This window comes from Polynucleobacter sp. IMCC 30228, from assembly GCF_021395205.1.
GTDB lineage: Bacteria > Pseudomonadota > Gammaproteobacteria > Burkholderiales > Burkholderiaceae > Polynucleobacter.
In genome coordinates this window covers 173,015-230,210 of the sequence record NZ_JAJVCS010000004.1, presented here as the reverse complement: position 1 = coordinate 230,210, position 57,196 = coordinate 173,015, and the positions used below count along the sequence as shown (strand labels likewise).

General features: G+C 46.8%; 61 protein-coding genes and 1 pseudogene (2 of these 62 cut by a window edge). 19 read left to right on the top strand and 43 right to left on the bottom strand.

All coding sequences use genetic code 11. The annotated features are described in order from the left end of the window. Positions 1-700 carry the 5' portion of an excinuclease ABC subunit UvrC gene (gene uvrC, locus LZT21_RS08825; RefSeq protein WP_233990291.1) on the bottom strand. Its footprint begins 1,190 nt before the window's first position, so only the first 700 of its 1,890 coding nucleotides appear in the window; it begins with the start codon at positions 698-700; its stop codon lies off the left edge, out of view. Between uvrC and earP the strand changes: the two genes are divergently transcribed. Continuing rightward, the gene (gene earP, locus LZT21_RS08820) at positions 699-1,754 is read left to right on the top strand and encodes an elongation factor P maturation arginine rhamnosyltransferase EarP (protein ID WP_233990290.1); all 1,056 of its coding nucleotides are present in this window, start codon (positions 699-701) and stop codon (positions 1,752-1,754) included. The two genes, uvrC and earP, sit on opposite strands and share 2 nt — an antisense overlap. A gap of 80 nt (positions 1,755-1,834) precedes the next feature. Beyond that, positions 1,835-2,395: an elongation factor P gene (gene efp / locus LZT21_RS08815; protein WP_233924229.1), complete on the top strand. Its 561-nt coding sequence runs from the start codon at positions 1,835-1,837 to the stop codon at positions 2,393-2,395. A gap of 40 nt (positions 2,396-2,435) precedes the next feature. Here the strand turns inward: efp and nagZ are convergent, their stop codons facing one another. The 17 genes from nagZ to LZT21_RS08730 form a co-directional block, all read right to left on the bottom strand. Further along, a complete protein-coding gene (gene nagZ, locus LZT21_RS08810) occupies positions 2,436-3,527 on the bottom strand; it encodes a beta-N-acetylhexosaminidase (RefSeq protein ID WP_233924228.1) in 1,092 nt (363 codons plus the stop codon). Further along, complete coding sequence (acpS, locus tag LZT21_RS08805; protein WP_233990287.1) at positions 3,524-3,919, bottom strand: holo-ACP synthase; 396 nt, start codon at positions 3,917-3,919, stop codon at positions 3,524-3,526. The genes nagZ and acpS overlap by 4 nt, the downstream gene beginning before the upstream one ends. Beyond that, entirely contained in the window at positions 3,916-4,683 is a 768-nt protein-coding gene (locus LZT21_RS08800) for a pyridoxine 5'-phosphate synthase (protein ID WP_233990286.1), read from the bottom strand. The genes acpS and LZT21_RS08800 overlap by 4 nt, the downstream gene beginning before the upstream one ends. 30 nt (positions 4,684-4,713) lie before the next feature. Continuing rightward, on the bottom strand, positions 4,714-5,448 hold the full coding sequence (gene recO / locus LZT21_RS08795; RefSeq protein WP_233924225.1) for a DNA repair protein RecO: 735 nt from the start codon (positions 5,446-5,448) through the stop codon (positions 4,714-4,716). Continuing rightward, the gene (gene era / locus LZT21_RS08790; protein WP_233990284.1) at positions 5,449-6,435 is read right to left on the bottom strand and encodes a GTPase Era; all 987 of its coding nucleotides are present in this window, start codon (positions 6,433-6,435) and stop codon (positions 5,449-5,451) included. A gap of 1 nt (position 6,436) precedes the next feature. Continuing rightward, positions 6,437-7,228, bottom strand: a complete 792-nt coding sequence (rnc, locus tag LZT21_RS08785) for a ribonuclease III (RefSeq protein WP_233924223.1) — start codon at positions 7,226-7,228, stop codon at positions 6,437-6,439. 3 nt (positions 7,229-7,231) lie between these two features. Further along, positions 7,232-8,038: a signal peptidase I gene (lepB, locus tag LZT21_RS08780; protein ID WP_233924222.1), complete on the bottom strand. Its 807-nt coding sequence runs from the start codon at positions 8,036-8,038 to the stop codon at positions 7,232-7,234. Further along, the gene (gene lepA, locus LZT21_RS08775; protein WP_233937303.1) at positions 8,039-9,841 is read right to left on the bottom strand and encodes a translation elongation factor 4; all 1,803 of its coding nucleotides are present in this window, start codon (positions 9,839-9,841) and stop codon (positions 8,039-8,041) included. Positions 9,842-10,002: 161 nt separating this feature from the next. Further along, positions 10,003-11,424, bottom strand: a complete 1,422-nt coding sequence (locus tag LZT21_RS08770) for a DegQ family serine endoprotease (protein ID WP_233924378.1) — start codon at positions 11,422-11,424, stop codon at positions 10,003-10,005. 137 nt (positions 11,425-11,561) lie between these two features. Next, positions 11,562-12,809 carry a beta-ketoacyl-ACP synthase II gene (gene fabF / locus LZT21_RS08765; protein ID WP_233990282.1) on the bottom strand — a complete coding sequence of 416 codons (1,248 nt, stop codon included), beginning with the start codon at positions 12,807-12,809 and terminating at the stop codon, positions 11,562-11,564. A 14-nt stretch (positions 12,810-12,823) separates the two neighbouring features. Beyond that, positions 12,824-13,066 (bottom strand): acyl carrier protein, encoded by a 243-nt coding sequence (gene acpP, locus LZT21_RS08760; protein WP_233924219.1) that lies wholly within the window; start codon positions 13,064-13,066, stop codon positions 12,824-12,826. 102 nt (positions 13,067-13,168) lie between these two features. Next, entirely contained in the window at positions 13,169-13,912 is a 744-nt protein-coding gene (gene fabG, locus LZT21_RS08755; RefSeq protein WP_233924218.1) for a 3-oxoacyl-ACP reductase FabG, read from the bottom strand. Then, positions 13,909-14,853 (bottom strand): ACP S-malonyltransferase, encoded by a 945-nt coding sequence (gene fabD / locus LZT21_RS08750; protein ID WP_233990280.1) that lies wholly within the window; start codon positions 14,851-14,853, stop codon positions 13,909-13,911. The genes fabG and fabD overlap by 4 nt, the downstream gene beginning before the upstream one ends. Positions 14,854-14,867: 14 nt before the next feature. After that, positions 14,868-15,863: a beta-ketoacyl-ACP synthase III gene (locus LZT21_RS08745; RefSeq protein WP_233924216.1), complete on the bottom strand. Its 996-nt coding sequence runs from the start codon at positions 15,861-15,863 to the stop codon at positions 14,868-14,870. Further along, the gene (plsX, locus tag LZT21_RS08740) at positions 15,860-16,873 is read right to left on the bottom strand and encodes a phosphate acyltransferase PlsX (RefSeq protein ID WP_233924215.1); all 1,014 of its coding nucleotides are present in this window, start codon (positions 16,871-16,873) and stop codon (positions 15,860-15,862) included. The genes LZT21_RS08745 and plsX overlap by 4 nt, the downstream gene beginning before the upstream one ends. A gap of 92 nt (positions 16,874-16,965) precedes the next feature. Beyond that, positions 16,966-17,145, bottom strand: coding sequence for a 50S ribosomal protein L32 (gene rpmF, locus LZT21_RS08735; RefSeq protein WP_233924214.1), 180 nt, complete (start codon positions 17,143-17,145; stop codon positions 16,966-16,968). A 109-nt stretch (positions 17,146-17,254) separates the two neighbouring features. Further along, the gene (locus LZT21_RS08730; RefSeq protein ID WP_233924213.1) at positions 17,255-17,806 is read right to left on the bottom strand and encodes a DUF177 domain-containing protein; all 552 of its coding nucleotides are present in this window, start codon (positions 17,804-17,806) and stop codon (positions 17,255-17,257) included. 31 nt (positions 17,807-17,837) lie between these two features. Between LZT21_RS08730 and LZT21_RS08725 the strand changes: the two genes are divergently transcribed. Next, positions 17,838-18,464: a Maf family nucleotide pyrophosphatase gene (locus LZT21_RS08725; RefSeq protein ID WP_233924212.1), complete on the top strand. Its 627-nt coding sequence runs from the start codon at positions 17,838-17,840 to the stop codon at positions 18,462-18,464. After that, positions 18,461-19,228 carry an SAM-dependent methyltransferase gene (locus tag LZT21_RS08720; protein ID WP_233924211.1) on the top strand — a complete coding sequence of 256 codons (768 nt, stop codon included), beginning with the start codon at positions 18,461-18,463 and terminating at the stop codon, positions 19,226-19,228. Before LZT21_RS08725 ends, LZT21_RS08720 begins: the two co-directional genes overlap by 4 nt. 21 nt (positions 19,229-19,249) lie before the next feature. On the opposite strand, the gene LZT21_RS08715 is transcribed toward LZT21_RS08720, so the two are convergent. Genes LZT21_RS08715 through LZT21_RS08705 form a run of 3 tightly spaced genes read right to left on the bottom strand, consistent with a single transcriptional unit; the run spans position 19,250 to position 21,985 of the window. Then, a complete protein-coding gene (locus LZT21_RS08715) occupies positions 19,250-20,191 on the bottom strand; it encodes a S49 family peptidase (RefSeq protein ID WP_233937298.1) in 942 nt (313 codons plus the stop codon). Continuing rightward, positions 20,191-20,910 (bottom strand): HAD-IA family hydrolase, encoded by a 720-nt coding sequence (locus LZT21_RS08710; protein WP_255696494.1) that lies wholly within the window; start codon positions 20,908-20,910, stop codon positions 20,191-20,193. Before LZT21_RS08710 ends, LZT21_RS08715 begins: the two co-directional genes overlap by 1 nt. Positions 20,911-20,968: 58 nt before the next feature. Beyond that, complete coding sequence (locus LZT21_RS08705) at positions 20,969-21,985, bottom strand: RluA family pseudouridine synthase (RefSeq protein ID WP_233924209.1); 1,017 nt, start codon at positions 21,983-21,985, stop codon at positions 20,969-20,971. 433 nt (positions 21,986-22,418) lie between these two features. On the opposite strand from LZT21_RS08705, the gene LZT21_RS08700 reads away from it, so the two are divergent. Genes LZT21_RS08700 through LZT21_RS08680 form a run of 5 tightly spaced genes read left to right on the top strand, consistent with a single transcriptional unit; the run spans position 22,419 to position 28,455 of the window. Beyond that, the gene (locus LZT21_RS08700) at positions 22,419-24,965 is read left to right on the top strand and encodes an Rne/Rng family ribonuclease (protein ID WP_233990279.1); all 2,547 of its coding nucleotides are present in this window, start codon (positions 22,419-22,421) and stop codon (positions 24,963-24,965) included. A 41-nt stretch (positions 24,966-25,006) separates the two neighbouring features. Then, positions 25,007-26,128, top strand: a complete 1,122-nt coding sequence (gene moaA, locus LZT21_RS08695) for a GTP 3',8-cyclase MoaA (RefSeq protein WP_233924207.1) — start codon at positions 25,007-25,009, stop codon at positions 26,126-26,128. A 12-nt stretch (positions 26,129-26,140) separates the two neighbouring features. Further along, on the top strand, positions 26,141-26,824 hold the full coding sequence (mobA, locus tag LZT21_RS08690) for a molybdenum cofactor guanylyltransferase MobA (RefSeq protein WP_233990278.1): 684 nt from the start codon (positions 26,141-26,143) through the stop codon (positions 26,822-26,824). Beyond that, positions 26,821-28,152: a gephyrin-like molybdotransferase Glp gene (glp, locus tag LZT21_RS08685; protein ID WP_233990277.1), complete on the top strand. Its 1,332-nt coding sequence runs from the start codon at positions 26,821-26,823 to the stop codon at positions 28,150-28,152. Before mobA ends, glp begins: the two co-directional genes overlap by 4 nt. 12 nt (positions 28,153-28,164) lie before the next feature. After that, on the top strand, positions 28,165-28,455 hold the full coding sequence (locus tag LZT21_RS08680; protein ID WP_233924376.1) for a hypothetical protein: 291 nt from the start codon (positions 28,165-28,167) through the stop codon (positions 28,453-28,455). A 57-nt stretch (positions 28,456-28,512) separates the two neighbouring features. Here the strand turns inward: LZT21_RS08680 and LZT21_RS08675 are convergent, their stop codons facing one another. Then, positions 28,513-29,502, bottom strand: a complete 990-nt coding sequence (locus tag LZT21_RS08675; protein ID WP_233924204.1) for a D-glycerate dehydrogenase — start codon at positions 29,500-29,502, stop codon at positions 28,513-28,515. A gap of 110 nt (positions 29,503-29,612) precedes the next feature. On the opposite strand from LZT21_RS08675, the gene fdxA reads away from it, so the two are divergent. Genes fdxA through LZT21_RS08655 form a run of 4 tightly spaced genes read left to right on the top strand, consistent with a single transcriptional unit; the run spans position 29,613 to position 32,327 of the window. Beyond that, the gene (gene fdxA, locus LZT21_RS08670) at positions 29,613-29,936 is read left to right on the top strand and encodes a ferredoxin FdxA (protein WP_233924203.1); all 324 of its coding nucleotides are present in this window, start codon (positions 29,613-29,615) and stop codon (positions 29,934-29,936) included. 29 nt (positions 29,937-29,965) lie between these two features. Continuing rightward, a complete protein-coding gene (locus LZT21_RS08665; protein WP_233990274.1) occupies positions 29,966-31,012 on the top strand; it encodes an NAD(P)/FAD-dependent oxidoreductase in 1,047 nt (348 codons plus the stop codon). A 20-nt stretch (positions 31,013-31,032) separates the two neighbouring features. After that, positions 31,033-31,827: a thymidylate synthase gene (locus LZT21_RS08660; RefSeq protein WP_233990273.1), complete on the top strand. Its 795-nt coding sequence runs from the start codon at positions 31,033-31,035 to the stop codon at positions 31,825-31,827. 11 nt (positions 31,828-31,838) lie between these two features. Further along, positions 31,839-32,327, top strand: a complete 489-nt coding sequence (locus LZT21_RS08655) for a dihydrofolate reductase (protein ID WP_233924200.1) — start codon at positions 31,839-31,841, stop codon at positions 32,325-32,327. Positions 32,328-32,349: 22 nt separating this feature from the next. Here LZT21_RS08655 and pmbA read toward each other — a convergent pair whose 3' ends face one another. Beyond that, positions 32,350-33,696 (bottom strand): metalloprotease PmbA, encoded by a 1,347-nt coding sequence (gene pmbA, locus LZT21_RS08650; RefSeq protein ID WP_370634812.1) that lies wholly within the window; start codon positions 33,694-33,696, stop codon positions 32,350-32,352. Positions 33,697-33,722: 26 nt separating this feature from the next. On the opposite strand from pmbA, the gene mog reads away from it, so the two are divergent. Next, complete coding sequence (gene mog / locus LZT21_RS08645; protein WP_233924199.1) at positions 33,723-34,346, top strand: molybdopterin adenylyltransferase; 624 nt, start codon at positions 33,723-33,725, stop codon at positions 34,344-34,346. Between the two features lie 38 nt (positions 34,347-34,384). On the opposite strand, the gene orn is transcribed toward mog, so the two are convergent. Further along, the gene (orn, locus tag LZT21_RS08640) at positions 34,385-34,954 is read right to left on the bottom strand and encodes an oligoribonuclease (RefSeq protein WP_233924198.1); all 570 of its coding nucleotides are present in this window, start codon (positions 34,952-34,954) and stop codon (positions 34,385-34,387) included. 15 nt (positions 34,955-34,969) lie between these two features. Here orn and LZT21_RS08635 point away from each other — a divergent pair, with 15 nt between their 5' ends. Together LZT21_RS08635 and rsgA are read left to right on the top strand one after the other, a co-directional pair. Next, positions 34,970-36,220: a M48 family metallopeptidase gene (locus LZT21_RS08635; protein ID WP_233924197.1), complete on the top strand. Its 1,251-nt coding sequence runs from the start codon at positions 34,970-34,972 to the stop codon at positions 36,218-36,220. A gap of 30 nt (positions 36,221-36,250) precedes the next feature. Then, on the top strand, positions 36,251-37,228 hold the full coding sequence (rsgA, locus tag LZT21_RS08630; RefSeq protein WP_233990271.1) for a ribosome small subunit-dependent GTPase A: 978 nt from the start codon (positions 36,251-36,253) through the stop codon (positions 37,226-37,228). On the opposite strand, the gene LZT21_RS08625 is transcribed toward rsgA, so the two are convergent. From LZT21_RS08625 to rpsP, 6 genes are all read right to left on the bottom strand, one after another. Next, entirely contained in the window at positions 37,209-38,171 is a 963-nt protein-coding gene (locus LZT21_RS08625; protein ID WP_233990269.1) for a CobD/CbiB family protein, read from the bottom strand. The genes rsgA and LZT21_RS08625 overlap by 20 nt on opposite strands. After that, positions 38,168-38,899: a CoA pyrophosphatase gene (locus tag LZT21_RS08620; protein WP_233924194.1), complete on the bottom strand. Its 732-nt coding sequence runs from the start codon at positions 38,897-38,899 to the stop codon at positions 38,168-38,170. The genes LZT21_RS08625 and LZT21_RS08620 overlap by 4 nt, the downstream gene beginning before the upstream one ends. 66 nt (positions 38,900-38,965) lie before the next feature. After that, complete coding sequence (gene rplS / locus LZT21_RS08615) at positions 38,966-39,376, bottom strand: 50S ribosomal protein L19 (RefSeq protein WP_233924193.1); 411 nt, start codon at positions 39,374-39,376, stop codon at positions 38,966-38,968. Between the two features lie 101 nt (positions 39,377-39,477). Next, a complete protein-coding gene (trmD, locus tag LZT21_RS08610; protein WP_233924192.1) occupies positions 39,478-40,227 on the bottom strand; it encodes a tRNA (guanosine(37)-N1)-methyltransferase TrmD in 750 nt (249 codons plus the stop codon). Between the two features lie 13 nt (positions 40,228-40,240). After that, entirely contained in the window at positions 40,241-40,798 is a 558-nt protein-coding gene (rimM, locus tag LZT21_RS08605) for a ribosome maturation factor RimM (RefSeq protein WP_233990267.1), read from the bottom strand. Positions 40,799-40,804: 6 nt separating this feature from the next. After that, the gene (rpsP, locus tag LZT21_RS08600) at positions 40,805-41,056 is read right to left on the bottom strand and encodes a 30S ribosomal protein S16 (protein WP_233924190.1); all 252 of its coding nucleotides are present in this window, start codon (positions 41,054-41,056) and stop codon (positions 40,805-40,807) included. A 126-nt stretch (positions 41,057-41,182) separates the two neighbouring features. Here rpsP and LZT21_RS08595 point away from each other — a divergent pair, with 126 nt between their 5' ends. After that, positions 41,183-41,743, top strand: coding sequence for an META domain-containing protein (locus LZT21_RS08595; protein WP_233924189.1), 561 nt, complete (start codon positions 41,183-41,185; stop codon positions 41,741-41,743). Between the two features lie 14 nt (positions 41,744-41,757). Then, entirely contained in the window at positions 41,758-42,222 is a 465-nt protein-coding gene (locus LZT21_RS08590; protein ID WP_233924188.1) for a hypothetical protein, read from the top strand. A gap of 21 nt (positions 42,223-42,243) precedes the next feature. Here LZT21_RS08590 and LZT21_RS08585 read toward each other — a convergent pair whose 3' ends face one another. The 5 genes from LZT21_RS08585 to LZT21_RS08565 all read right to left on the bottom strand — a co-directional run bounded on the left by LZT21_RS08585 (position 42,244) and on the right by LZT21_RS08565 (position 48,446). Continuing rightward, positions 42,244-44,031, bottom strand: coding sequence for an acyl-CoA dehydrogenase (locus tag LZT21_RS08585; protein ID WP_233924187.1), 1,788 nt, complete (start codon positions 44,029-44,031; stop codon positions 42,244-42,246). 12 nt (positions 44,032-44,043) lie between these two features. Beyond that, positions 44,044-44,982 (bottom strand): electron transfer flavoprotein subunit alpha/FixB family protein, encoded by a 939-nt coding sequence (locus LZT21_RS08580; protein WP_233937291.1) that lies wholly within the window; start codon positions 44,980-44,982, stop codon positions 44,044-44,046. After that, a complete protein-coding gene (locus LZT21_RS08575) occupies positions 44,983-45,732 on the bottom strand; it encodes an electron transfer flavoprotein subunit beta/FixA family protein (RefSeq protein ID WP_233924185.1) in 750 nt (249 codons plus the stop codon). 108 nt (positions 45,733-45,840) lie between these two features. Next, positions 45,841-47,493 (bottom strand): acyl-CoA synthetase, encoded by a 1,653-nt coding sequence (locus LZT21_RS08570; RefSeq protein ID WP_233924184.1) that lies wholly within the window; start codon positions 47,491-47,493, stop codon positions 45,841-45,843. 32 nt (positions 47,494-47,525) lie between these two features. Further along, entirely contained in the window at positions 47,526-48,446 is a 921-nt protein-coding gene (locus tag LZT21_RS08565; protein WP_233924183.1) for a histone deacetylase family protein, read from the bottom strand. Positions 48,447-48,488: 42 nt separating this feature from the next. Here LZT21_RS08565 and LZT21_RS08560 point away from each other — a divergent pair, with 42 nt between their 5' ends. After that, entirely contained in the window at positions 48,489-49,820 is a 1,332-nt protein-coding gene (locus LZT21_RS08560) for a lytic transglycosylase domain-containing protein (RefSeq protein ID WP_233990265.1), read from the top strand. Here the strand turns inward: LZT21_RS08560 and cysM are convergent. From cysM to rpsA, 8 genes and pseudogenes are all read right to left on the bottom strand, one after another. Beyond that, positions 49,817-50,755: a cysteine synthase CysM gene (gene cysM / locus LZT21_RS08555; RefSeq protein WP_233924181.1), complete on the bottom strand. Its 939-nt coding sequence runs from the start codon at positions 50,753-50,755 to the stop codon at positions 49,817-49,819. The genes LZT21_RS08560 and cysM overlap by 4 nt on opposite strands. Before the next feature lie 95 nt (positions 50,756-50,850). Continuing rightward, entirely contained in the window at positions 50,851-51,288 is a 438-nt protein-coding gene (locus LZT21_RS08550; RefSeq protein WP_233924180.1) for a ComEA family DNA-binding protein, read from the bottom strand. Positions 51,289-51,388: 100 nt separating this feature from the next. After that, on the bottom strand, positions 51,389-52,408 hold the full coding sequence (rfaD, locus tag LZT21_RS08545; RefSeq protein WP_233924179.1) for an ADP-glyceromanno-heptose 6-epimerase: 1,020 nt from the start codon (positions 52,406-52,408) through the stop codon (positions 51,389-51,391). Further along, on the bottom strand, positions 52,405-53,337 hold the full coding sequence (gene rfaE1, locus LZT21_RS08540; protein WP_233924374.1) for a D-glycero-beta-D-manno-heptose-7-phosphate kinase: 933 nt from the start codon (positions 53,335-53,337) through the stop codon (positions 52,405-52,407). The genes rfaD and rfaE1 overlap by 4 nt, the downstream gene beginning before the upstream one ends. Positions 53,338-53,356: 19 nt before the next feature. Continuing rightward, on the bottom strand, positions 53,357-54,721 hold the full coding sequence (locus LZT21_RS08535; RefSeq protein WP_233990263.1) for a UDP-glucose/GDP-mannose dehydrogenase family protein: 1,365 nt from the start codon (positions 54,719-54,721) through the stop codon (positions 53,357-53,359). Positions 54,722-54,755: 34 nt separating this feature from the next. Then, the gene (gene lapB, locus LZT21_RS08530; protein ID WP_233924177.1) at positions 54,756-55,967 is read right to left on the bottom strand and encodes a lipopolysaccharide assembly protein LapB; all 1,212 of its coding nucleotides are present in this window, start codon (positions 55,965-55,967) and stop codon (positions 54,756-54,758) included. 23 nt (positions 55,968-55,990) lie between these two features. Further along, positions 55,991-56,317 (bottom strand): annotated as a pseudogene (locus LZT21_RS08525) (integration host factor subunit beta); the annotation flags it as partial. Between the two features lie 52 nt (positions 56,318-56,369). Continuing rightward, positions 56,370-57,196 carry the final stretch of a 30S ribosomal protein S1 gene (rpsA, locus tag LZT21_RS08520; RefSeq protein ID WP_233937287.1) on the bottom strand. The gene runs 847 nt beyond the window's last position, so the window shows 827 of its 1,674 coding nt (coding positions 848-1,674); its start codon lies beyond the right edge, outside the window; it ends in the stop codon at positions 56,370-56,372.

Below are 57,196 nucleotides of genomic sequence, written 5' to 3'. Positions count from 1 at the left end.
TTCGATCACGTAATACTGCGGCCATTTCAAACTCCATAGCAGCACTATGCGCCTCCATTTCCTTTTCGAGCTCTACCAAAACCTGACTATGGTCGCCCTCTAAAAATCGCATCGCTTGAGTTACATCTTGACCGTATTGCTCTTCACTTAAGCGGCCAACACAGGGCGCACTACAACGATGAATTTGATGGAGTAAACAAGGCCGACTACGATTCTTAAAAACAGAATCTTCACACGTTCTCAAACGAAATACCTTTTGCAAAATTTGGATGCTATTGCGCACCGCCCAGGCATTAGGAAAAGGGCCAAAATACCGATTACGCCGGTCGACCTTGCCGCGATAAGAAGCTAAACGTGGAAAGGAACTGCCACTCAACATGAGATAGGGATAAGACTTATCATCGCGAAACAAAATATTGAACGGCGGCGCCAATTCCTTGATTAAATTATTTTCTAAAATTAAGGCTTCAGACTCGGTCCGAGTTACAGTGGTTTCATAGCGCGCAATTTTTCCCACCATGCGTTCAATCCGCGGTGATAATTGAGTGCGCTGAAAATAACTGGCGACTCGCTTCTTTAGATCGCGGGCTTTCCCGACATACAAAATATGGCCTGCCGCGTCAAAAAAGCGATAGACCCCTGGTAAACCAGGGAGCCGTTTAACATCTTTTTGTAAGGTTTTGAAAAGCGAATTACTCATGCGTTGGGATATTTTCTGTCAAATCGTTGATAACTTTGGAGATGCAGGGGTTTGCTGGCGTCTTGCCCGCAGTTTAGCAATTCGCCACAAGCAAGTTGTTCGTCTTTTTTGTGATGATCTAACTACCCTTAATTTACTCGTTTCCGGTCAACTGCCGATGATGGGGCTCACAATCCATGCGTGGGAGGCAAGCTCTAACCCTCTCCTTAATAACACCTCTGCCCAGATGGCTCCGGATGTGGTGATTGAAGCCTTTGGCTGCGAGCTGCCCCAAGCCTATCTCACGAACCTCGTTATTGCCAACTACCAAGCAGTCTTAATTAATTTGGAATACCTCAGCGCCGAAGCATGGGTTGGTGAATATCATGCCAAAGCCTCTCCCCAAGCACATGGTTTAGCAAAACATTTCTTCTTTCCAGGCTTTCAAGCCAATACCGGGGGCCTACTCATTGATCCGGTTTTGCCAATACCCACTATAGCTGCACCGCCTGCCAGCCTTGCAAGCCTTTGGCAGCAAATGCGCCCGACAGCGCAACGCATTAGTATTTTTTGCTACCCCACAGCGCCCTTGCAGGAATGGCTTAAGAACCTTGCCACGCTAGATGCTGAATACGATGTTTTGCTCACCTTTGACCACGCCTCCTACTTAAATCAAGCGCTAATATTGCCTGAGTCGATGCGCCTGCATTTTTTACCTTTTATTCCGCAAGATGACTATGACTGGCTCCTGCACCAATGCGATTTCAATATCGTGCGCGGTGAGGATTCATTTGTTCGCGCACAACTCGCTGCTAAACCGTTTTTCTGGAACATCTATCCGCAAGACGACTTAGCGCATGAGGTCAAACTTAAGGCATTTCTCGACCTCTATTTAGAAAATGCCTCGCCCGCACTCATTTCAGCTTGCTGGCAAGCCTCTAAATGGGCCTCTCCTACAGTCTGGTGGGCCCTATTACCCGAATGGGAAACCCATGCCAAATTATGGCGTACCAAGTTGCTGGCCGAACAAGCTGATGGCGGCTTGGCAGCCCGTTTATTACGTTTTATCGAGTAATCGCCGCCAAATAGGTAAAATGGTGGGCTTTTGCGTCACCCAATCTCAATTTGTCATTAGGATCATTAGGAACACCCAAGATGAAAACAGCTCAAGAACTCCGCGTTGGTAACGTAGTGATGGTCGGCACCGATGCCATGGTAGTGGTGAAAGCCGAATACAGTCGCTCAGGGCGCAACTCTTCAGTGGTGAAAATGAAATTAAAAAATTTGTTAACAGGCACGCCGAATGAGGGCGTTTATAAAGCTGATGACAAATTCGATGTGGTGATCTTAGATAAAAAAGACTGCACCTATTCCTATTTTGCCGATCCCATGTATGTATTTATGGATGCCGAATATAACCAGTATGAGGTTGAATCTGAATTCATGGGCGATGCATTGCATTACCTCGAAGAAGGCATGCCCTGTGAAGTTGTGTTCTACGAAGGCAAAGCACTCTCGGTAGCAATGCCAAATTCATTGGTTCGCGAGATTATTTATACCGAACCGGCAGTTAAGGGTGATACCAGTTCGGGCAAAGTATTGAAAAACGCCAAATTAGCTACTGGCCATGAATTACAAGTGCCGCTGTTCTGTAACACTGGCGACAAAATAGAAATTGATACCCGTACAGGCGAATATCGTAGTCGCGCTAATTAAACGCCAGATCAATCAGGATTAGTTTAAAAACTGAGTGCGCTTAAATTAGCTGCAGCTGGCTCAGTAACTTTTTCGCCTGGACATATTCTGCCTGCTGCTGCAATTCATCCCAACTGAAGCCCGCAACGCGCGGCATTAGATGACTTAATCGCTGTCTTGAAGACTGCAATTTTGCGCTAGATACCTTTAACTCTGTGAGTAAACGATCTGCTAAATCGGGGCGATTACAAATTAATACTGCATCACAACCTGCTGTTAATGCTAATTGCGCTGCCTTGACCACATCACCTGCCACACTAGCGCCTTCCATGGCTAAATCATCACTAAAAATGACCCCCTGAAAAGCCAATTTCTGGCGCAAAATGGTTTGTAACCAAATTGCGGAAAACCCCGCCGGATGCTGATCGACTTTGGGATAAATTACGTGTGCAGGCATGACAGCCGCTAAACTCAAATGCAACCATTCATAAGGTTTGACATCATCATTCAGGATTTTTTTTAAGGGTCGCTCATCTACGGGTATAGCGACATGGGAATCCGCTTTTGCCCAACCATGCCCAGGAAAGTGCTTTCCGCAATTGGCCATGCCAGCCATTTGCAATCCCGCATTTAAGCTTTTAGCTAAAGCAAACACAATTTGTGGATCTCGCGAAAAAGAACGATCGCCAATCACTCCACTACGTTGAAAATCTAAATCTAACACTGGTGTAAAACTAAAATCAACTCCACACGCACGTAACTCTGCAGCTAAAACATATCCACAGGCAGTAGCAGTTTGCATGGCCCGGATTGCTGCAGTTGCAGGATAGTTTGTAGCTTTCACAGCTTTCCCATCAGCGAACCACATTTCACCCAAACGACCCATTGCAGGTAAATGCGTAAAGCCATCTTTTTTACAACGCTGCACTCGACCACCCTCATGATCAATCGAGATCAGCACATCGGGGCGCAAAGCCTTAATACTCGCAGTCAACTTAGTTAGTTGAGCCCGATTGGTAAAGTTTCTACCAAATAAAATCACGCCTCCTGTTAAGGGATGCAAAATACGCTGGCGATCTGTCGCAGTCAAACTAAGGCCAAGAACATCTAAGGTAATCGGTCCTGGCGCAATTTGTGGAGCTATTTTTTTCATGCTTGAGTACTCACAATGACAAAAGCAATGACCATATCTTGCTCATCGCTAACAGTCACTTGAGCATGCCAATCACGCTCTGCCATCCAATGCGCTAGCACACCGGTGTAATGGAGTATGGGCTGACCGCTCGCTTCATTCAATGTTTCAACCGAACGCCAGCTCATGGGTGTATGCATACCAAGGCCAATGGCTTTTGAAAATGCCTCTTTTGCGGCAAAACGGGTTGCCAAATAGGCCATGCCACGGCGATGATTGCGAGCCAAGCGTTGACTAAACACCATCAGCTCTTGTTCACCTAAAATACGCTTCGCTAGACGACCCTGTGTACGCTCATATGCCGCAACCAAACGGGGTAATTGCAAAATATCAGTGCCAATGCCGATAATCATCTTTTATCAGCTCCACTGCGCGCATTGAGCATGATTTTTTTCATTGCCGTAATGGCTGGTTGCCAACCCTTAAATATAGCCTCTGCCACAATGGCATGACCAATGTTGAGTTCAGAAAGTTCACTAATTTGAGCAATTGGCGCCACATTACCTTCATGTAAGCCATGTCCTGCATTTACCCGCAAGCCTAAGCTTTTAGCTAAGCGGGCTCCCACAACTAAGCGCTGTAACTCTGCTGCTTGCGCTGCACCTTCTGTATCGGCATAGCGACCCGTATGTAACTCGACGACGGTAGCGCCAAGCTGTTGTGCTGCTTCTATCTGGGACAAAGTCGGATCAATAAATAAGGATACCCGTATGCCTGCAGCTTGTAATAGCTGTACCGCTGCTTGCACTTCTGCCTTCTGTTTGAGCACATCAAGCCCGCCCTCAGTTGTCACTTCGCTACGTCGTTCGGGCACTAAGCAAACATCATGGGGCTTGACTCGGCAAGCAATGGCGAGCATTTCTGGGGTGACCGCACACTCTAAATTCATACGGGTAGTGATTAAGGGTCGCAGAGCAAACAAATCAGCATCTTTAATATGGCGTCGATCTTCACGTAAATGCAAAGTAATTAAATCAGCTCCTGCTGCTTCAGCTTCGAGCGCGGCACGAAGAGGATCGGGATACAGGGTACCGCGAGCATTACGTAAAGTCGCTACGTGATCAATATTGACACCTAACTCAAGTGTCGAGTGATTAGTCTGTGCAGAGAGGCTCATAGGGCAAGGTTAACTGATTTATAAAATGATTTAGATTTTTTTGAGATCAATCAAAATTTGTCGAGTTGTTAAGACTTGGTCTTGTAAATGCAAGCCCAGCAAAAACCGCATGAGCTGCTTACTTTCGGTGAGCGTCTCCGCTCCTGCATAATCACCCACCGCAATCTGCGCCAAAGTATCGCCACTTAATACCGGCCAGTGTCCAGGATCATCGGCTTGCCAAGGGCGAATACCACGCTCAGGTTGATAAACATATTGTTTACCAGTTTCGGGAACGGTATTCGTTTCAACGCAACGGTCTAAAGCAGCAGCATAGCCAGTTTCTTGCAAGAGACTTAACTCAAATGGTCGCAAGATTTGCTCAATACCTAAACGCGCCTGCTCTAACTCTGCCAGGGCAAGAATGGTTTGGGCATAACGATCGTAAAGCTTTTCGTAAGCATCTTCGCGGGCTAAAAACTTCACCAACAGTTCGTTGAGATAAAAACCACATAGCAAGGCATCGCCTACTAATGAGGGCGTACCCCCCACCCACTCAGATTTAGTGAGGGTGCGTAATTCAGAACGACCGCTCCAAGAGACTAATAGGGGTTGAAAGCGCTGTAATACCGGGCGTAATACCGAATGAGGACGTTTCGCTCCCTTCGCAATTAAGGCCATCCGCCCATGTTGACGAGTAAAAACATCAAGAATTAAGCTGGTTTCTTTATAGGGAATACTATGCAGTACAAAAGCGGGCTCATCGATGATTCGAATTGAAGCCATTTATTCCAAGCCCTGTGCTCGCAATTCAGCATGATCCTCGGCCCAACCCCGCTTCACCTTAACCCAGGTTTCTAAAAACACTTTACCGTCAAAGAGTTTTTCCATATCGATACGGGCTTCAGTTGAAATTTTCTTTAAGCGCTCACCCTTCTCGCCAATAATCATTGGCTTATGGCTGTCCCGATTAACCAAAATAGTCGCCGCAATACGGCGCATCCGACCATCCATTTTAAATTGATCGATGATCACCGAACTGGCATAAGGCAACTCTTCACCAGTGTAACGAAAAACCTTCTCACGCAAAATCTCGGCCGCTAAAAATCGTTCGCTGCGATCGGTTAATGTTTCTGGATCATACTGAGCCTCACCAAGAGGTAAATAATTTTCCAAAAGATCAAGCAGTCGCTTAACATCATCGGGATTTTTACCGCTCATGGGTACAATCTCAGCAAACTGCTGCGTTTGGTCAGGTCGACCGCCCAGCTCATTCCATGGCAAACCCATTTGTTTCATAAAATCGAGTAAGACTAAATCGCGCTCGCCAGGAGTTTGAAAGCGCCGAGAAAATAAATCCAGCTTATTAAGTACTAAAATAATCGGTAAGTCAGGTGGCAAAAGCTGCAATACTTTGACATCATCGGCCCCAAAGTATCCGGCCTCAACTACAAAACAAGCCACATTAACTCCCTGCAAAGCGCTGGTAACCGTACGATTCAGCGCCTTATTGAGGGTGTTCATTAATCGGGTTTGGAAGCCTGGAGTGTCGATAAAAATAAATTGTGCTTGGGGGCGAGTTTGAATCCCTAAAATACGATGGCGTGTGGTTTGCGCTTTACGCGAGGTAATGCTAATTTTCTGCCCCACTAAAGCATTTAACAGCGTCGACTTACCCATATTGGGTCTACCCACAATTGCAATGGTGCCGCAGCGAAACACACCATCAGCAAGCGTCTCTAGGGATACATCTTCTCCACCTTCAATTGTCATATTAGCCTTTTAGCTTCAGCTTCAACTGTTCATCGGTGGAGGCCGATTTGGCCGCTTTTTTCTTTGCCGAGCGGGTTTTCTTGGGTTTGCGAGTTTCTTGGGGCAGCGCTTTTTGTAAAGCACTTAAGGCTAACTTAGCTGCCGCTTGTTCAGCGGCACGGCGCGATGCCCCACCACCCTTTACTTGAATTTTTAAGCTCGCAATCACGCACTCGACTTCAAATTGCTGGCTATGCGCAGCCCCAGTTGTACCGGTAACGTTATAGGCTGGCAAAGGCATTTGAAAACCCTGCAAATATTCTTGTAAAAGCGTTTTGTCGTCTTTACCCAGAGTTTTTGGATCAACATGCGCCAAGATCGTGGAATACAATTTATTTAAGCTTGCGCGTGCCGCATCAAATCCGCCATCAATAAAAATAGCGCCAGTTACCGCCTCTAAGGTGTCAGCCAAAATAGAAGGTCGATGAAAACCACCACTTTTTAACTCGCCCTCTCCTAGGCGCAAATAATCGGAGAGCGATAACGATTGTGCAATTTCATACAACGCCTGCTGCTTTACCAAATTTGCCCGCACCCGCGACAAGTCGCCTTCATCTAAATCAGAATAACGTTCATATAACATTTCGGCAACGACACAATTCAAGACTGAGTCGCCTAAGAACTCTAAGCGTTCATTATTTTTTTTACTATGGCTGCGATGAGTAAGCGCTTGGTTTAGCAGCTCAGGTTTTTTAAAGCTATAGCCCAAACGCTCTTGCAGGGGTCCGTGGTCGATCACAGCGCGAGCGTTCATAGCTTACTCAAATCTGCCGATACGGCTTAAGGAACCTAAGTTAAGCCACACAAAAAAAGCTCGCCCAACAATATTTTGATCGGGGACAAAACCCCAGAAGCGCGAATCAGCACTGTTATCACGATTATCACCCATGGCAAAATAATGTCCAGCCGGTACTTTACAAGTCATACCAGAGCTTTGATATTGGCAATGCTCAATTCCTGGAAATTTTTCAGGCTGAAAAACACCCGTAGTGCGTTCGGGATCATTTAAAATTTTATGCACTACTCCGCCTAAATTTGCTGGGTAGGTTTCGGTAAACTCTTTTTCATAGCGCATGTTTTCTGGATCTAAATAGGGTGCTCCGCCGCTATAGAGCAAAGGTTCGCCGTTAATAATTAAACGCTTATTTTGGTATTCGATGACATCACCTGGAATCGCTACCACCCGTTTAATGTAATCAACCGATTCATCACGGGGATAACGAAATACCACCACATCACCTCGTTTGGGAGTACCAAGCTCGACTACTTTGCGATTAATCACCGGCAAACGAATGCCATAGGTAAACTTATTGACCAAAATAAAGTCGCCAATTTGTAAGGTTGGAATCATTGATCCCGATGGAATTTTGAAAGGTTCAAATAAAAAAGAACGCAGAAAAAATACTGCACAAATAACCGGGAAAAAACTCGCTGAATACTCTACCCATAGTGGCACACGCTGGTCGCCTGCAGCAATACGGCGTGGGGCAAAATAAAAGCGATTAGCGACCCATGCAATACCTGTGGCGATAACTAAAATAAAAAGAATTAAAGCAAAATTCATTTATTCCACCTGCAAAATAGCTAAAAAGGCTTCTTGCGGAATTTCTACATTGCCAACTTGTTTCATCCGTTTTTTACCTTCTTTTTGTTTTTCCAACAGTTTACGTTTACGCGAAATATCGCCGCCGTAGCATTTTGCTAATACATTCTTACGCAACGCTTTGACGTTTTCACGCGCCACAATATTGCTACCAATTGCCGCTTGAATCGCTACATCAAACATCTGCCGCGGAATAATGCCGCGCATTTTTGCCACTACGTCACGCCCACGTAATTGGCTATTACTCCGATGCACAATAACGGATAGCGCATCAACCTTATCCCCATTAATTAAAATATCGACTTTCACCACATCGGCAGCGCGGTATTCCTTAAATTCATAATCCATCGATGCGTAACCACGTGAGACAGACTTCAAACGATCGAAAAAATCGAGCACAATTTCTGCCATGGGTATTTCATAAGTTAACTGCACTTGGCGACCCAAATAATTCATATTGGTTTGCACGCCACGCTTACCCGTGCATAGAGTAATAACCGAGCCTACATATTCTTGTGGCATATATAAATTGACTGTCACAATTGGCTCTAGAATCGCCTCGATCTTACTTGGGTCCGGCATTTTCGATGGGTTATCAACGGTGAGCATGCTGCCGTCTCTTTGCTGCACTTGATATACCACAGTGGGTGCCGTGGTAATCAGGTTCATGCCGTACTGCCGTTCTAAGCGCTCCTGCACAATTTCCATGTGCAGTAAACCCAAAAAGCCACAACGGAAACCGAAACCCAAGGCTTGCGAAACTTCGGGCTCATAAAGTAGGGACGCATCATTGAGCTTAAGCTTCTCTAATGACTCGCGCAGCACATCGTACTCGTTAGCTTCAACTGGGTATAGCCCAGCGAAGACTTGCGACTTCACCTCCTTAAAACCAGGTAGCGCTGAAGTAGCTGAGATGCGGCCTTGTTGTCCTGGTGCGTGGGTTGCTGTATCGCCTACTTTGGCCGCTTTTAATTCTTTAATGCCCGCAATTATGAAGCCTACCTGGCCAGCGCTTAGTGAGGGTCGATCGACTGATTTAGGGCTAAATACTCCAACATGCTCGACTAAATGCGTTGAGCCGTTGGCCATCAGCAGAATTTTATCTTTGGGTTTTAGCGTGCCATTCACCACCCTTACTAAAATAACCACACCCACATAGTTGTCGAACCATGAGTCAATAATCAGCGCCTGCAATGGCGCGCTAGCATCGCCCTTTGGCGGCGGTACCCGCCGAATCATTTCTTCCAATATTTCGGGTACACCTAGACCTGTTTTAGCTGAGCAAGTTAAAGCCTCTGTAGCATCGATACCAATGACATCTTCGATTTCTTGTTTGGCGCGCTCTGGATCTGCTTGCGGTAAATCAATTTTATTTAATACCGGCACAACCTCGACCCCAAGCTCGATTGCGGTATAGCAATTTGCCACTGTTTGCGCTTCTACGCCTTGGCTAGCATCAACCACTAGTAATGCACCCTCGCAAGCGGATAGCGAACGACTTACTTCATATGAAAAATCAACGTGTCCAGGGGTATCAATTAAATTGAGGTTATAAATCTTGCCGTCTTTGGCTTGATAACTTAGAGCGGCCGTTTGCGCTTTAATCGTTATCCCACGTTCGCGCTCAATATCCATTGAATCAAGCACTTGTGATTCCATTTCACGATCGGAAAGGCCGCCGCACAATTGAATGATTCGATCGGCCAAAGTCGACTTGCCATGATCGATATGGGCGATGATTGAGAAATTACGGATTAAATCCATTGCGCTTTATGAAGTCCATCAGAAAACGCCTTGCTGCAACACAGCAAAATGATGCGCTGCAAAAAGCCGTCTTACCCGCATTGTAATGGTTGCACAGAAACCCTACTTTGCAGGGCTTAGTGGATCACCCCAAAAGCAGAAAAACCGGCTTTTAGGGTGATTTAGGGCTTGTTTGGGCGTATTGGTAAAACTAAAGTGCTATCTGCGCGACGCACAAAAACAGCCGCCGGACGATTGAGATCTAAGCCCTTGGCAACGGTTTCAAATTGCCTAACTCCAGTTATATCTACATCGCCAATGCGCACAATGACATCGCCCACGCGCACGCCGGAACGTGCCATCGGGCCATCATTAATAGCAGTAACCTCAACACCATTCTTGATGCCTAAGCTTTGTTTTTTGGCATCAGTCAGCTCTGCGACTGCAACCCCAAATGCGGAATTCAAGGCACCGCTTTGCGGGGTTGAACTCTCGGCTTTTTTGCTTGCTACCTTTTCACTCGGCTCGGCATCGGCTACTACGACAGATAAATCTTTGATAGCACCCTTACGCCAAACTTGCACTGTTGCGCGCGTACCAGGTTTAGTCTGACCTACTTGGCGCGGTAAATCTGTTGATTTCTGAATCTCCAGACCATTGAAATTCAAGATCACATCGCCTGCCTCAATACCACCAAGCGCTGCAGGCGCACCCGGCTCAACATTACGTACATAGGCACCACGTGGCTTGCCAAGACCCAAACTTTCAGCAGTCTCTTTGGTAATATCACCAATCGAGACCCCAATTCGCCCGCGGACCAATTTGCCGTTCGCCCTTAACTGATCAGCTACTCGCATTGCCTCATCAATGGGTATGGCAAAAGAAATTCCCATATAACCACCAGAGCGACTAAAAATTTGCGAGTTAATGCCAATCACTTGTCCAGCGGTATTGAGCAAAGGCCCTCCAGAATTACCAGGGTTCACTGCCACATCAGTTTGAATAAAAGGTAAGTAATCGCCAGTATCACGGCTTTTTGCTGAAACAATTCCAGCCGTAACAGTATTTTCTAGGCCAAAAGGTGAGCCAATTGCTAAAACCCACTCGCCAACCCGTACCTTAGAAGAATCGCCCAGAGGTAACTTAGGTAAGCCGCTAGCCTCAATTTTAATAAGCGCGACATCGGTACGCTTATCAGCGCCCAATAATTTTGCTTTTAATTCTCGCTTATCAGTTAAGGTGACATAAATAGTTTCTGCACCTTCAATGACGTGAGCATTAGTCAAAATATAACCATTAGCATCAATAATAAAACCCGAGCCTACGCCACGGTCATTCTCCTGTGGCGGTCCTGGACGATTAGGGCCTGGATTAGGAGCTTGGTTAGGCGCCTTAGGCGAACCAGGTATGCCCGGAATATTGGGGAAAGGAATCCCAAAAAAACGCCGAAAGAACTCCTGCTGCTCATCTGTGCCGCCCTGGCCATTGGCACCAGCTTGTTGCACAGCCACTTTTTCTGTCGTACGAATATTTACGACCGCAGGGCTGGCTTTTTCGACTAAATCGGCAAAATCGGGAATTGCTACACGGGGGGGTTGCGCCATAACAAGCGGCGCAACAGGCAATTGCACAATGCCAACAAAAGCAATAACACTAAGGGTATGAAGCAATATTTTTTTCATTTGGATCAACTTGAAAGCGAGTTTCGGTGAGAACCCCGTAAAACAAAGATAACTGTATATCAGGGCAACTTACCAAAAATCAAGGTGCCGTTAGTACCCCCAAAGCCAAAATTGTTTTTCACAGCATAGTCAATGGGCAGATCGCGTGCGGTATTGGCGCAGAAGTCCAAGTCACACTCAGGGTCTTGGTTGAAAATATTAATCGTCGGCGGTGATTTTTGATGGTGTAAGGCTAAAACAGTAAAAACTGCCTCTAAACCGCCTGCCCCGCCTAGTAAATGACCCGTCATCGACTTGGTAGAGTTAATGACGACCTTTTTGGCATGATCACCTAAGGCTGCTTTAATGGCTTCAGTTTCATTTTTATCCCCTAAAGGGGTAGAAGTTCCGTGCGCATTAATGTAATTAATTTGCTCAGGATTTAAACCTGCATCGCGCAAAGCATTCAACATGCAGCGGCGGGGACCATCCATATTAGGGGCCGTCATATGATAAGCATCGCCGCTCATTCCAAAACCCACTAACTCACAATAAATCTTGGCGCCGCGCGCACGGGCCTGCTCATATTCCTCTAAGACCATGACGCCCGCGCCTTCGCCCAGCACAAAGCCATCGCGATCCTTATCCCAGGGGCGGGAAGCGGTAGTGGGGTCATCATTACGAGTTGAAAGCGCGCGGGCCGCAGCAAAACCACCAACGCCTAAAGCAGAAATAGTCGACTCGGCACCCCCAGCAAGCATGACATCGGCATCGCCCGATTGAATTAAACGGGCCGCCAAACCAATGCTGTGTAGGCCGGTAGTACAGGCCGTTGCCGCTGCAATATTGGGTCCTTTTAAATTAAATAAAATACTTAAATGCCCTGAAATCATATTAATGATTGAGCCCGGCACAAAGAAGGGGGAAATCCGCCGCGGACCTCGTTCTAAAAGCTCGACACCGGTATTTTCAATCATCGGTAGGCCGCCGATTCCTGACCCAACCATGACGCCAATGCGCTCCGCATTCGCCTCATTTACTTCAATACCACTATCACGCAGTGCTTGGGTTCCCGCGGCAATACCATAGTGGATGAAATGATCCATATGGCGCGCCTCTTTAGCTGAGACATACTCTTCAATATTAAAGTCTTGAACCTCGCCAGCAAAGTGAACGCTTAGCGGGGTATGATCAAACTTGGTAATCGTCGCAATACCAGATTTACCAGCAAGTACATTTGACCAAGCCGTCGCGACAGAATTTCCAACTGGAGAAATAAGACCTAAGCCGGTAACTACGACCCGGCGTTGGTGTTTTAAAGCAGACACAGCGAGTCCAAATATTAGCCCTGTGATGCTTTAGATTTTGCGAAATCAATCGCAAGCTGAACAGTGGTAATTTTTTCAGCCTCTTCATCTGGAATTTCAATTCCAAACTCATCTTCTAAAGCCATTACCAACTCTACCGTATCAAGCGAATCAGCGCCGAGGTCATTCACAAAAGAAGATTCATTCTTAATATCTGCTTCTGGTACGCCTAACTGCTCAGCAACAATTTTCTTAACACGTTGTTCGATGTTGTCCATCAAGTCCCCCTAGGGTAGTAAAAAACGATTTAGGGATTTTATCAGTTTGGCAAAGTCACCCTCAGATTACTGCGCCAGACTCCTAAAACCCCATTCCATAAATCAGGCTAAATACAGGCCCCCATTGACGTGGAGGGTATTTCCCGTAATATAGCCCGCTGCTCCTGAAGCCAAAAAGACCACTGCCTGCGCCACATCTTCTGGGCTCCCTAAACGGGCCAAGGGAATGTTCGCTTTGAGGGCATTTTGTTGCTCTTCACTTAAGGCGCGGGTCATATCGGTATCGATAAACCCTGGAGCGACGCAATTCACGGTAATGTTGCGACTGCCAATTTCCCGCGCCAAAGCCCGAGTCATTCCCGCAACCCCCGCTTTTGCAGCAGCATAATTCACCTGTCCGGGGTTGCCCATGTGGCCGACGATCGAGGTGATATTAATAATGCGCCCAAAGCGGGCTTTCATCATCGGCCGCAAAACTGCTTGCGAAAGTCGAAAGACTGCGCTTAAGTTGGTATCAATCACATCTGCCCACTCCGTGGTTTTCATCCGCATCGACAGTTGATCGCGGGTAATGCCAGCGTTATTGACCAAAATATGAATGCCGCCAAATTCTTTGCACATGGCCTCAATTATTTGCTCACTTGCCGCAGCCTCATTCACATTCAGAATTTCGCCCCGCCCACCAAAAGCCTGTAAGCGTTCTGTAATAGCCAATGCACCAGCAGCTGAGGTGGCAGTGCCAATAACTGTCGCGCCCGACTGTGCAAGCGCTTCGGCAATCGCCGCACCAATGCCACGGGAAGCACCAGTAACTAAGGCAATTTGTTTGCTTAGATCAATTTTCATGTGACTTGTCCTAAAGCTGACTTCACTTCATTGAAGCTCGCATCATCAAATAATGCGAAGCCTTGTAATTGCGCATCGATGCGCTTGGTTAAACCTGCCAACACTTTGCCTGGTCCACATTCAATCACCTGAGTAATGCCTTGTGCGGCCATCGCTTGAATAATTTCTTGCCAACGTACGGGTTTAGCAGCCTGCCTTACTAGGGCATCTTTAATAGCCTGCGGATCACTCAAGACACTGACATCAACATTATTAATCAAGGGAATCGAAGGCGGATGAAAGGTGACATTTTCTAAATAAATCGCCAGTTTTTCAGAGGCTGCTTGCAATAAAGAGGAATGAAACGGGGCTGATACCGATAAGGGTAAAGCCCGTTTAGCGCCAGCTGCTTTTAATAACTCGCAGGCTTTGCTGACTGCTGCATTGGCGCCTGCTATGACCACCTGACCAGGGGCATTGAAATTGACCGCCTCAACTACTTCATTCGTCAAGGTGCTCGCCTCAGCACATACTGCTTGCACTTGGGCGCCGTCTAAACCCAAAATCGCTGCCATGGTTCCTGTGCCTAAGGGCACTGCGGTTTGCATCGCCTCTGCACGAAATCTAACGAGTGGCACGGCATCTTGAAACGAAATGACATCTGCGGCAACTAAAGCTGAATATTCGCCCAAGCTATGGCCAGCAACAAAAGTCGGTTTTGCACCACCACTTGCCAACCAAGCACGATAACAAGCAATACCTGCTACCAACATCACTGGTTGCGTATTGGTTGTGAGTGCGAGGGCTTCTGCTGGTCCAGCAGCAATTAATTGCGTGAGATCTTCGCCTAGGGCGAGTGATGCTTCGGCCAAGGTAGCCTGCACTTCGGGACGAGCGGCAAGCGAGTTCAGCATACCCACAGATTGCGAACCCTGTCCTGGAAAAACGAATGCAAATGTCATGAGAAAAAACCTGTTTAATATTTTAGAGCGACTGCGCCCCAAGCAAATCCGCCGCCAACGCCCTCTAACAAGAGATGTTGACCACGCTGAATTTGACCATTGCGGATACCAAAGTCTAAAGCCAATGGAATTGAAGCAGCAGACGTATTGCCATGCTCGGCCACGGTCACAATTACCTTATCCATTGAGAGTCCCAATTTGCGCGCCGTACCTTCCATAATACGAATATTAGCCTGATGAGGAACCAGCCAATCAATTTGTGTTGGCTGTAATTGTGCGCGCTCTAAAGCTTCAAGCGCAACCTGCTCTAAGGCCTTCACAGCAAATTTGAAAACAGCTGGGCCGTCCATCGTTAAGAATGGGGTGCCCTCAATGCCACCGGCAATTGCACGACCTGGTACACACAAAATGGCGCGTTGCCTGCCGTCAGCATGTAACGCTGCAGCCAAAATACCGGGTTCATCTGCGGCCTCAAGCACCACTGCACCTGCACCATCACCAAATAAAACGCAGGTTGTGCGATCATTAAAATCTAAGATACGGGAAAAAATTTCAGCCCCAATAACTAAAACTTTGCGGTATGTGCCTGCGCGAATAAATGCATCGGCAATGGCGAGTGCGTAGGTAAAGCCAGCACACACTGCCTGCACATCAAACGCCGCACCGCCATTGTGAATACCTAGCTTGTCTTGAATCACGCAAGCGGTACTGGGAAAGCCACCCAAATGATCTGGAGTTGAGCTGGCCAAAATAATTAACTCAATTTGATCGGCACGAAGATTGGCGTCGTGCAATGCAGCCTGTGCGGCCAACATACCTAAGTCACTGGTTAATTCATTGTCAGCGGCAAAATGACGCGCTGAAATACCGCTACGCGTTTGAATCCACTCATCACTTGTCTCTATGCCCACTTGCGCTAAACGCGCTGCTAAATCATCGTTACTTAATCGTTGTGCAGGCAAATAACTGCCTGTTCCAGCAATGCGTGAATAAAGAGACCTTGAAGTCATGGCCTCACCTCTGCACTAAAAGCTTCAGCGATGCGTTCAACCATGCGATTCTTGCCAGCTTCATAAGCACGCTCCAGAGCGGCGGTAAAAGCTAGGCGATCGGCAGAGCCATGACTCTTAATCACACAACCGCGCAAACCAAGCAGCACAGCGCCGTTATAGCGCCGATGATCAACCCGATTTTTGACACGAACTAAAGGCAACATGGCACATAAGGCCATGAGCTTAGTTAGCCAAGAGCGATTAAATTCCGTACGAATCATCCCAGTCATCATTTTTGCCAGACCTTCGCTCGCCTTTAAAACAACATTACCCACAAAGCCATCGCAGACCACAATATCGACGGTGCCCTTAAAAATATCGTTTCCTTCGACATTACCAAAAAAATTTAATTGGCTATTACGTAATAATTCACCGGCTTCCTTCACGACTTCATTACCCTTAATGACTTCTTCGCCGATGTTCAGCAGGCCAATCGATGGTGAAGGCTTGCCATCAACAACCCGCAACATCACATCCGCCATTTGCGCAAACTGTAACAAATTCACCGGCAGACAATCGGCATTAGCGCCCAAATCGAGCACGGTAGTACTCGTACCCAATTCATTCGGAATTGCGGTGGCAATTGCTGGGCGATCAATGCCATCGAGCGTTTTCAATAGATAACGCGAAATCGCCATCAAAGCGCCAGTGTTACCAGAAGAAATAATTGCTTCGGCCTTTCCTGTTTTGACTTGATCAATGGCTAGACGCATCGAAGAATTTTTCTTGCGTCGCAACGCAACCTCAATTGAATCATCCATGAGCACGACTTCGTTGGCAGCAATAATCTCAATGCGCTTCAGCAATTCAGGCGCTGCCTTAGCTAACAATTGCGTCAGTAACTGTGAGTCACCCACTAACTGAATATGAGCGTCGGCGTGAACTTGGAGAAAATCAAGGGACGCAGGTACCGTGACTGCTAAACCCTGATCTCCGCCCATTGCATCTACTGCAAGCCTGACGTTCATCAGAGAATTCATGGGCGCTGGGGTTGCCAAATTTGCTGAGCCAAGAAAAAAGCGGCCAATTTAAAGCCGCTTCGATTGATTAAATGAAAAAATTAATCGTTCTTTGTTTTCACGACTTTCCGACCACGGTAAAAACCGTTGGGGGAAATGTGATGACGTAAATGCGTTTCGCCGGTGGTTGCTTCAACTGCCAATGCACCCACGGTCAAAGAATCATGGGCGCGGTGCATGCCACGCTTAGAGGGGGATTTTTTATTCTGCTGAACGGCCATATTGGACTCCTAAACAAGGGGGCATTCTAGCATAAAAATGCCTCTAAATACGGGATTCTAGGCATTGATGGGTAGGTATTAAAGGCCTCAATTAACCCAGCCGCCAGAGCTATTTCTTGATATTTTTCAATACCTTAAAGGGGTTTTCAGGTTCTTCAATTACACCCAATAATGGGCTTGGGGCACATAGCGCTTCAGGGTGTTTTGGCACTAATGGCAAGGATAAAAGAATTTCATCTTCGATTAGCGCCAATATATCAAAATGGGGGCTGCAGACTAAGGGGTCGAGAAGGTCATCTTCAATTGGATAGGCATCCGCAGCCGCTTCATCGGCCACAACAATAAATAAACGCTCCACGTTTAAGGAATACTGGAAAGTCTGTAAACACCGCTGACAAGTTAAGGGTGCTTGTCCATTAAGCCTCAAACGCAAGGTTTGCGCTTGGTCCCCGGCTTGATTAGCCGTAAACTGGGTTTGGATTTGCCAAGCAAAACCATTATCTGGGCTGCTGATAGCCAGCTCTAAAGCCACTCGGGGTAAGGCGCCCAGCGACAACCTACCCTCACCATGGTAGGTTTGCGGGGCACACAAATCAACCGCTTGTAATGCTTGCGGAGTTGCAGAAATTTCAACTTCAGGTAAAACTTGTTTACGATTCATCTCATCAGTCTAATTCAAGGCGCTATTTTTCATGACGAATTCCGACGTAGCAAGGCATCCAGCGCCAATTATTTTGGCCTCAAGCTCGCCGTATCGCCGCGAATTGCTTGCCCGCTTAGGGCTGCCCTTTACTTGCAGCACGCCTGCAATTGATGAAACTCCTTTGCCCCATGAAACTACCCTTGCTCTAGCCTTGCGTTTGGCTGAACTGAAAGCCAGAGTGATAGCGAAACAGAACCCGGGGGCATGGGTTATCGGCTCAGATCAGGTAGCTGATTTATTTGGCGCTGTATTAGGCAAACCGGGTAATTTTGAGCGGGCCTTAGCCCAATTACAGTTGATGCGCGGCAATGCTGTCCACTTTCATACGGCACTATGTTTCATGCGCGACGAGCAGTACACCACCCTGAGCGTGCCAACCACGGTACAGTTTCGCGATCTATCTGACGCGATATTAGAAGCTTATTTACATGCTGAGCAACCCTATGATTGTGCTGGTAGTGCCAAAGTAGAGGGGCTTGGCATCAGTCTCCTTGAGTCGGTTCAAAGCGATGATCCCACTGCTCTTGTTGGTTTACCGCTGATTGCATTAAGCGGATTATTGCGAGATGCCGGTTTTGCGCTACCTGCAAAAAATTGGTTCGCAACCAGTAAATGACTATCGGCACACTTTTTCTTATCCCGAATACCTTGGGTGCGGAAGGTCGCGCAGACCAATTGCCGTGGGTTTTGCCGGCCGCAACCATCACTCAAGCAGCCACGCTGAAATACTGGATTGTGGAGAATGCTAAAACCGCACGGGCATTTTTAAAGGCAATTGATACCGTTACGCCGCTGAGTACGCCTTTGCAGGAATTAGTGCTACTGGAATGGCGTGGCGCTGCGCAAAATGCAAAATACAATTCAAAAACACGTCCTGAGAGTTTGTTGCAAGCCTTAGTAGATGGGCACAATATGGGATTAATGTCAGAAGCAGGAGTGCCTGGAGTGGCCGACCCTGGAGCCGAATTAATTTTGGCTGCGCATGGTTTAGGTGCCCCCGTCAAACCCTTAGTAGGCCCTAGCTCTATTTTGTTAGGCCTCATGGCAAGCGGTCTAAACGGCCAACAGTTTGCATTTCAAGGCTACTTACCCAATCAAAACCCAGAACGGATTAATCGCCTCAAGCAACTAGAAGCGGAATCGCGACGCTTACAACAAACACAAATTTGGATTGAGACCCCTTATCGCAATGCTGCGATGTTCGACGCTTGCCTGCAAGCATTAACAGCAGAAACCCGCTTATGTATTGGCATCGACCTGAGTTTAGCGAGCGAATCGATTCATACCTACACGCTCACCGAGTGGCGGAAACGCTACCCTGGTGAAAAAATGGCCGGTGAATTACAAAACCGTCCGGCGATTTTTTTGCTACTAGCTTAAGTACGTAGTAAAACGTACTACTTATTTCAGATTGGCATCTTTCATTAACGCTTGACCCATTGAGGTGCCCATTTCTGCGCCAAACTTTTTAGCTACCCTTTCAGCAAAATTTTCCTTTAAGGTGTAGTCCAAAACATCTGGTGCCTTCAAAATATCGCGGGCTACCGAATCAACGGTACCAAACCCATCAGCCAGACCCAATTGAACTGCTTGCTCGCCATTCCATACCCGCCCCGAAAATAATTCAGCATTTTCTTTTAAGCGCGTGCCACGTCCCGCTTTAACTACTGCAATAAATTGTTGATGAATTTGATCCAACATCGATTGCACCATTTCAACCTGTTTCGGATTTTCCTTGCTAAAAGGATCGAGCATGCCTTTATTCGAACCAGCCGTGATCAAGCGGCGAGAAATTCCTAATTTATCCATTAGGCCAGTAAAACCAAAGCCCTCCATGACCACGCCAATTGAGCCGATTAAGCTAGCTTTATCAACTAAAATTTTGTCACCCGCTACCGCTACGTAATATCCACCCGATGCACAAATATCTTCTACCACCACATAGAATGGTTTTTGTGGATACAAAGTACGCAAGCGGCGAATCTCGTCATTAATCATGCCCGCCTGAACTGGTGAGCCACCCGGGCTATTAATTCGTAAGATCACGCCGACGCTATTGGTATTTTCAAAAGCCGCATCTAGCGCTGCATTCACGTCGACTGCATTCGCTGTCGTAGTCGGTGAAATCATGCCATCTAAACTAATTAAAGCGGTATGCTTTTCAATATGCATACCACGGCCTGGTATATGCAAATCAAATACCTGGGCAATGATACCGACAACTAACACTAGTAAAACTAAGCGGAAAATTGTTTTCCAGCGCCTAGCCTTACGAGTTTCTTTTAAATTTTCAAGCAGTAAATGCTCAAGAGCCTGTCGCTCCCAGTTTTCTTTCGGCTCCATCAATGCTTTACTTTCTTATTTATGTTCAAGGTTTGCTCGTACAAATGTTGATTGAACCACTGCGCTAATTCTTGCACATTATCAACGCAAATTAAGGCATTGGCAGTGCGCAGCTCCTCTAGCGGATGGGCGCCATAGGTAACGCCGACACTATCCACTCCGGCATTTTGCGCCATCAGTAGATCGTGCGTGGTATCGCCAATCATCAGCATTCGCCGCAATGGTACTTGCAAAACATCCGATAACTCTAACAGCATTGTCGGATTTGGTTTTGACGCCGTTTCGTCGGCAGTACGACTAGCGTGAAAAAGTGCTTCTAGCTGATGAAATCCCAAGGAGCGATCTAGGCCCTGCCGCGATTTACCAGTAGCCACGGCTAGCAAAAATCCCGCTTGACGTAAGTGCTCGAGCAATTCACGAATGCCGATAAATAAATGCAACTCATGATCGCGGGCTAAATAATGAAAACGAAAACGCGCAACTAAAGCAGGGTATCGTGCAGGCGCAATACTGGGAACGGCGCGCCGCAAGGAATCATCGATACCTAAACCAATCACCGAGCTAGCTAATGCATCGTTGGGCACTGGTAAGTCTAAATCGCGGCAAGCCTGTTGAATGCAATGCACGATGGTTGGGGTTGAATCCATTACGGTACCATCCCAATCCCAGACAATTAAATCGTAGCGTCGCTCTAGATTCTGTTGATGCGTGTGGTTCAAACGGACATTTCCTCAGCAACCTTCAATTAAATAACATCCCACTATACTGATTTGTGGCTTACGGCGTCGCCGCTGGGTTGCTGCTGCTGGGCTCCACCTTCAGCCTCTTTAATAAGGCGTTGAACTCGGCAGGTAGCGGTGACTCGATGCGCATTTTGGCACCGCTGCGCGGATGAACAAAACCCACCAAATGGGCATGTAAATATAAGCGTTTGGATTTTAAGCGGCGATCCTCTTCCTCTAGGCCGTACTTATCATCACCTAAAATCGGGTGGCCAAGACGCTGTAAATGCACCCGAATTTGATGGGTGCGCCCGGTTTTTAATTGCGCCTCTGCCAAGCTCAGCGCTCCCGCCTCCCCCGCGAACAGTTGCGTAACCCGCACCGCAGTATGGCTGGGCAACCCCTCAGCATCAACCCGAACTCGACGTTCGCCATTTGCTAAGAGAAATTTATGCAAGGGAAACTTTAACTGCATTACCCGTGCGCCTGTTTCAATTTTGCCGTGCGCCAATAACCAATAGCGCTTATCAGTTAAGCCTTCACGTATTTGGCGATGCATTTCAACCAAGGCACTTCTGCGCTTAGCCAATAACAGCACCCCGGAGGTATCGCGATCGAGGCGATGCACTAATTCAAGAAAATGGAGTTCTGGGCGGGTCAACCGTAAAGTCTCGATGACCCCCAAGGCAATACCCGAGCCACCATGCACGGCCAGTCCCGCGGGCTTATCGATGATCAGGAGCACGTCATCTTCATACAAAATCGGGATTTGTGCGGCATATTGCTGAGCCCGCGCGAAATTTTGACCAGCCTGCACGCGCTCGGGTGTGGCAATGCGCACGGGTGGCAAACGGACGATGTCACCCTCAACGAGGCGGGTGGTGGGCTCAGCGCGCTTTTTATTGACCCGTACTTCCCCAGCACGAATGAGCCGATAAACATGGCTTTTGGGTACGCCTTTAGCCCAGCGCAGTAAATAGTTATCCAGACGCTGACCAGCGTCATCAGGACCAATGGTTTGCAATACCACTGCTGGTGGTTTAGGCGCTTTACCGAGGGAATGAGAAGTCATGAGAATGCTTATTATGAACTTCTGCCTTATAATCAAGGCACTAGCCATATTGGCTCAGATTGGGTTCAACTGATAATATCTACTTGAAACCCCAATCGTGGTGCTGGAATCAACCATCAGAAATAGATTCCCAGGGTTGCCCCTCCCCTGTTTAACGAGGCGCAGGGTTGGCGTGCTGTATGCCGCGACCCGCGAGTAGATGACAGTTTTCAGGCGCGCGCCTACATTGATAACCCTAAAGGAGGGTAGCTGTGGCGAGCGTTCGGGGTGGCAACGATGTCCAGTAATGGACTCGATTCGAGCTAACTGATTAGCAGCTTAGTTCTCTTTTAAACCACGCCCTGTAGGGGCCAATAGAACCTAGTTCTTTGGTAGCCTTAATCTCATCTACATCGCGTCGCGCATCGTCCTCCAACCCCATTTGGAGAGAATTATGAAACGCATGCTATTTAACGCAACTCAGCAAGAAGAGTTGCGCGTCGCGATTGTCGACGGTCAAAAATTAATCGATATTGATATCGAATCAGCTGGGCGTGAACAACGCAAAGGCAATATTTACAAAGGGGTTATTACCCGCATTGAGCCATCCTTAGAGGCCTGCTTTGTTAATTACGGTGAAGAGCGTCATGGCTTTTTGCCATTTAAAGAAGTAGCCCGCGCTTACTTTAAAGAAGGCGTTGACGTTCGTACCGCATCAATTAAAGATGCCTTACGCGAAGGCCAAGAAATTATTATTCAGATTGAAAAAGAAGAACGCGGCCAAAAAGGCGCCGCGCTCACTTCTTTTATTTCTTTGGCTGGCCGTTATCTTGTCTTAATGCCTAATAACCCAAGGGGGGGTGGTGTATCTCGCCGTATTGAGGGCGAAGATCGTCAAGAACTCCGTGAGGCCATGGGTCAGCTCGAGGTTCCTGAAGGGATGAGCATTATCGCTCGCACCGCCGGAATTGGGCGCGATGCCGTTGAATTACAGTGGGACCTGAATTACCTCATGCAGCTATGGAAAGCCATTGATGAGGCTGCCAAAAGCAACTCGGCGCCGCTCTTAATTTATCTTGAATCGAGCTTGGTTATTCGCGCCATTCGCGATTATTTCCAACCCGATATTGGCGAAATTTTGATTGATACTGACGATATTTTCGAACAGGCTCAAGCCTTTATGTCGGTGGTGATGCCTGATAACTTACCCCGCGTCAAGCGCTATCAAGATGATGTCCCGCTCTTTTCCCGCTTTCAAATTGAGCATCAAATTGAAACTGCGTACTCGCGGACGGTACCGCTACCCTCAGGCGGCGCCATTGTGATTGACCATACCGAAGCCTTGGTTTCGGTTGACGTGAATTCAGCGCGCGCTACACGGGGATCTGATATTGAAGAAACCGCCACCCGCACCAACTTAGAAGCTGCAGAAGAAATCGGCCGCCAAATGCGTTTGCGCGATTTAGGGGGTTTGATCGTCATCGACTTTATTGACATGGAATCAGCGAAAAGTCAAAAAGATGTTGAAAACCGCTTACGCGATGCCTTACGCCATGATCGAGCCCGCGTGCAAATGGGCAAAATTTCTAAATTTGGCTTAATGGAAATGTCGCGGCAACGCTTACGACCCGCGCTCTCAGAAGGCAGTCATGTGACTTGCCCGCGCTGTAATGGTACTGGCCATATTCGCGATACCGAATCATCTGCTTTGCAAGTACTACGCATCATCCAAGAAGAGGCGATGAAAGACAATACGGCAGCTATTCATACACAAGTACCTGTTGAGGTCGCAGCTTTCCTTCTCAATGAGAAACGGGCTGAAGTCATCAAAATTGAAAGTCGCTTTAAGGTTAATGTCTTGATGGTGCCGAATAAGCATCTTGAAACACCGCATTACAAATTAGAGCGCTTACGTCATGATGATCCCCGTTTAGATGATCAAAAAGCCAGCTATGTCATGGCGCAAGAGGCTGCTACCGAGTTAGAAGCCGATACGATTGTGAGTCGCAAGGAAGAGACCAAAGTAAAACCTGAGGCTGCAGTCAAAGGTATTACGCCAAGTCAACCTGCGCCAATGAACCAACCCCGTGCGGCACGTGTATCTGCCACGAACGAAAAAGCGGTGGCTGAGTCAACCGGTGGATTTATGGGTTTCATTAAGAAACTATTTACTTCAACTCCAGAAATAACCGTAGCAACACCCGAAGCACGTCCTCGTCCTAGCGGAGCACGCGAAGGCCGCAATGGTAATGAACGTGGTGGTCGTAATCGCCGTGGCCGTAATGAACGTCCAGCAACAGCATCTACCAACGAAACAATTGCTCCTACTGAGACAAATGGGCGTGAAGCAAAGCCTCGTCAAGAGGGTCGCGGTCGTAACCGTAATTCCCGTCCTGAACGTCCAGCGAATCAAAACGGCAACGACACGCCTGAAGGCATCACCAACAATGCGAATACTGGGGCCACTGATTTAGTTAACGCTGAAGGCGAAGAGCGTCCGCGGGGACGTAATCGCCGTGGACGTGGTCGTGGTCAACGTGAACGTGGTGATAATCGCACAGATATCCCTGCTCAAGAAGCTGATTCAAACTCAACAGTAACTCACCCAGCCATTACCGAGGTTTCTGCCACCTGGCCGCCAGTAGGCATGGCACATATGGCAGGTGATGCAGCTACTTTGCCGCTGCACGATCTACAAAGTAATTTAAGCGGTGCACCCCAAACCGCGCCTGTAGCAAATTTCGTTCCCGTGCCTGCTGCTTTACCTAAAGTCTCCTTCTCGCGTTTAGAAGAGGCGCCTTTGGAGCAAGTGGTGCAATCAGCGGGAATGGTTTGGGTTGCTACCGATGCGACTAAATTTGCCGAAGCACAAACGCAAATGAATGCTGAACCCATTCAACCGCGGGCCGAACGCGCCCCTAAGGCGCCAAAAATATTACCTAGTGGTCCCATGGTCTTAGTAGAAACAGGTGGCCAAGAAAAAATGATTGATAAAAACTAGTCTGGTAATACTCAATAGACTAGGTATAAACTTATTTAGCTATGGTTGATCGAGCCTATTCGCGCATTATTCCCATCAGCAATACTGTTGGTGCCTCAGCGGCAATTCCAACAGTATTGCAAGGGGTCCATTCTGAAACAACTGACTTACGTCAGCGGCAATTACGTGACTTACGCATTTCAGTAACGGATCGCTGTAATTTTCGTTGCACTTATTGCATGCCGAAATCGGTCTTCGATCAAAACTATCCGTATTTAGCGCAAGATGCCTTACTGCGTTTTGAGGAAATCACCCGCATGACGCAAATCTTTGCCAGTCTGGGTGTAGAAAAAATTCGCCTTACAGGAGGCGAGCCGCTTTTACGAAAAAATTTAGAGGCTTTAGTGGCGATGCTCGCCCAAGTTAACACGCCAGCAGGGCAAAAATTAGATCTCACTCTCACAACGAATGGTAGCCTCTTAAGAAAAAAAGCGCAGCTCTTAAAAAATGCGGGCTTACAACGCATTACAGTTAGTCTCGATGCATTAAGTGATCCTGTTTTTAAAGCGATGAATGATGTTGATTTTGCAGTTGACGAGGTACTGGATGGTATTGAGGCAGCAAAAGAGGCTGGCTTTAAATCCATCAAGGTTAATATGGTCGTTAAGAAAGGGGTTAATGAGCAGGAGATTTTGCCAATGGTGCGGCATTTTCGTAACTCTGGTATTACCCTACGCTTCATTGAGTTTATGGATGTGGGAAGTTCGAATGGTTGGAATATGGCTGAGGTATTGCCTTCGCGAGAAGTCATCAACCAAATTCATGCTGAGTTTCCCTTGCAATCACTAGAACCAAACTATGTCGGTGAAGTTGCGCAACGCTGGCGCTATGCCGACGGCGCTGGTGAAATTGGGGTGATTTCTAGTGTGACGCAAACCTTTTGCCATACCTGTACCCGTGCTAGGCTCTCAACCGATGGACATCTTTTTTTATGTCTATTTGCGCATCAAGGCGTCGATTTCAAAGCTCTGCTTCGCTCCGGCAAGAGTGATTTAGAAATTGCGAATGCCATCATGAATACTTGGGCTAAACGTGATGATCACTATTCTGAAATCCGAGGTTCACACACTCCCATCGGAAATTCAACTGGTCGTAAGGTTGAAATGTCTTATATCGGTGGCTAGGCTCAATCCCGAATGGCAGCAATCATAGCTTCATTACCGCCCTTAGTAATCACGGGCTTAGTCCTGGCAGGGGGTCGAGCAGAGCGGATGGGCGGAAGTGATAAAGGCTTAATACCCTACCTAGAAAAACCCCTGATCGAGACTGCGTTAACCCGCCTTCAAGATCAGGTAAGCACGATCCTAATTAATGCCAATCGCAATCACATGCGTTATGCAAGCTATGGCTACCCTGTTATTGCCGATGACAGTGCGGTTGAATCTGCACCATCTTATTTTGGTCCGCTCGCAGGTTTTATGGCTGGTCTGCGCCATTGTCAAACTGAATATCTCCTTACCGTGCCATGTGATTCACCGCTCTTTCCGCTTGATTTAGGCGCACGCTTAAGCGCTGAATTACTGCGCGGTCCATTTGATTTAGTATACGCATGCAGTATTGATAACACCGGGCATCAATGGAATCAAGCCGTTTTCTGCCTCATGAAAAAAACGGTTCAATTATCGCTTGCAGAATTTTTAGCAAGTGGTGCGCGGAAAATTGACCGCTGGTTTGAAAATGTCAATAGTAGTGCCGTACTTTTTGAAAATGAACAGGCCTTTGCAAATGCCAATACACCCGCAGAGCTAGCCTCGCTAGAAACATTGGCGCACCTCGAGAAGCAAAACAAAATTGCGGTGCAGTCCCAAATAAAAACATGACCCTCAATACCCCCACTAGCTCCTTATCCGTTATCGAGACCCGCCGTATTATCAGTGCATTAATTACCCAAATAAACGAAGAGGTACGCACAAAAAATGGGGGGCTTCAGAGCGAAACGATTGCACTTGAAAATGCGGTTAATCGTATTCTGGCTGAAGATCTTTTATCGCCAATGCATGTTCCCAACGCAGATAATTCCGCGATGGATGGTTATGCTTTTCAAGGTCACGTCAATGAAGCTGCTCATGCAGGGCAAAAAAAATTAAAAATCGTTGGTACGGCGTTCGCTGGAAAACCGTTCTTGGGTCAATTGGGCGCTCATGAATGCATCAAAATAATGACTGGCGCACTCATGCCTGCCGGCTGCGATACCGTTATTCCTCAAGAGCGCATTACAGAAATCATCTCTAACGCCGCTCACGAAAATGAATTGCTATTTCCGGCTAACGCCGTAAGGGTGGGAGAAAATCGTCGGCTACGGGGCGAAGATTTGCGTTTAGGCCAAGTTGCCATTCCTGCGGGACGTATTTTGCGGCCATCTGATTTGGGTTTAGCTGCCTCTTTGGGGATTAAAACCCTATCCGTGCGTAACAAAATACGGGTTGCCATTATCTCCTCTGGCAATGAATTACGGAGCCTTGGCCAAGCACTTGATACCGGTAGCGTCTACGATAGCAACCGGTATAGCCTTATTGGCCTGCTCACTCGCCTCAATTTAGAGATAATCGATTGCGGAATTGTGCAAGACGATCCAGTGGCCTTAAAAAAAGCCTTTTGTGCCGCAACCTTAAAGGCTGATGTGCTCATTTCATCGGGTGGCGTCTCCGTTGGTGAGGCAGACTTTACCAAGCAAGTCCTGCAAGAGTTGGGTGATATTGGCTTTTGGCAGATTGCGATGCGCCCAGGTAGGCCGATGGCTTTTGGAGTACTAAAACCGCTGGCGGACGCTGCCAACTCTCCAGAAGCTAAAAATAGTACCTTATTTTTCGGCTTACCAGGCAATCCAGTAGCGGTGATGGTGACGTTTTATCAGTTCGTCCGCGCGGCGCTACTGCAATTGAATGGCGCAACCCAGACCGCTGTCCCCACCATTCAAGTGCGCTCTGGCGAAGCAATTCGAAAAAAACCCGGGCGCACCGAATTTCAACGGGGTATTGTTACGCTTGATGATGCTGGGCAAGCCACAGTTCGGACTACTGGCAGCCAAGGAGCAGGCATCTTACGCTCGATGAGTGAAGCCAACTGCTTTATTGTTTTGCCGGCGGAACAAGGCAATATTCAGGTTGGTGATTTAGTTAATGTAGAGATTTTTGAAGGACTGCTTTAAGATTACGGCATGATGAAATTAACTAAAAAAGAAATAACCTTCCTTGATCCTATGCATACCGCCAAAACCTTAGTTTTGGTTTACTTATGCTTTTCAGTTCCAATCGTGCTTTTAGCCCTCTTTGTTGCCTTTATTCGTGATGGCGCAATACCGGGATTTACAGTGCTGTCTGCTCTTATTCTTAATGCTGTTCTTGGCTTTGGCTTGCTTTGGGTAGCCTGCAAGGTTTATAACTGGGTTGCCAATAATTTCGGCGGTATCGAGTTAGCCTTGAAAGAGGTGCCCGAAGAAACCAATGACTGATTATTAATGCAGAAAATACGCTCGCTGTGAATTCTTTTGGCCAATCAATAAAAATAATTACTTCAGTACTTCAGGATTAATCAAGCTGGGCGGCCTATCACCTGCCAAAGCAGCGCGCACATTTTGAATCGCTAAATCAACCATTGCGCGCCGCGTTTTTTCTGTACCACTAGCAATATGCGGCGCCAACACCACATTACTGAGTTTTAATAAATCAGGGTGCACAACGGGCTCACCTTCAAACACATCGAGGCCAGCGGCAAAAATTTTCTTTTCTCGTAAGGCTTGTGCCAGAGCTACATCATCTACGATCCCGCCCCGCGCAATATTTACTAATGTCGCGGTAGGCTTCATCAGCGCAATTTCTTTTGCGCCTATGGTGTGATGATTGTCAGCGGAATAAGGCAAAACTAAAATGACATGATCAGCTTGACGGAGCAAGCTCTCTTTATCAACATACGTGGCTCCACAGGCCATTTCATCGGCCTCGGGTAAGCGCCGACGATTGTTATAAATCACTTTCATGCCGAAACCTAAAGCCCGTTTTGCAATCCCTTGACCGATCCGGCCCATACCAATAATGCCCAAAGTACTGCCATGAATATCCATACCTAAAGGGTTGTTGGTAATCGACCATTGGTCCCATTGACCATTACGAATCCAATGTTCAGATTCAGTAACGCGCCGCGCCGTAGCCATCAATAGCGCAAACCCAAAATCAGCGGTGGTATTCGTCAAAACATCAGGTGTATTTGTCGCCATCACACCTGCGGCAGTAATGGCGGGTACATCAAAATTGTTATAGCCAACCGAAATATTGGCAACAATTTTTAGTTTTTTTGCCTGGGCCAATGCGTTCGCATCGATCCGTTCGCTGCCGGCTACCAGGGCCGCATCGACTTCGCTTAAGTATTTTTGCAGTTCGGCTGGCGTGAACACACGATCGGCCTGATTATCGATGACTTCAAAAGACTCATGCAAAGCAGCCAAAGCATCGGGGAAAATTGACCTAGCAACTAAGATTTTGGGTTTGTGGCTTGTATTCATCCCTAAACTTTACAACAAGCTGGAAATTGGGGTGCTTGGCGCTTTTAGCTTCATTTCGGCTAAAATCAAGTATCCGCCTTTTATGGGCTTTTATTTATCGACCTAAAATCATGACTTACGTTGTTACTGAATCCTGTATCCGTTGCAAATATACCGATTGCGTTGATGTTTGCCCCGTAGACTGTTTCCGCGAAGGCCCTAATTTTCTCTCAATCGATCCTGATGAGTGCATCGATTGCGCGGTCTGCGTTCCCGAATGCCCTGTGAATGCCATTTATGCAGAGGATGACGTACCTGGAGATCAACAAGCGTTTATTCAACTCAACGTTGAACTGTCTCGCCTCTGGCCTTCAATTACCAAATCAAAGGCGCCGTTAGCTGATGCCGATGAATGGCAAGACGTTAAAGATAAACTTAACGAATTAGTTAAGTAAACTGTGAGCTGCACTTTTTAGGACTATTTGTGTCACTCCCCCCTATTGAAGCCGATGCCGTCATTATTGGCGCCGGACCCGTTGGACTTTTTCAAGTCTTTGAGCTTGGCCTTTTAGAAATTAAAGCCCATGTAATCGACTCTTTGCCGGTCGTCGGTGGCCAATGCGTGGAGTTATATCCTGATAAGCCTATTTACGATATCCCCGCTGTACCCATGTGTACCGGGCAAGAGCTCACCGATAATTTAATGAAACAAATTGAGCCTTTTGGCGCCCAATTTCATTTGGGGCAAGAAGTGACTGAGGTAGAAAAACGCAGCGATGGCCGCTTCGATCTGCGCACTACTTTAGGCACTCATCTCATCACGAAAACAATTTTTATTGCCGCTGGTGTGGGCTCATTTCAAGCGCGCACCATTAAAATTGATGGCATTGAAGCGTTCGAAAATAAACAACTGTTTTATCGCGTCAAAGATCCAACCCAATTTGCTGGCAAAAATATCGTCATTTGTGGTGGCGGCGATTCCGCTCTCGATTGGGCACTCAATTTTGTTGGTAAAGCGGAAAGTGTCATCTTAATTCATCGCCGCGATGGTTTTAAAGCTGCGCCTAGCTCAGTAGCAAAAATGAAGGAGTTATGTGCCAACTATGAAATGCAATTTGAGGTTGGACAAATTACCGGCTTCGAAGAACGCGATGGCCACCTAAGGGAAATTAAAGTCACTGGTAGTGATGGGGTTACGCGGCGGATGCCACTCGATGTTTTACTAGTTTTCTTTGGCCTTTCACCCAAATTGGGCCCCATTGCTAATTGGGGCTTAGGTATTGATCGCAAGCAACTTACCGTCGATACCGAGCGCTTTGAAACAACCGTTCCCGGCATCTTTGCGGTGGGTGACATCAATATCTATCCAGGCAAGAAAAAACTGATCTTGTCAGGTTTTCATGAAGCCGCCTTGGCGGCATTCGGGTGTGTGCAATATATTTATCCTGATAAAAAGGTGCACCTGCAATACACCACCACCTCAACTAAGTTACATAAAGTCCTTGGTGTTGAATCGCCTATTTTTGATTAATTGCTTAAAGACAGCTGCTAATGCACCAATACCATGACTTAATGAAAGCAGTATTGGTACAAGGCGTTGATAAGGCTGATCGCACTGGTACTGGGACCAAATCGATTTTTGGCTATCAAATGCGTTTCGATTTGGCTGCGGGTTTTCCCATGGTCACTACCAAAAAACTCCACCTCAAATCGATTGTGTATGAATTACTGTGGTTTCTGAATGGAAGTACAAATAATCAGTGGCTGAAAGACCGTGGCGTTTCTATTTGGGATGAGTGGGCTGCACCCGATGGCGAACTCGGCCCTATTTATGGCTATCAGTGGCGCTCATGGCCAGCGCCAAATGGCCAACATATTGATCAAATTCAAGAGCTCATGGCAACCCTACAATCGAACCCCGACTCACGCCGAATGATTGTGTCGGCGTGGAATGTAGCAGACATTCCTCGCATGGCACTCGCCCCCTGTCATGCCTTCTTTCAATTTTATGTCGCGAACAATAAGCTATCGTGTCAACTCTATCAGCGTAGCGCTGATATTTTCCTTGGCGTACCTTTTAATATAGCCAGTTATGCAGTCCTTACCCATATGGTTGCTCAGCAAGCTAATTTAGAAGTGGGAGACTTTATTTGGACCGGTGGCGATTGCCATCTGTATAACAATCATTTAGCCCAAGTAGAAATGCAATTAGCGCGTGAACCCTTTCCTCTGCCTACATTGCAATTTCGCCGTAAGCCCGCTTCCTTATTTGACTATGAGTTTGACGATTTTGAAGTACTGAACTATCAGTCTCATTCCCATATCAAGGCTCCTGTCGCCATCTAAACCAATCGAATATGACTAATCCAGCCATTGCTTTTATCGTTGCTCGCACCCGTAACCACGTCATTGGCAAAGACAATCAAATACCCTGGAAGATTTCTGCTGACTTGCAATTCTTTAAACGCGTCACTATGGGGCATCCCATTATTATGGGGCGAAAGACTTGGGATTCTATTGGCCGGCCATTACCAGGACGGCGGAACTTGGTTATCAGTCGTAATACCGACTTGCAATTAGCTGGGGCGGAAGTGATGCATTCGCTAGACGATGCCCTGAAGCAGCTTGCTGACGTTCCGCGGGTATTCATTATTGGTGGCCAACAATTATTTACCCAGGCTTTTGCAAAAGCCGACCAACTTTATCTTACCGAAATTGATCTAGATATTACTGGAGATACTTTTTTTGCAGTTCCTGACCCACAAAATTGGCAGGAAATCGAATGTGTCGAAGGTCAAGAAGGGGAAATTCATTTCCGTTTTTTAACGCTAGAGCGCAAAAAATAGTTGCGCAAATAAACGCACTGGCTTATTTACCACCAATAGTCATTGAGCCAATGAGGAGTGAGCCCGACTCCTTCGAGCCTCGCACTAAAACATCACTGCCCACCATTTGAATATCAAGCAACATTTCGCGTAAATTACCCGCAATCGTAATTTCTTCAACTGGATATTGAATTTCTCCCTGCTCGACCCAGTAACCAAAGGCTCCGCGCGAGTAATCGCCAGTGACATAATTGACCCCTTGACCCATTAATTCGGTCACGAGTAGGCCGGTACCCATCGCCTTCAGTAGTGCGGGTAAACCGCCCGATACGGTATTGTTACTCGCCAAGCGAAGATGATGTGAGCCACCTGCATTGCCAGTACTTTGAAGGCCTAATTTTCGTGCGGTGTAAGTCGATAAAAAATAAGCTTGCAGAACACCGTTTGCAACTACCGTGCGAGCCTGTGTTTTAACACCCTCTTCATCGAATGGTGCACTACCGCTAATACCAGGAATATGTGGATCTTCATATAAGCTAAGGTGACTTGCCAAAACAGCTTTACCCAAACTATCTAATAAAAAACTCGAGCGCCGATATAAAGCGCCCCCAGAAACAGCCTGCACAAAAGAGCCTAATAAACCAGCGGCCACTGGCGCCTCAAAAATAACGGGGCAACGCTGCGTGCGAATTGACCGTGCTTTGAGGCGAGCCAAGGCACGCTGAGCTGCATAGCGCCCAATTTCGGCGGGCGGAGCTAATTGAGTTGGAATACGTGAGCTGGAATACCAATCGTCACGCTGCATAGACGGTCTTTTGCCCGTTGTACTCGCGATGGGTGCACATGAAATAAAGTGGCGTGAATAGGCATAGCCGCCTAAAAACCCTTGGCTACTAGCCAAAATAAAATGACCTTGATGCGTTGAGACAGAAGCGCCATCACTATTTTGAATTTGGGGGCTCACTGCAAATGCAGCCGCCTCGGCAGAGCGTGCTATTTCAATAGCGTCTATGGCTTCAATATCCCAAGGATGAAATAAATCGAGATTCAGGGGATTTTTTTCAAGCAAATCATACTCTGGGAGACCTGCACAATCATCCTCGGCAGTATGTTGAGCTATATGAAAGGCGGCTTCGACGGTAGCCCGTAGCGAGGTCGGTGAAAAGTCGCTAGTACTTGCATTACCGCGTCGCTGTCCCAAATAAAGACTTACCCCCACTTGTTTATCGAGGCTTTGCTCTATGGTCTCAATTTCTCCCTTGCGGGTGGTTACAGCTAGCCCATGGCCCTCAGAAATCTCTGCAGCGGCATCGCTCGCCCCTAAACGACTGGCTTCTGCCAGCATAAATTGCACAATTAATTGAAATTGCTCAGTAGTATAGGTAAACATACCCTAATAATAGCTAGAATAGCGATATGAAGCATACCGAAGCTTGGCACCGCAGTACCCCCAATGAACTGAAGATTGGTTTGGTCTCGGTTTCCGACCGAGCCAGTCAAGGGGTATATACCGATCAAGGCATTCCTGCCTTGCGCGCTTGGCTTGATCAGGCCCTAGTCTCTCCCCATGTTTTTGTTGAGCGCCTCATCCCTGATACCCAAGAACTCATTACCGTCACCTTAATTGAGCTGGTCGATGAGTATGCCTGCGATTTAGTTCTCACCACTGGCGGCACTGGCCCCTCTCGGCGCGATATTACCCCCGAGGCGACTTTAGAGGCGGGGACAAAAATCATGCCTGGATTTGGTGAACAAATGCGGCAAATTAGCTTGCATTTTGTACCCACCGCTATTCTTTCACGGCAGCTTGCAGTCTTGCGTGAAATTGTTGACCATGCTGCTTTAATTATTAATTTACCTGGGCAACCGAAGTCCATTCAAGAAACGCTAGAAGGCCTTAAAGATGCTGATGGCAAAGTACTGGTTCCAGGTATTTTTGCCGCAGTACCTTATTGCATAGACCTCATTGGCGGGCCTTATATGGAAACGAATGAAGCAGTAGTGAAAGCTTTTCGACCAAAAAGTGCATTGAAAAAATAGCGATTGCCGTCAAGCGACCCTGCTTTTGCGCTAATTCGCTAATTGGGGGTAATAAAGAATTTTTCGCGGTAATACTTCAACTCTTCAATCGATTCTAAAATATCCGCTAAAGCAGTATGGGCTTGCTGCTTCGCAAAGCCTTTCATTAAATTGGGTTGCCAGCGTTTCGCCAATTCTTTAATGGTTGATACATCCACATTGCGATAATGAAAAAACGCTTCGAGCTTTGGCATATAACGCGCCATAAAACGGCGGTCTTGACAAATTGAATTGCCGCACATAGGAGAAACGCCCGCTTTCAGATATTGCTTAAGAAAATCGATGGCGGCCTGCTCAACCATGGCTTCGTCAAGCACTGAGGCCTTGACTTTATCGATTAGCCCAGATTTACTGTGGGTGCCAGTGTTCCAAGAGTCCATGCCGTCTAAAACTGCATCGCTTTGATGCACTACGAAAACGGGTGCGGTAGCCAGTAAGTTCAAGTTTGCATCGGTAATGACCAAGGCAATTTCCAGAATTCGATCACTATCAGGTTTAAGTCCTGACATTTCCATATCAATCCAAATTAATGACTCACTAGCAGTACTTAGGGCAGTTTTTTCACTCATAACTATAATCATCTCATGACCTTCACAATTATCTTCTTGAGCGCCTTTTTTCTTAGCTTTGGCATACGCTACTGGCTTGCCCAGCGGCAAATAAGGTATGTCGCCCAACATCGTGATGTCGTCCCGGCCGAATTTGCGACAAGGATCTCTTTGGTAGAACATCAAAAAGCTGCCGACTACACCATCGCCAAATTACGCTTAGGCACTATTGAAAACATTCTGAGTGCCATCGTCTTAATCTCCTTCACGCTCTTGGGGGGTCTTGAATACTTAAATCAACAACTCACGCAATGGCTTGGGAATGGCATTTCGCAACAAATCGCTTTACTGTGCAGCATCTTCATCATTACTGGGGTGCTCGATTTACCCTTTAGTTGGTACAAGCAATTCAAGCTTGAAGAGGCCTTTGGCTTTAATCGCATGACCCTAAAACTGTTTTGCCTCGATTTATTAAAGGGCGTGGTCTTAGGTGCTGCTTTGGGCCTACCACTGCTGTGGGTAATCCTAAGCTTAATGGCTGAGGCAGGGCCGCTCTGGTGGCTGTGGACTTGGTTTGTCTGGACTGCATTCAATGGCCTATTACTGTGGCTATTTCCAACCTTTATTGCACCACTGTTTAACAAATTTAAAGCCCTTGAAGATGGTCCCCTCAAAATTCAAATTGAACAACTTTTAAAGCGCTGTGACTTTGCTAGTCAAGGCCTCTTTGTGATGGATGGCAGTACCCGCAGTGCCCACGGTAATGCTTATTTCACGGGAATTGGCAAGGCGAAGCGAATTGTTTTTTTCGATACGCTGATTGAAAAACTAAACCCGGGCGAAGTCGAGGCAGTTTTAGCGCATGAGTTAGGCCACTTCAAACGTAAACATATCCGCAAACGTTTATTGGTGTCATTTGCCCTCAGCTTAGTGGTATTAGCACTCTTAGGCTGGCTTAGTGGGCAACCTTGGTTCTATTTTGATCTGGGTGTCACACCGAGTCTGTCTGGCTATAACGGCGGTTTAGCATTGGCCTTATTTATGTTGGTGTCACCCGTATTTGGTTTTTTCCTTACCCCCCTTAATAGCCTTGCTTCTCGTAAACATGAATATGAGGCCGATAACTTTGCGGCTGAAAAATCGTCTGCGAGCGATTTAATTTCAGCATTAGTGAAGCTCTATCAAGACAATGCGTCAACCTTAACTCCCGATCCGCTCTACACCGCATTCTATAGCTCACATCCCCCTGCACCGCTGCGCATTGCGAATTTAAAGCAAAGCCGCTGATGCACTCTTAACCCCAATGGCTCGCGTTCCATGTCGCTTAGTCGCGCCCTACTAATAGCTTCGTATGGCAGGCATTATTTAGCCCAAACTCTGCGTACCGATGTATCTAAGCATCAATCCCATGGCGGGCCACTGATCGAAGTGACCACGCCAGGCAAACGCCATTTGGGTGCAGTGGGTGATATTTTGCAATTAGAAAGAAGTTCTGATAGACAAGCGCGCTTAGTTGAAATTGAGCCCCGCCGTAATTTGCTTTATCGCTCCGATGCATTTAAAAGTAAATTAATCGCTGCTAATGTGGATCAAATCCTCGTGGTCTTGGCAACTCAACCCGCTTTTTCTCCAGACCTGCTAGGGCGTGCAGTTGTGGCAGCAGAGGCCAATCAAATTGGTTTACATATCTTGCTTAATAAATGTGACTTAAGCGACTCAATTGAAACTGCGCGAAAATTGATTGAGCCCTATGCACGCATGGGCTATCCAGTGAGTGAAGTCTCCGCAAAATTTGATACCGCCTCACTCGAGCGTCTTCATGGCGCGCTGCAGGGTAAAGTTTCTGTACTGGTTGGCCAATCGGGTATGGGTAAATCAAGTTTACTGAATGCTTGGGTACCCAATGCCGCGGCCGTCACCCAAGAGTATTCTGTGCGCCTTGATACCGGCAAACATACAACTACTGCCTGTCGCTATTTTAATTTACCCAGTGAATGGGGCATAGCAGATGGTAAATTAGGCGCCCTTATCGACTCACCCGGTTTTCAAGAATTTGGTCTTGCTCATCTCTCAGTGAGTGAGTTACAACATGCATTTCGCGAGTTCAAAGACTATCTGGGGCACTGTCGTTTTCATAATTGCGCCCATGAAACAGAGCCTGGCTGTGTGATTCGTGAAGCGGTTGCTAAGCACATAATTGCACCAGAGCGTTTGGCTTTATTTCGTCAACTACGCTCAGACTCGCAAACCGCTGATATCCAAATGATGGGTATTACTACAGCCAAACAGCGATAGTCAACATTGCCAACAAAATCATTAGAGCAATAATCACGCGCCAGACTAAACCAATTGCCGAACGCAATGTTCTTTCACTAGGCTCAAGCCCTACATCATAAATTGGCGCGTCACCCGCCTCAGCCATGCGTAAAGCTTCTTCACTATCAGGCTCACGTAAAGGCTCACCTAAGCGAACACCCAGAGCGCCACTACCGGCCGCTAAAATCACTGCTGATAATTCATCAGTCCACTTATGCGTGAGATAGCGCCAAGCATAGATGGTGTCTTCAAAATTTCCAGCCAAAGCAAAACTCATCGCCGTTAAACGTGCCGGCACCCAATCGAGCACATAAAAGAAATGACGGGCAGCCGCTTCTAAATTATGTGAATTGGGCACATGCTTACCCCAACGCTCGGCGGCCATATCGGCCAAACGGTATAAAACAACGCCGCCAGGCCCTAGGGGCATCAGAAACCAAAAAAATACGCCAAATACATGACGATGCGAGCCAATAATGGCTTTTTCTAAAGCCAAAGAAATAATCTCAATTTCATTTAAATGTGCAAGCTCTAAATCGGGTCCATACCACTCACCCAATGCAAGGCGCGCTGCTGGCAGATCATGGTTTTGAATGGCCTGATGCACCGCTGTAAAAGAATGACTAAATTGACGAAAACCAAAGAACCAATACACAATTAAGACATTCCAGAAGAAAGCCAAAATTGGATACGTCATCATGCAAGCAATGTGAATAATAAAAACTAAAAAGGTTGGCAAAATAAAAGCAATCAAACAGGCGAGGCGAGCCCCAACTGGAGTGGCACCCTGCCCAGCTTTGCCGCTAAATTCTTTGGCAACCCAATCTAGCCAAGCAACACTCCAACGACGAACCCAATGCTGTGCATTGACTTGCCGATATTGTTCAGCAATGAGGGCAAAGAGAATGGAGAAGAAAATCATACTTTAAGTAAATGATAAAGGTTGCGCAGCATACCTGCTGTAGCACCCCAAATAAAACGATTTTCGAAGGGCATCGCGTAAAACCGACGACTGCCCTGCTCGCTAGTTGCCACGCGCACTTGGTGATGGGCCGGATTCATTAAGAATGTTAAAGGCACCTCAAACGCGTCAGCCACTTCGAATTCATCTAAAACATAATTGGTCTGTGGATGCACTAAACCTACGATGGGAGTAACGCGATACCCCGAGACCGTTAAATATTCAGGCAATTGACCTAGTAACTCAACCTGATCAGCTGCTAGCCCAACCTCCTCATAACTCTCACGTAAGGCGGTCACCGCAGCGCTACTATCGCTTGACTCCATGCGCCCCCCAGGAAAGCTAATTTGCCCCGCATGGTCGTGAAGATGATCGGTTCTTTGCGTCAATAAAACAGCTATACCAGCTGCTCGTAAGACCAGCGGAATCAGCACTGCAGCTTGAGTCGAAAGGCCTTGTGCTTGGCGCTGCGCAATAATATCGCTGGCCATCACATGGCGATTTTCATCGGTAATTTCCGGCGTCCATATTGGTGGCGCAATAAAACGCTGGCGCAATTGATCGGGTAGTAGCCTACTACTTGCAATTGATGGCTCGCCAGCACAATTAGACTGAATCGGAACCGCCTGCGGATTAAACCCAAGTGGTACGGCAATCGAGGTAGCGGACGGCGAAAGTTTAGACATCATTGGACTATTTTAGGGTAATAAAAAAGGCGACTGTAGTCGCCTTAGTTTTGCCGCTGAAAAATGCCCTTATTCAGTGGCAGGCGCTTCAACAACTTCAGCAACCACCGCTTTAACGCGGGCTTGCAACTTTTCTTTAATACGCGCAGATTTGCCTGAGCGATCGCGCAAGTAATAGAGCTTGGCACGACGAACATCGCCGCGACGCTTCACCTCAATATTAGCAATTAGGGGTGAATATAACTGAAAGGTTCGCTCGACCCCTTCTCCAGAGGAAATTTTTCGCACAATAAAGCTGGAATTCAGGCCACGGTTGCGTTTTGCAATCACGACGCCTTCAAAAGCCTGTGTTCGCTTACGCGTGCCCTCAACCACATTGACACTAACCACAATGGTATCGCCAGGCGCAAAGCTCGGCATTTTTTTATTAGCACTGAGACGAGCAATTTCTTCTTGCTCAATTTTTTCAATCAAATTCATTACAACTCCTTAAACATCATGTCTGCGTTTAATCCCGTTTACCTCTTAGTAATAAATACCTGAGAGCGGACCAGATAGAGGATGCAATTAAACCATTTTTATTAAGCTAGAGAATGAAGAAACTGCTCATCCTCTTGACTTAATAACCCTTTTGCACGAGCAGACTCAATGAGATCTGGTCGTAACCTTTTTGTCAGCGCCAAAGACTGCTGCCGACGCCAACCCATTATTTTAGCGTGATGTCCGCCTAAAAGCACGTCCGGCACAGATAAATTACCAACTATTTCTGGTCGGGTGTAGTGCGGATAGTCCAAAAGGCCATTTATAAAGCTATCTTGGGCTGCTGACTCTTGATCCCCAAGGGCCCCAGGAATTAAGCGAATCACCGCATCCATCATCGCCATGGCAGGTAATTCACCCCCAGAAAGCACAAAATCCCCCAAAGAAAGCTGTAAATCGACCTTGCGCTCAATAAAACGCTGGTCAACTGCCTCGTACCTACCGCAAATTAGGGTTAAATTACCGTAATTGAGGATATCTGCTGCTATCTGTTGCGAAAATGCTTTTCCTTGCGGGGCTAAAAGGCAGACTGGGCCTGAACGAATGCCTAGCTGTTGATGTTGCGCCTGAATTGCCTCGACCGCATCTTCAAGCGGCTTGGCCATCATCACCATGCCAGGACCACCGCCATAAGCCCTATCATCGACTGTTTTACGGGCATCAGTAGAAAAATCCCTTGGATTCCAAAGACTTACGCTAGTTAGCTGGTGCTCACATGCACGCCCTGTTACACCCCACTTGGTCAAAGCGGAGAACATTTCGGGAAAGATGGTAACGACATCAAAGCGCATTGAAGCCCCTTTCTTACCAGTCGGCTTGCCAATCAAGCTCAATGGTACGGGAAGATAAATCCACTTTTTTAATGATTTCGGGTACAAAGGGAATCAGGATAGGTTTTGGTCCGACTGACAAGATCGGGTGGGCTGCGTTATCCGTAATCTCGATTACCTCGCCCAAATCTTCCCCCTGGAGATTAATTACTTTACAGGCGATCAAATCAACCCAGTAATACGCGTCATTCTCAGGCTTTGGAAAATCGCTTCGTCTCGCTAAAATACGACCGCCCTTTAAAGCTAAGGCTGCATCACGATCAGTTACCCCCTCTAGGTGGAGCACGACTAAGCCACTATGGCTCTTCGCCTGCTTAACAGCATATTTTTGGGGGGAGAAAACTGAACTAGGAGACTTTTCACCAGCGGCATCTTCCGCCAAATGGGGGCGCAACGACAACCAAACCGACTTAATTGCTAATAGGGCAACGGGATCTGGGGAAAAAGGGCGAACTTTAATTCCGCCCTGCAAGGCTTGTGCATCTTGAATTTGGCCTAGCTCAACTAAATCGTCTGGCAGTGAATCAGCCACCTCAGCTTAAACTACAGCAGCAGGATGATCTTTGATCAAGCGTTTTACAGTCGGCGAAATTTGAGCACCGACGGTAGTCCAGTAAGTCATGCGTTCTTGCGCAATACGCATGGCCTGCTCGGATTCAACAGCATTCGGGTTGAAATAACCCAGACGCTCAATGAAGTTCGAGTCACGACGATTGCGTTTATCGGTTGCAACAATGCTATAAAAGGGGCGGTTCTTAGAACCTCCACGTGCCAGTCGAATGACGACCATACTTATTCCTTAAAATCTAAAATGAAAACGGGTTATTGATGACTCATGCCAAAGCAGAGAACCCCATATTCTAGATGAAAACCGTGCTTTGAGCCATCAAATTCCCTAACCTATCATTAGCTAGATATGAAAAACCCCTTAAAAACAACATCTTATACGCCATCTAGGCCCCTATCGGCGATCTGCTTATCGCCTATTAAAGGCATCGTCATCAGCTGCTTACTAGGCCTTCTTACCGCCTGCAGCAGCCTTACCCCACCTTGCGCCGCTAGAGTAAGCCCGCCTTATGCGGAATTGCGCGGCACTAAGTGGGAACTGATACGTTGGAATTTACCCCCCAATACTGCCGGAGAGGTGCGTCAGCGACCAATTCCTCAAGGGGATCTGGGCCAGCCGATTCAATTTGAATTCGCTCCTCAAGGCCTCATCATCAGTGGTTTTACTGGCTGCAACCGCTTTACTGGTGAGATTGTTGAGGAAGCACGAGGTATTAGCATTGAACGCGTGGCTAGTACCCGTATGTCTTGTTCGGGCCCAAGAAATGAATTAGAAAATGATTTTCTTTATGAACTCAATGATTATCGTAATCTAGTGCGTGATGGTGATCGACTGCTCCTCATTGGTCGTGACCGTGAAGTGCTCAGCTTTATACAACGACCCGCCTCCATAAACCCAAAAAAGAATTAAGAGAGTAACGCTACTTGCCCACTATCCAAATTAAACGGAAATCAAAACTGCTCTTTTGCGCCCTTGGCCTACTTTTGCCTGGCACAGGCATGAATTGTTTTTATTTGCGCGGCCTTTCCTCATTTTGGGCTTGGTCTCAGTTACTCGCCCTGCTTTTAGGTTGCATCGGCTGGACCATCTTGCAGGGTGCCGAATTAAATTCCGTACTCGGCTGGATATTATTAACGCTAGGCTTTATTTCTTTAGAGGCCAGTTGGCTAACGACAATTGCCTTTGGTTTACGTACCGATCAACGCTGGGATGCCCAATTCAATCCCTTAATTGACCCGCAGCAAGCTACTCAATCAGGCTGGCTAACCGTGTTAACCGTGATTTTTTCGTTGGTCTTCGGGGCTGGAGTAATGATGACTTTTCTAGCGATTGCATTTGAGCAATTTTTTATTGCCCAATTGGCAGAAGCGCGTAAACTCTCGCAATAAAAAATAGTGTGCACGCCCAATTTAAAATTGTTCGCTAGCGAGAGCATTGGTAATAGCGCCCCCAGTAATAATACTAGTGGCTAAAGCACTCGCCTGAGGCAGTAAATTTTCAGCAAAAAATTGGGCGGTGATTATTTTCGCCTCATAAAATGTTGGATCTTGATCACGTAAACGCTCTGCAGCTAGTAGTGCGCGCGCCATTTGCCAGGCGCCTAATACTAGACCGCATAGCTTTAAATAGGCGTAACTGCCAGCATACACATTTTTAACTTCTGTTTTGGCGTGCAATAAGATATAGCTCAGTACTTGCTCAAAAGCCAAGCGACCTATTTGTAATTGTGCTAACACTGCTAGTGCAGCAACGCTATTACTGGTCCTCAAGTTCGCTTCTGTAGCCACAATACTGGCAATGAGTTCATAGGCTACTTTGCCCCCATCGCGGACCGTTTTACGACCGATCAAATCATTGGCCTGAATAGCTGTGGTACCTTCATAAATCGTCAAAATACGCGCATCACGATAAAACTGCGCGGCGCCAGTCTCCTCAATAAAACCCATTCCGCCGTGCACTTGCACGCCAAGACTCGCAACCTCTATCGCCATTTCAGTAGAGAAGCCTTTAACAATAGGCACTAAAAATTCATACAGCCCTTGGCCATGGGTTCGCTGCTTAAGATCTACAGCAGCATGTGCAGCATCGTATTGAGCAGCAGCCATGTAGGCTAATGCGCGCGCTGCTTCGGTGTAAGCCCGCATCGTTAACAACATGCGTTTCACATCAGGTTGATGAATAATGCTGACAGAATTTTCTGAACCATCTAAATCACGCCCTTGCACCCGATCTTTAGCATAAGCAACGGCCTTTTGATAAGCTCGATCAGCCACCGCTATGCCCTGAATGCCTACTGCAAAGCGAGAGGCATTCATCATCACAAACATATACTCCAGCCCACGATTTTCTTCGCCCACCAGATAGCCGATTGCACCACTCTGATCGCCAAACTGTAAAACTGCAGTGGGGCTCGCTTTAATCCCCAATTTATGTTCTATTGAAATGCACTCAACTTCATTTCGCGCACCTAAACTACCATCTGCTGCTAACAGGAATTTTGGCACCACAAATAAAGAAATGCCTTTGATTCCCGCTGGCGCGTGCGGAGTTCGAGCCAATACCAAATGCACGATATTGTCAGTCATATCGTGTTCACCATAGGTGATATAAATTTTGGTGCCGAAGAGCCGATAACTACCATCGGCTTCTGGTTCAGCGCGGGTGCGCACCAAGGAAAGATCGGAGCCAGCTTGCGGCTCAGTTAAGTTCATTGTGCCAGCCCAAGCACCAGAAATCATCGCGGGTAAATATTGCGCCTTTAAATCATCATTAGCGGCAATTAACAGAGCTTCAATCGCACCATCAGTTAAGAGCGGACATAAAGCAAAAGAGAGGTTAGCTGCATTGACCATCTCTAAGCAGGGTGTAGCAATTAATTTGGGTAGGCCTTGGCCGCCATACTGCGCGGGATGAATCACACCCTGCCAGCCAGCATCTGCATATTGCTGCAAGGCTTCTTTAAAGCCAGCAGTCATGCTCACCACACCGTTATTCCAAGTGCTGGGATTCTGGTCGCCAGCCCAGTTCAGCGGTGCAATAACAGTCTCATTGAATTTCGCAGACTCTTCTAAAACAGCGGGGGCCAGTTCTTCATCAGCACCCGCTTCAGCGTACCGCGGATATTGCACTACCTTAGCCAAATCAGCCAATTCTTGCATCACAAACAACATGTCCTTCACTGGCGCATGGTATGTCATGACAATGGCAGATCAGCTCTTTAACAATGCAGTGAGCTCAGGAATTGCAGTAAATAAATCGGCTACCAAGCCATAATCAGCAACACCAAAAATTGGTGCTTCAGGATCTTTATTAATAGCCACAATAACCTTCGAATCTTTCATGCCAGCCAAATGCTGAATGGCCCCAGAAATTCCGATGGCGATATAGAGCTGGGGTGCTACGATTTTTCCAGTTTGGCCTACCTGATAATCATTGGGCACATAACCAGCATCGACTGCTGCCCGTGAAGCTCCTAATGCCGCCCCCAATTGATCGGCTAAAGGGTCAATCAACTCATGGTATTTTTCACTCGAACCTAAACCTCGACCACCTGAAACAATTATTTTTGCTGCGGTTAACTCAGGGCGATCTGATTTAGTTAAGTCGCGACCTACAAAACTCGATTTACCTAGATCTGCAACTGCAGTTTTTTGCTCAATACTTGCTGTACCCCCCGTGGCAGCAACGGCATCAAAACCCGTAGTGCGCACAGTAATGAGCTTTTTAGCGTCACTGGACTGCACCGTCGCAATCGCATTTCCCGCATATATAGGGCGTTCAAAGGTATCTGCCGAAATCACTTTAGTAATATCAGAAATTTGGGCCACATCTAATTTTGCTGCCACGCGAGGTAAAACATTTTTACCATGCGAGGTTGCAGGCGCCAAAATATAATCGTATGACGGTGCTAACGATAAGATTTGTGCAGCAACGGGCTCAGCCAACTGATTACTTAAAAAATCGGCGTCAATGTGAATAACTTTACGCACGCCCACGATTTTTGCTGCTGCTTGTGCCACGCCCTCTGCTACATAACCAATCACCAAGAGATCGACTTCAGGAGAGCAGGCTAAAGCAGCAGTAACGGTATTCAATGTTGCAGATTTGAGCGATTGATTATCATGCTCGACAAGAACTAAAGCGCTCATTTAAATTACCTTTGCTTCATTTTTTAATTTATCAACTAAAGCCGCTACATCGGCAACCATGACTCCAGCAGTTCGTTTAGGAGGCTCTTCCACCTTCAGGATTTTTAAGCGGGGGTTCACGTCAACGCCCAAGTCTGCTGGCTTGATGATTTCAAGGGTTTTCTTCTTCGCCTTCATGATGTTAGGCAAGGTTACATACCGTGGTTCATTTAAGCGTAAATCGGTGGTAATGATAGCGGGTAAAGTAATTGAAATAGTCTCTAAACCACCGTCAACTTCGCGAGTTACATTCGCCTTACCATCAGCAACCGTCACCTTAGAGGCAAAAGTAGCCTGGGGGAAATCTAATAAGGCAGCTAACATTTGGCCAGTTTGATTGCTGTCATCATCAATGGCTTGCTTTCCAAGAATGACCATTTGCGGGGCCTCCTTAATACAGAGGGCTTGCAAAATTTTTGCGACTGCTAAGGGTTGCAAGTCAAGCTCGGTCTCAACCAAAATGGCGCGATCGGCACCAATTGCCAAAGCAGTGCGTAAGGTTTCTTGACATTGGGGTAAGCCAGCAGAAACCACAATCACCTCGGAAGCTAAACCAGCCTCTTTTAAGCGTACTGCTTCTTCAACAGCAATTTCATCAAAAGGATTCATACTCATTTTGACGTTGGCGATATCAACTCCAGATTGATCTGATTTAACCCGCACTTTGACGTTGTAATCAACGACTCGCTTTACCGCAACTAAAATTTTCATTGCACTCTCTTTAAATACTAAAAAATCACTTTAGGGCATTAAAATTAATGGGGGAAATGGCTTATTCCAGCCTCAGTGCTATTTTATCAAGCTCTGGCAATAGACTATCTAAACATCTATAGCCGTAGCTGAGCCAGCGCGTTTACGTAACTCAAACTTTTGAATTTTGCCAGTTGAAGTTTTGGGCAATTCACCAAAAACAACCGCCTTAGGCACCTTAAAGTTGGCTAAATATTGCTTACAATGGGCGATAATCTCGGCGGCAGTTACGGTTTCACTGGCCTTAAGCTCTAGAAATGCGCAGGGCGTTTCGCCCCACTTAGGATCGGGCTTAGCGACTACTGCGGCGGCTAATACCGCCGGATGGCGATACAGTACATCCTCAATTTCGAGTGAAGAAATATTTTCACCGCCAGAAATAATAATATCTTTACTGCGATCTTTAACTTTGATGTAACCATCAGGATTCATCACGGCTAAATCGCCTGAATGAAACCAACCGCCCGCAAAGGCTTCTTGTGTTGCTTGCGGGTTTTTTAAGTAACCCTTCATGGTGATGTTGCCGCGAAACATAATTTCACCCATAGTTTCCCCATCAGCTGGCACAGCTTGCATGGTTTCTGGATCAAATACCATAAAAGCTTCTTGCAAGTGATAGCGCACACCCTGCTGTGCATTAAGACGTGCCCTAGTGCCTAAATCTTGTTGCTCCCAATCATCCTGCTTGACACAGACAGCGGCAGGACCATAAGTTTCAGTAAGGCCGTATACGTGGGTCATATCAAAGCCCATCATTTCCATGCCCTCAATAATGGCTGCGGGAGGCGCCGACCCAGCGATCATTGCCTTAACACCGCGTGGCACACCAATTTTTAATTCAGCTGGGCTATTGACGAGCATATTGTGCACAATGGGTGCCGCACAATAATGGGTCACGTGCTGCTCTTTAATGGCCGCAAAAATCGTTTGGGGGTCAACTCGTCGTAAACAGACATTGATGCCAGCACGCGCCGCAACAGTCCATGCAAAACACCAACCATTGCAATGAAATAGTGGCAAAGTCCATAAATACACAGGATGCTTTGCCATATCCCATTCTAAAATATTGGAAACAGCATTAATTGCTGCACCTCGGTGGTGATACACCACTCCCTTTGGATTACCGGTGGTACCAGAAGTGTAGTTAAGGCAAATTGCCGCCCATTCATCTGCAGGTAATGCCCATTTATATTGGGGGTCTCCTTCAGCTAATAATTGCTCATAGGTCAGCTTGCCAATTTTTTCACTTGCCCCTGAATACTCAACATCTTCTGCGTCAATGACTAAAATCTCACGACCACTTTCTGCGCGCGCTAAGGCCAATGCTTTTTTCATTGTGGGCACAAATTCAGGATCAACAATCACCGCTTTAGCTTCACCATGATTTAACATAAAAGCTATCGCCTCAGCATCTAAACGGGTATTGAGTGCATTTAACACTGCGCCCGACATCGGCACCCCAAAGTGAGCCTCGACCATCGGCGGCGTGTTTGGCAACATCACTGCTACCGTATCGCCTACTGTAATTCCTTGTTTGTTAAGAGCGCTAGCTAAGCGGCGACAACGAATGGCCGTCTCGCTCCAAGTTTGCCGCAAGGATCCATGAATAATGGCTAAATGATGAGGATAAATATCCGCTGCTCGCTCAACAAATAAAAGCGGTGTCATGGGCGTGTAATTTGCCGCGTTTCGCTCTAAACCTTCTTCAAAAATACTTGCCATCTTGACCTCAGAAATGATTCCTGTAAATATACTTATAAATCCCCTAAAGCCTTTAAGTGAGCAACTACACTGCGCCCTAATGCAGAAAGGTTATAGCCGCCCTCTAAGCAACTCACAATTCGACCTTCAGCAAACTCATGTGCAACAGCTTTGAGGCGCTTGGTAATCCACGCATAATCATCTTCAACTAAACCCATTTGACCTAAATCATCTTCACGATGAGCATCAAACCCAGCTGAAATCACAATGAGCTGCGGTTTAAATTCTCTTAAGCGGGGTAACCATACTGCATCTACCAACTCGCGCACAACTTTGCCATTGGTTGATGCCGGCAAGGGAATATTAATCATATTATCGGCAGCCTCTAAGCCGCTGTATGGATAAAACGGATGCTGAAAAAAACTACACATTAACACTCGTGGATCATCGATAAAGGCGGCTTCGGTACCATTACCATGGTGGACATCAAAATCAATAATCGCTACCCGCTCTAAACCATATTGCTGCATCGCATAGCGTGCGGCTATGGCAACATTATTAAAAATACAAAATCCCATAGCACGATTTGGCTCAGCATGGTGTCCAGGTGGCCGTACCGCACAAAAGGCATTTTCTACTTCGCCCTTCATCACCGCATCAACTGCTGCTATTGCCGCACCTGCGGCGCGGCGGGCAGTTTGCCAAGAAGCACTATTCATAATCGTATCGCCATCGAGCATGAAGTAGCCACTGGCAGGTGCGTGCGATTTTACAAACTCAATATGATCTGCGCCATGCACTAATTCTAAATTGGCTTCGGTTGCCAGGGGGGGATCAATCCGTTGCAAATAACCATCAATACGACTTTGAATAATTTGATCTTCAATCGCCTGAATACGCTCAGGACACTCAGGGTGGTGGCGCCCCATCTCATGTAATAAAAAATCTGGGTGGCTGATATAAGCGGTGGTCATTTTTACTGCCTTTCCATCTAAACGGTAAACTACTTCTGCTCTATGAATAAACTTTATTCCATTAATCAATTGAACACTGTCAAGCTTGGCTTCATTTTTACTTTCATTGCCACCTGCATTCTGATTGCGCTCTGCTTGTCAGGCTGCACTACACCCATCCCTTCCGGAACTCCCGAGACACTAGTCAGCCAAGACCCCATTGCTCCAGCCCAAACCCCTAATGCTAGGGCTCCAGATGCTAGTTTCGCAAAAAACTTGACTGAACTATTGCTCCAAGTATCAAACAATCATAACGTGCCGCTACCCATCCTTGAGGCGGGATTTCAAGATACTAAATCGATTCATAGTATTAAGAAATTGGTATTACCCCCATCTCAGGAATTTAAAAAGAATTGGGCCGCTTATCGCCTGCGCTTTATCGAACCCGTGCGCATTAAGGCTGCGCAAGCATTTTGGGTGCAAAATCGCGAATTTTTGAGCCAAACCGAAGCCAGTACTGGAGTTCCGGCTCCTTTAATCGTCGCAATTATTGGCATCGAAACAATTTATGGCCGTCAATTAGGGGCCTTTCGGGCTAAAGATGTCTTAACTACTCTCGCCTTTGAATACCCACCAACCCCTAACCAAGCTACTCGTGAAGCCTTATTCCGAGAGCAAATTAAAGAGCTCATTTTACTTTGCTGGGCCGAAAGCAATACTGGCGCAAATTTTCAGCAAACTCAATTTAATCAATGCCTCAATCAAAATAGCTCTTATGCTGGCGCCATTGGATTACCTCAATTTATGCCAAGCAGTATTCGCGCCTACGCCAAAGATGGGGATGGCGATAATAAGATTGATTTAAAGGTCAGCGCTAAAGACGCCATTGCAAGCGTAGCCAATTTTTTGCAACAACAGGGCTGGCAAGTTGGTATGCCAATTTATTTTCCACTATTACCTAGTTCACAAGCCCTAACTGCCGCTGCTCTCCTTGCCGATGGCGAACCTGACCTAAAACATACCATTCAGGAATTAATTCGACTTGGGATTCTTGCCCCCGAGCGAGGCGATTTACAGCATGGTGGCGTGAGTCCAACAAGCAAAGCGCTGATTGTTGATTTACCTTATCTGGATAAAAAAGGCCTTGAACAAACTCGCTATGTAGTCGGACTAGCCAATTTTCTCAGTATAGTAAATTACAACCGCAGTTATTTTTATGCTCAAAGTGTGGCTGAATTTGCTGAAGCCTTGGGTTACGAAAATAAAAGTGCGGTTCCTATTATTCCTCAATCCATGCAATCTTTAGTGATGGAAAAAACAGTACCGTCAAGCTCTTCAGCGAAAGCGAAAGCGAGTACCAAGAAAAAACGGCAGAAGACTAATCTCGCAAATTAAGCGGGGAAAACCCCTGTCGACAAATAGCGATCACCCCGATCGCAAACAATAAAAACTATAGTGGCATTCTCTACTTCTTGCGCAATCCGTAAAGCAATAACTAAAGCGCCAGCTGCAGAAATTCCACAAAAAATCCCTTCTTCCGCGGCCATTCGGCGCGCCATTTCTTCTGCAGCCGATTGGGTTACGTACTCAATACGATCAACGCGCTCGCCTTGATAAATTTTGGGCAAATAAGCAGGTGCCCATTTGCGAATTCCGGGAATTTGCGATCCTTCGGCAGGTTGCGCGCCAATAATTTCAATCGCTGGATTCATCATCTTTAGATAGGTAGATACTCCAGTAATCGTGCCAGTGGTGCCCATTGCCGAGACAAAGTGAGTAACTTGACCGGCAGTATCACGCCAAATTTCAGGGCCGGTAGTTTCTAAATGAGCGCGGGGATTATCGGTATTGGCAAATTGATCGAGTAAACGTCCACGTCCCTCACGCTGCAGCTGTACAGCATAATCACGGGCTAATTCCATACCCCCAGAAGCCGAAGTTAAAATTAATTCAGCGCCATAAGCTGTCATACTTTGACGGCGTTCTAGACTTTGATTTTCTGGCATTACTAAGAGCATTTTGTATCCCAGCATCGCCGCCGTCATGGCCAAGGCAATACCCGTGTTGCCACTAGTTGCCTCAATCAAGGTATCGCCCGGCTCTATTTCGCCGCGCTCATGGGCGCGTCGTATCATCGATAAAGCTGCACGATCTTTGACTGAACCGGCGGGATTATTCCCTTCTAACTTACCCAAAATGAGATTGTTACGGGGCTCACCTACCGCCCCAGGAATTCGTTGTAAACGGACCAAAGGCGTATTACCCACAGTATCGGCAATAGTAAGGTAGGCAGGAGTTGGGTCGACATTTGGCACGGCAGGCAAGTTCATTGCTTCATTTTAGCTATATTGGAAATTACCTGCCGTAGGCTGAGCATCTTACTTTAGCGCCAACTTACCGCCTGAGTTAACGCCTAAACCGCGGCTTAATTTCTTGGTGACGGCTTTCCTGAATAGGCCTTTTCACGCTCAGCACTTTTATTACTTGGCTTACGACGACCCCCACCTTGATCAGCGCGGCCCTTGCTTTTGGTTTCACGATAACCACTAGCCGCTTCAATCGTCAGACCGTTATCGATTAATTTTTCAACAGATTTGCTGCCAATACCGCGTACCCGTTTTTGCAAGTCATCGGCATTTTGAAATGCACCGCCATCATCACGCGCAGTAATGATCGCTCGCGCACGTGCGGGACCAATACCCTTAATACTTTCGAGCTCACTTTGACTGGCCGTATTCACATTAATACCGTCTGTAGCAGCTATTGCGGTGGAATGCAATATCCCCCAAGATGAAATAAGCGCCAAGACCAAGGCAAGCTTTAAAAGCGTATTACGAAAAACTGTATTCAAATTCCAAGCCATAGATTCTCCAAAAGTTTAAACATCGATAACAATTCACAAGCTGAAGCCTGCGAAGCATTACAACGGAATTGAAGATGGTGAGTTGACTAAAAAAACGGGATTAGATCGGCTGGGCTAAAAAATCAGCGTTAGCTGACAGCCAGTCAACATAACGACTGACGCCCTGCTCAACATTGAGGAAGGAATCAGAATAGCCAATAGCGCGCAATTGTTGCATATCAGCTTGCGTAAAACACTGGTACTTACCTTTTAAATCAGCTGGAAACGGCATGTATTGAATCAAACCAGCTTTAACTAATTCGGGCAGAGTCAGTGGTGGCTCACCGGCAGCTTTGCGCAAAGAATTGACTACTGCACAAGCAACATCATTAAATGGCTGGGCTTGGCCAGTACCTAAATTAAAAATGCCACTTTTGTCGGGATGATCAAAGAAAAATAAATTGACTTTAACCACGTCTTCAATCGAAACAAAATCCCGACTTTGTTCGCCTGACTGATACCCGCCATACTCACCAAATAATTGTACAAAACCTTGTTTTTTAAACTGATGAAATTGATGAAATGCGACTGAGGCCATGCGACCTTTGTGTGATTCGCGCGAGCCATAAACATTAAAGTAACGTAGGCCAACCACTTGCGCCGTATTAACATTTTCAACAAACTTGGCGCGCATATATTGATCAAATAAAAATTTCGAGTAACCATAAACGTTTAGTGGCTTCTCATATTGGCGCTCTTCCATAAATTTTTCAGAGCCGCCATACACTGCAGCAGAAGAGGCGTACAGAAACGCTGTCTTTTGAGCCATACAGGTTTCGTAAACATCCAACGAATATTGATAATTGTTTGCCATCATGAATACGCCGTCACTTTCCATGGTGTCAGAACAGGCACCTTGATGGAAAACCGCACTCACCTCGCCAAACCAGCCCTTTTTAAAGGAATTAATAAAAGCTGACTTATCGACATAATCTGCTATGTGCAGATCGGCCATATTCCGAAATTTATCCCCTTGACTCAAATCATCGACGGCAATGATCTGCCGCTCACCGCGCGCATTCAGTGCTTGGACTAAATTAGAGCCTATGAAACCGGCGGCCCCAGTAACAATAACGGTCACTGTAATTCCTCACTAGTAACGGTGGCTGTGCCTAGCTTACCCACGACGATACCACCAGCACGATTAGCTAAAGCCATAGCGCGTTCTAGGGGCCAAGCCGCTGCCAGAGCCACTGCTAAAGTAGCAATGACCGTATCGCCAGCACCAGATACATCAAATACTTCGCGGGCTTGAGCACGTACATGGCTGACACCAGCATCGGTATATAAACTCATGCCATCTTCTGAACGCGTGAGTAGTAAAGCTTGAATTTCTAAGGAACGCCGTAAGGCTTGCGCACGCTCGGTCAGCTCTTCTTCACTAGCCCATTTGCCAATGACTTGCCGCAATTCAGCGCGATTCGGCGTAATCACCGTTGCGCCTCGATAGCGTTCAAAATCGCTACCCTTAGGATCAACTAAGATAATTTTTTGTTGAGCCCTGGCCTGCAAAATCATGGTGGCAACTTGATCTAAAGTGCCTTTGCCATAATCCGACAGAATCACTGCATCGACTGCAGTAAGTAAGGATTCAAACCGGGCTAATTTATGTTTTAAGGCTGCAGCGCTAGGCGCCTCTTCAAAATCAAGGCGAATCAGTTGTTGCTGCCGCGCAATGACACGCAATTTAACCGTAGTCGGCACTTTGGCATCTTCTTCTAATTGACTGTCAACTCCGCTAGCTAAAAGCAGTTCGCGCACACGAGTGCCCGCTTCATCTTCCCCAACGACGCCCAATAAACTGGTTTTTGCCCCCAAGGCAGCCACATTACGGGCGACATTTGCAGCCCCACCCAAACGCTCGTCAATTTTTGCTACCTGCACTATTGGTACTGGGGCCTCAGGAGAGATGCGCTCGCTATCCCCAAACCAATAGCGATCTAACATGACATCGCCCACCACCAAGATGCGGGTTTGTTGAAATTGTGTAGCTTGTGCTTTTTCGACCATCTGCTTTTTGCTCGCTAACTTAACTATGCCGCCCAATGCCAAAATATTCAATCCCTAATTCTTGCATAGTTAACGGCTCATATAAATTTCGGCCATCAAAAATAACGGGTTTTTTCAACTTTTGTTTCAACTGCTCAAAATCGGGACTCCGAAACGCCTTCCATTCAGTCACGATGACCAAGGCATCGCAAGCGTCAACCGCCTCCATAGGACCGTTTACCATGCTGACTTTTTTTAAACCCGTAGGATTATCTTGAAAGTCTAATTCAAGGCAGTGTTGGGCCTCTGTCATCGCAACAGGATCATAAGCCACGACGCTAGCGCCACGGCGAACCAATTCTTGAATAATGACGCGACTAGGCGCCTCACGCATATCATCCGTATTCGGCTTAAAAGCTAAGCCCCATAAAGCAAATTTCAAGCCGGATAAATCATTGCCAAAGCGTTTCACTATTTTTTCAATCAAAATGGTTTTTTGCGCCTCATTCACCGCCTCAACTGCTTGTAAAATTTTTAAATCGCGACCATGCTCAAGCGCTGTTTGACTCAGCGCTGAAACATCTTTAGGAAAACAAGAGCCACCATAACCGGTGCCAGAATATAAAAAACCATATCCAATACGCGAATCAGAACCAATTCCTTGTCTTACCGATTCAATATCTGCACCAACAATATCTGCTAAATTGGCTAATTCATTCATAAACGAAATACGTGTGGCTAACATCGCATTAGCTGCATACTTGGTGAGCTCAGCACTTTTTACGTCCATATAGTAGGTGCGCTCATGATGACGATTAAAGGGTGCATATAGCTTCCGCATTTGTTCTCGTGCACGTAAGCCTGCAGCGTCGGTAGCAGTACCAATCACAATCCGATCAGGGCGCATAAAATCTTCAACTGCAGCACCTTCTTTTAAAAACTCTGGGTTTGAAACAACCGAACACAGATCTAGATTTAAGTTGCGCAGCTGAAGTTCCGCTGTAATTGCTGCTGTTACTCGATCGGCAGTCCCTACGGGTACTGTCGATTTATCAACAATGACTTTCGGAGATATCATGTGGCGGCCAATATTACGCGCGGCGGCAACTACATATTGTAAGTCGGCTGAACCATCTTCATCGGGCGGTGTACCGACCGCAATAAATTGAATCTCGCCATGCGCCACACTGGCGGCAACATCGGTAGAAAATTGCAAACGACCCGCTGCGCGATTACGCTCTATGACCTCTTTAAGTCCAGGCTCAAAAATGGGCACCCCACCTGCATTTAAAGTGGCGATTTTTTTGGGATCTAAATCTAAGCAAAAAACATCATTGCCAATTTCAGCTAAACAGGCACCAGTTACCAAACCAACATATCCGCTACCAACAATGGTTACTTTCATCAATCTTTCCTTACGCCTGCAGAATTGGTCATCATCACATAGAAGGGCCGCTAATCACGACACCCTCTGATCTACGAGGCGAGTATGCCTCCCAATGGTTACAACCTGGACACTGCCAATAAAAACGTCTAGCCCTAAAGCCGCAATTACCACAGGTATAACGCGCTAATGAGGTCGTACGCAGTTTTAGTAGCCCTAGGGTAGCCTGTAAATCGGTGACACGTGTCGCAGGGCCATCGGTCTTTGCTAAAGTCAAGCGCGTTTCTGCCAACTTTGCTAAAGCGCTTAAGCTAGGTGAATGCTGCATGACCTCAACTAACATCTGTTCCGCAGCATTTGCACCCAATAAGCTCATAGTGTGCTTATGAACGATATCCAACAATTCGCCTGAACCTTGCGTTGGTAACAAATCTGCCAGCTGATTTAAGCCTTCCTTAGCCCTATCTAAACTAGTGAAAGCAGCCATCCAACGATCCGCAACTAAATGCATATATGCAGGATGATTTTGGGCAATTAAATTCCACGCTTCAATTGCTTGTGCTGGCCGATCCATAGCTAGCAAATAATCCCCTTGCAAAATGAGCGCTCGCGCTTGATTTGGCACAGCTTGTAAAGCACGCTCAATTGATTGTTCAGCCTCTAGCAAGTCGTTTCTGCGCAGCGCCTCTTGGGCGATCTCACAATGAAACTGGGCAATTTCAATTTGGTGACTTTTCTTTTGTAAGGCAGCAAGTTCAGTAGCAGCAACGATCGCTTTTTTCCAATCGCGCTCAACTTGATACATTTCCAATAAGCTTTCTTTAGCGGGTATGGCGTATTTACCTTCACCCACGCGGTTTAAAGAGGCTTCAGCACGATCTAATAAGCCTGCGCGCAAAAAATCCCGACCTAATTCATATGCGGCATGATCGCGATCACGCGATTTTAAATCAGTACGATTCGCTAAATGCTGGTGCACCCGAATCGCTCTTTCAGTTTCACCTCTTCGCCGAAATAAATTTCCCAATGAAAAGTGGAGCTCAATGGTCTCGGGATCAAGTTGGGCAATTTTGACTAGGGTTTCGATTGCCTGATCAGGCTGCTCATTCAGTAAAAGGCTTAAGCCTTTAAAAGTCGAGCGCTGTTGACGCATGCGCTCTTGTTCATCCATCCGACTTTCTAAACGAAAATCCCATCGCGATGCTAGCCACCCCAAACCAAACAACACCGGCAGGAGTAATAACCATGCGGTTTCAATCTGAATCATGACACCCAAAGCGACTAAACACCCGAACTACCTTTGGCTTTAAGCGCTTGATAGTCGACTCGTTCGCGTAATTCTTTACCAGGCTTGAAATGCGGCACACGCTTCTCGGGGATGAGCACTTTTTCTCCAGATTTCGGATTTCGGCCTGCGCGCGCTGGGCGATGATGCAAAACAAAACTGCCTACGCCACGCAATTCAATACGCTTACCCTCAGCTAAGGCTTGAGTCATGGTATCGAGCAGCGTTTTCACCGCCAACTCAACGTCACGAGGTAATAACTGTGGAAATTGCTCCGCCAAGCTTTCGACTAACTCTGAACGGGTAATCGCTTGTTGCTCTTGATCTGACATGATGAATAAATAAAAAAACGCTACCTTCAGATGAAAGTAGCGTAGATTTAAATTAGCCCTGATTGTCCATTTTTGCTTTTAATAAAGCGCCTAAATTGGTCGTACCCGATTGCGCCTCACCTTGCATTTTGGTCATCGTGTCCTGCTGATCAGCACTATCTTTTGCTTTAATCGAAAGATTAATGGTGCGTGACTTACGGTCAATATTAATAATCATTGCAGTTACCGAATCACCCTCTTTCAACACATTGCGCGCATCTTCAACCCGATCAGTTGAAATTTCGGAAGCACGTAAATATGCTTCTACTTCATCGGCCAAATGAATGACTGCGCCCTTGGCATCAACACTCTTCACGGTTCCTGTAACCATACTACCTTTATCGCTAGTCGAGGTGTAATTGTTGAATGGGTCACCAGACAACTGCTTGATACCAAGCGAAATACGCTCTTTCTCAACGTCAATTGCTAGTACAGTTGCCTCAACTTCATCGCCTTTTTTATACTTCTTCACAGCCTCTTCACCTGGCTCGTTCCATGATAGGTCGGAGAGATGCACCAAACCATCAATGCCCCCAGGCAAGCCAATAAATACTCCGAAGTCGGTAATCGACTTAATTGCACCGCTTAACTTATCGCCTTTTTGTTGACCACGTGAAAACTCTTCCCAAGGGTTCGCTTTGCACTGTTTAATGCCCAAGCTAATACGGCGTTTATCTTCATCAATATCAAGCACCATCACTTCAACTTCGGTGCCTAAAGCAGTGGCCTTACTAGGTGCGACATTTTTATTAGTCCAATCCATTTCAGAAACGTGGACCAAGCCTTCGATACCAGATTCGATTTCAACAAACGCGCCGTAATCGGTGAGGTTCGTGACTT

Excerpts from the sequence above, each read along its gene's own strand:
- earP (WP_233990290.1), top strand. The coding sequence starts at position 699 with ATGCGTTGGGATATTTTCTGTCAAATCGTTGATAACTTTGGAGATGCA.
- efp (WP_233924229.1), top strand. The coding sequence starts at position 1,835 with ATGAAAACAGCTCAAGAACTCCGCGTTGGTAACGTAGTGATGGTCGGC.
- nagZ (WP_233924228.1), bottom strand. The coding sequence starts at position 3,527 with ATGAAAAAAATAGCTCCACAAATTGCGCCAGGACCGATTACCTTAGAT.
- acpS (WP_233990287.1), bottom strand. The coding sequence starts at position 3,919 with ATGATTATCGGCATTGGCACTGATATTTTGCAATTACCCCGTTTGGTT.
- LZT21_RS08800 (WP_233990286.1), bottom strand. The coding sequence starts at position 4,683 with ATGAGCCTCTCTGCACAGACTAATCACTCGACACTTGAGTTAGGTGTC.
- recO (WP_233924225.1), bottom strand. The coding sequence starts at position 5,448 with ATGGCTTCAATTCGAATCATCGATGAGCCCGCTTTTGTACTGCATAGT.
- era (WP_233990284.1), bottom strand. The coding sequence starts at position 6,435 with ATGACAATTGAAGGTGGAGAAGATGTATCCCTAGAGACGCTTGCTGAT.
- rnc (WP_233924223.1), bottom strand. The coding sequence starts at position 7,228 with ATGAACGCTCGCGCTGTGATCGACCACGGACCCCTGCAAGAGCGTTTG.
- lepB (WP_233924222.1), bottom strand. The coding sequence starts at position 8,038 with ATGAATTTTGCTTTAATTCTTTTTATTTTAGTTATCGCCACAGGTATT.
- lepA (WP_233937303.1), bottom strand. The coding sequence starts at position 9,841 with ATGGATTTAATCCGTAATTTCTCAATCATCGCCCATATCGATCATGGC.
- LZT21_RS08770 (WP_233924378.1), bottom strand. The coding sequence starts at position 11,424 with ATGGCGCAACCCCCCCGTGTAGCAATTCCCGATTTTGCCGATTTAGTC.
- acpP (WP_233924219.1), bottom strand. The coding sequence starts at position 13,066 with ATGGACAACATCGAACAACGTGTTAAGAAAATTGTTGCTGAGCAGTTA.
- fabG (WP_233924218.1), bottom strand. The coding sequence starts at position 13,912 with ATGAAAATTGATCTAAGCAAACAAATTGCCTTAGTTACTGGTGCTTCC.
- fabD (WP_233990280.1), bottom strand. The coding sequence starts at position 14,853 with ATGACATTTGCATTCGTTTTTCCAGGACAGGGTTCGCAATCTGTGGGT.
- LZT21_RS08745 (WP_233924216.1), bottom strand. The coding sequence starts at position 15,863 with ATGACTTCAAGGTCTCTTTATTCACGCATTGCTGGAACAGGCAGTTAT.
- plsX (WP_233924215.1), bottom strand. The coding sequence starts at position 16,873 with ATGAACGTCAGGCTTGCAGTAGATGCAATGGGCGGAGATCAGGGTTTA.
- rpmF (WP_233924214.1), bottom strand. The coding sequence starts at position 17,145 with ATGGCCGTTCAGCAGAATAAAAAATCCCCCTCTAAGCGTGGCATGCAC.
- LZT21_RS08730 (WP_233924213.1), bottom strand. The coding sequence starts at position 17,806 with ATGAATCGTAAACAAGTTTTACCTGAAGTTGAAATTTCTGCAACTCCG.
- LZT21_RS08725 (WP_233924212.1), top strand. The coding sequence starts at position 17,838 with ATGACGAATTCCGACGTAGCAAGGCATCCAGCGCCAATTATTTTGGCC.
- LZT21_RS08720 (WP_233924211.1), top strand. The coding sequence starts at position 18,461 with ATGACTATCGGCACACTTTTTCTTATCCCGAATACCTTGGGTGCGGAA.
- LZT21_RS08715 (WP_233937298.1), bottom strand. The coding sequence starts at position 20,191 with ATGGAGCCGAAAGAAAACTGGGAGCGACAGGCTCTTGAGCATTTACTG.
- LZT21_RS08705 (WP_233924209.1), bottom strand. The coding sequence starts at position 21,985 with ATGACTTCTCATTCCCTCGGTAAAGCGCCTAAACCACCAGCAGTGGTA.
- LZT21_RS08700 (WP_233990279.1), top strand. The coding sequence starts at position 22,419 with ATGAAACGCATGCTATTTAACGCAACTCAGCAAGAAGAGTTGCGCGTC.
- moaA (WP_233924207.1), top strand. The coding sequence starts at position 25,007 with ATGGTTGATCGAGCCTATTCGCGCATTATTCCCATCAGCAATACTGTT.
- mobA (WP_233990278.1), top strand. The coding sequence starts at position 26,141 with ATGGCAGCAATCATAGCTTCATTACCGCCCTTAGTAATCACGGGCTTA.
- glp (WP_233990277.1), top strand. The coding sequence starts at position 26,821 with ATGACCCTCAATACCCCCACTAGCTCCTTATCCGTTATCGAGACCCGC.
- LZT21_RS08680 (WP_233924376.1), top strand. The coding sequence starts at position 28,165 with ATGAAATTAACTAAAAAAGAAATAACCTTCCTTGATCCTATGCATACC.
- LZT21_RS08675 (WP_233924204.1), bottom strand. The coding sequence starts at position 29,502 with ATGAATACAAGCCACAAACCCAAAATCTTAGTTGCTAGGTCAATTTTC.
- fdxA (WP_233924203.1), top strand. The coding sequence starts at position 29,613 with ATGACTTACGTTGTTACTGAATCCTGTATCCGTTGCAAATATACCGAT.
- LZT21_RS08660 (WP_233990273.1), top strand. The coding sequence starts at position 31,033 with ATGCACCAATACCATGACTTAATGAAAGCAGTATTGGTACAAGGCGTT.
- LZT21_RS08655 (WP_233924200.1), top strand. The coding sequence starts at position 31,839 with ATGACTAATCCAGCCATTGCTTTTATCGTTGCTCGCACCCGTAACCAC.
- pmbA (WP_370634812.1), bottom strand. The coding sequence starts at position 33,696 with ATGTTTACCTATACTACTGAGCAATTTCAATTAATTGTGCAATTTATG.
- mog (WP_233924199.1), top strand. The coding sequence starts at position 33,723 with ATGAAGCATACCGAAGCTTGGCACCGCAGTACCCCCAATGAACTGAAG.
- orn (WP_233924198.1), bottom strand. The coding sequence starts at position 34,954 with ATGAGTGAAAAAACTGCCCTAAGTACTGCTAGTGAGTCATTAATTTGG.
- LZT21_RS08635 (WP_233924197.1), top strand. The coding sequence starts at position 34,970 with ATGACCTTCACAATTATCTTCTTGAGCGCCTTTTTTCTTAGCTTTGGC.
- rsgA (WP_233990271.1), top strand. The coding sequence starts at position 36,251 with ATGTCGCTTAGTCGCGCCCTACTAATAGCTTCGTATGGCAGGCATTAT.
- LZT21_RS08625 (WP_233990269.1), bottom strand. The coding sequence starts at position 38,171 with ATGATTTTCTTCTCCATTCTCTTTGCCCTCATTGCTGAACAATATCGG.
- LZT21_RS08620 (WP_233924194.1), bottom strand. The coding sequence starts at position 38,899 with ATGATGTCTAAACTTTCGCCGTCCGCTACCTCGATTGCCGTACCACTT.
- rplS (WP_233924193.1), bottom strand. The coding sequence starts at position 39,376 with ATGAATTTGATTGAAAAAATTGAGCAAGAAGAAATTGCTCGTCTCAGT.
- trmD (WP_233924192.1), bottom strand. The coding sequence starts at position 40,227 with ATGCGCTTTGATGTCGTTACCATCTTTCCCGAAATGTTCTCCGCTTTG.
- rpsP (WP_233924190.1), bottom strand. The coding sequence starts at position 41,056 with ATGGTCGTCATTCGACTGGCACGTGGAGGTTCTAAGAACCGCCCCTTT.
- LZT21_RS08595 (WP_233924189.1), top strand. The coding sequence starts at position 41,183 with ATGAAAAACCCCTTAAAAACAACATCTTATACGCCATCTAGGCCCCTA.
- LZT21_RS08585 (WP_233924187.1), bottom strand. The coding sequence starts at position 44,031 with ATGACATACCATGCGCCAGTGAAGGACATGTTGTTTGTGATGCAAGAA.
- LZT21_RS08580 (WP_233937291.1), bottom strand. The coding sequence starts at position 44,982 with ATGAGCGCTTTAGTTCTTGTCGAGCATGATAATCAATCGCTCAAATCT.
- LZT21_RS08575 (WP_233924185.1), bottom strand. The coding sequence starts at position 45,732 with ATGAAAATTTTAGTTGCGGTAAAGCGAGTCGTTGATTACAACGTCAAA.
- LZT21_RS08570 (WP_233924184.1), bottom strand. The coding sequence starts at position 47,493 with ATGGCAAGTATTTTTGAAGAAGGTTTAGAGCGAAACGCGGCAAATTAC.
- LZT21_RS08565 (WP_233924183.1), bottom strand. The coding sequence starts at position 48,446 with ATGACCACCGCTTATATCAGCCACCCAGATTTTTTATTACATGAGATG.
- LZT21_RS08560 (WP_233990265.1), top strand. The coding sequence starts at position 48,489 with ATGAATAAACTTTATTCCATTAATCAATTGAACACTGTCAAGCTTGGC.
- cysM (WP_233924181.1), bottom strand. The coding sequence starts at position 50,755 with ATGAACTTGCCTGCCGTGCCAAATGTCGACCCAACTCCTGCCTACCTT.
- LZT21_RS08550 (WP_233924180.1), bottom strand. The coding sequence starts at position 51,288 with ATGGCTTGGAATTTGAATACAGTTTTTCGTAATACGCTTTTAAAGCTT.
- rfaE1 (WP_233924374.1), bottom strand. The coding sequence starts at position 53,337 with ATGGTCGAAAAAGCACAAGCTACACAATTTCAACAAACCCGCATCTTG.
- LZT21_RS08535 (WP_233990263.1), bottom strand. The coding sequence starts at position 54,721 with ATGAAAGTAACCATTGTTGGTAGCGGATATGTTGGTTTGGTAACTGGT.
- lapB (WP_233924177.1), bottom strand. The coding sequence starts at position 55,967 with ATGATTCAGATTGAAACCGCATGGTTATTACTCCTGCCGGTGTTGTTT.